The sequence below is a fragment of the Telluria sp. GW821-FHT07G12 genome (assembly GCF_059418525.1).
The window spans coordinates 178,426-232,588 of the sequence record NZ_JBWKQA010000001.1 but is presented as its reverse complement, the minus strand read 5'-3'; the positions used below and the strand labels follow the sequence as shown (position 1 = coordinate 232,588).

60 protein-coding genes and 1 tRNA gene (2 of these 61 running past the window's edge) are annotated in these 54,163 nt (G+C 65.0%); 46 read left to right on the top strand and 15 right to left on the bottom strand.

Annotated elements, in window-relative coordinates:
* From iscA to AC07PE_RS01115, 8 genes are all read left to right on the top strand, one after another.
* Positions 1–136, top strand: partial view of an iron-sulfur cluster assembly protein IscA gene (iscA, locus tag AC07PE_RS01150; RefSeq protein ID WP_498760816.1) — the end only. 188 nt of this gene lie to the left of the window's left edge; the window shows 136 of its 324 coding nt (coding positions 189–324); its start codon lies off the left edge, out of view; the stop codon is at positions 134–136.
* Positions 137–144: 8 nt separating this feature from the next.
* Complete coding sequence (gene hscB / locus AC07PE_RS01145; RefSeq protein WP_498760815.1) at positions 145–660, top strand: Fe-S protein assembly co-chaperone HscB; 516 nt, start codon at positions 145–147, stop codon at positions 658–660.
* Between the two features lie 111 nt (positions 661–771).
* Positions 772–2,661: a Fe-S protein assembly chaperone HscA gene (hscA, locus tag AC07PE_RS01140; RefSeq protein WP_498760814.1), complete on the top strand. Its 1,890-nt coding sequence runs from the start codon at positions 772–774 to the stop codon at positions 2,659–2,661.
* 22 nt (positions 2,662–2,683) lie between these two features.
* Entirely contained in the window at positions 2,684–3,022 is a 339-nt protein-coding gene (fdx, locus tag AC07PE_RS01135) for an ISC system 2Fe-2S type ferredoxin (RefSeq protein WP_230029368.1), read from the top strand.
* A 21-nt stretch (positions 3,023–3,043) separates the two neighbouring features.
* Complete coding sequence (gene iscX / locus AC07PE_RS01130; protein WP_498760813.1) at positions 3,044–3,238, top strand: Fe-S cluster assembly protein IscX; 195 nt, start codon at positions 3,044–3,046, stop codon at positions 3,236–3,238.
* Positions 3,225–4,130 (top strand): class I SAM-dependent methyltransferase, encoded by a 906-nt coding sequence (locus AC07PE_RS01125; RefSeq protein WP_498760812.1) that lies wholly within the window; start codon positions 3,225–3,227, stop codon positions 4,128–4,130. Before iscX ends, AC07PE_RS01125 begins: the two co-directional genes overlap by 14 nt.
* A 13-nt stretch (positions 4,131–4,143) precedes the next feature.
* The gene (ltaE, locus tag AC07PE_RS01120; protein WP_498760811.1) at positions 4,144–5,160 is read left to right on the top strand and encodes a low-specificity L-threonine aldolase; all 1,017 of its coding nucleotides are present in this window, start codon (positions 4,144–4,146) and stop codon (positions 5,158–5,160) included.
* Positions 5,157–5,858, top strand: a complete 702-nt coding sequence (locus AC07PE_RS01115; RefSeq protein ID WP_498760810.1) for an RNA pseudouridine synthase — start codon at positions 5,157–5,159, stop codon at positions 5,856–5,858. The genes ltaE and AC07PE_RS01115 overlap by 4 nt, the downstream gene beginning before the upstream one ends.
* A gap of 14 nt (positions 5,859–5,872) precedes the next feature.
* Here AC07PE_RS01115 and AC07PE_RS01110 read toward each other — a convergent pair whose 3' ends face one another.
* The gene (locus AC07PE_RS01110; protein ID WP_498760809.1) at positions 5,873–6,622 is read right to left on the bottom strand and encodes a 3-oxoacyl-ACP reductase family protein; all 750 of its coding nucleotides are present in this window, start codon (positions 6,620–6,622) and stop codon (positions 5,873–5,875) included.
* 150 nt (positions 6,623–6,772) lie between these two features.
* Between AC07PE_RS01110 and AC07PE_RS01105 the strand changes: the two genes are divergently transcribed.
* Together AC07PE_RS01105 and maiA are read left to right on the top strand one after the other, a co-directional pair.
* On the top strand, positions 6,773–7,357 hold the full coding sequence (locus tag AC07PE_RS01105; protein WP_498760808.1) for a TetR/AcrR family transcriptional regulator: 585 nt from the start codon (positions 6,773–6,775) through the stop codon (positions 7,355–7,357).
* A 171-nt stretch (positions 7,358–7,528) separates the two neighbouring features.
* Complete coding sequence (maiA, locus tag AC07PE_RS01100) at positions 7,529–8,221, top strand: maleylacetoacetate isomerase (RefSeq protein WP_498760807.1); 693 nt, start codon at positions 7,529–7,531, stop codon at positions 8,219–8,221.
* 14 nt (positions 8,222–8,235) lie between these two features.
* On the opposite strand, the gene AC07PE_RS01095 is transcribed toward maiA, so the two are convergent.
* The 4 genes from AC07PE_RS01095 to AC07PE_RS01080 are packed head-to-tail and all read right to left on the bottom strand — an operon-like array spanning position 8,236 to position 10,515.
* On the bottom strand, positions 8,236–8,748 hold the full coding sequence (locus AC07PE_RS01095; RefSeq protein WP_498760806.1) for an RDD family protein: 513 nt from the start codon (positions 8,746–8,748) through the stop codon (positions 8,236–8,238).
* A 16-nt stretch (positions 8,749–8,764) separates the two neighbouring features.
* A complete protein-coding gene (locus tag AC07PE_RS01090) occupies positions 8,765–9,535 on the bottom strand; it encodes a DUF3106 domain-containing protein (protein ID WP_498760805.1) in 771 nt (256 codons plus the stop codon).
* Between the two features lie 12 nt (positions 9,536–9,547).
* The gene (locus tag AC07PE_RS01085) at positions 9,548–9,949 is read right to left on the bottom strand and encodes a DUF3619 family protein (protein WP_498760804.1); all 402 of its coding nucleotides are present in this window, start codon (positions 9,947–9,949) and stop codon (positions 9,548–9,550) included.
* Entirely contained in the window at positions 9,946–10,515 is a 570-nt protein-coding gene (locus AC07PE_RS01080; protein ID WP_498760803.1) for an RNA polymerase sigma factor, read from the bottom strand. Before AC07PE_RS01080 ends, AC07PE_RS01085 begins: the two co-directional genes overlap by 4 nt.
* Positions 10,516–10,636: 121 nt before the next feature.
* Here AC07PE_RS01080 and AC07PE_RS01075 point away from each other — a divergent pair, with 121 nt between their 5' ends.
* From AC07PE_RS01075 to pssA, 6 genes are all read left to right on the top strand, one after another.
* Entirely contained in the window at positions 10,637–11,263 is a 627-nt protein-coding gene (locus AC07PE_RS01075; RefSeq protein ID WP_498760802.1) for a glutathione S-transferase family protein, read from the top strand.
* A gap of 383 nt (positions 11,264–11,646) precedes the next feature.
* Positions 11,647–13,389: an acetolactate synthase 3 catalytic subunit gene (locus AC07PE_RS01070; RefSeq protein ID WP_498760801.1), complete on the top strand. Its 1,743-nt coding sequence runs from the start codon at positions 11,647–11,649 to the stop codon at positions 13,387–13,389.
* A complete protein-coding gene (gene ilvN / locus AC07PE_RS01065) occupies positions 13,389–13,880 on the top strand; it encodes an acetolactate synthase small subunit (RefSeq protein WP_230029864.1) in 492 nt (163 codons plus the stop codon). Before AC07PE_RS01070 ends, ilvN begins: the two co-directional genes overlap by 1 nt.
* 96 nt (positions 13,881–13,976) lie before the next feature.
* On the top strand, positions 13,977–14,993 hold the full coding sequence (gene ilvC, locus AC07PE_RS01060; RefSeq protein ID WP_498760800.1) for a ketol-acid reductoisomerase: 1,017 nt from the start codon (positions 13,977–13,979) through the stop codon (positions 14,991–14,993).
* Positions 14,994–15,111: 118 nt separating this feature from the next.
* Positions 15,112–15,897, top strand: coding sequence for an SIMPL domain-containing protein (locus AC07PE_RS01055; protein ID WP_498760799.1), 786 nt, complete (start codon positions 15,112–15,114; stop codon positions 15,895–15,897).
* Between the two features lie 84 nt (positions 15,898–15,981).
* Positions 15,982–16,851: a CDP-diacylglycerol--serine O-phosphatidyltransferase gene (gene pssA, locus AC07PE_RS01050; protein WP_498760798.1), complete on the top strand. Its 870-nt coding sequence runs from the start codon at positions 15,982–15,984 to the stop codon at positions 16,849–16,851.
* Positions 16,852–16,869: 18 nt separating this feature from the next.
* Here pssA and AC07PE_RS01045 read toward each other — a convergent pair whose 3' ends face one another.
* The 3 genes from AC07PE_RS01045 to AC07PE_RS01035 are packed head-to-tail and all read right to left on the bottom strand — an operon-like array spanning position 16,870 to position 19,179.
* A complete protein-coding gene (locus AC07PE_RS01045) occupies positions 16,870–17,724 on the bottom strand; it encodes an N-acyl homoserine lactonase family protein (RefSeq protein ID WP_498760797.1) in 855 nt (284 codons plus the stop codon).
* A 19-nt stretch (positions 17,725–17,743) separates the two neighbouring features.
* Positions 17,744–18,160, bottom strand: coding sequence for a hypothetical protein (locus AC07PE_RS01040; RefSeq protein ID WP_498760796.1), 417 nt, complete (start codon positions 18,158–18,160; stop codon positions 17,744–17,746).
* Positions 18,157–19,179: an NADP-dependent oxidoreductase gene (locus AC07PE_RS01035; protein WP_498760795.1), complete on the bottom strand. Its 1,023-nt coding sequence runs from the start codon at positions 19,177–19,179 to the stop codon at positions 18,157–18,159. Before AC07PE_RS01035 ends, AC07PE_RS01040 begins: the two co-directional genes overlap by 4 nt.
* Positions 19,180–19,304: 125 nt before the next feature.
* Between AC07PE_RS01035 and AC07PE_RS01030 the strand changes: the two genes are divergently transcribed.
* Positions 19,305–19,859, top strand: a complete 555-nt coding sequence (locus tag AC07PE_RS01030; protein WP_498760794.1) for a TetR/AcrR family transcriptional regulator — start codon at positions 19,305–19,307, stop codon at positions 19,857–19,859.
* Positions 19,860–19,889: 30 nt separating this feature from the next.
* Here AC07PE_RS01030 and AC07PE_RS01025 read toward each other — a convergent pair whose 3' ends face one another.
* Complete coding sequence (locus AC07PE_RS01025; RefSeq protein WP_498760793.1) at positions 19,890–20,651, bottom strand: hypothetical protein; 762 nt, start codon at positions 20,649–20,651, stop codon at positions 19,890–19,892.
* A 134-nt stretch (positions 20,652–20,785) separates the two neighbouring features.
* On the opposite strand from AC07PE_RS01025, the gene AC07PE_RS01020 reads away from it, so the two are divergent.
* Entirely contained in the window at positions 20,786–21,706 is a 921-nt protein-coding gene (locus AC07PE_RS01020) for an alpha/beta hydrolase (RefSeq protein ID WP_498760792.1), read from the top strand.
* Here AC07PE_RS01020 and AC07PE_RS01015 read toward each other — a convergent pair.
* Positions 21,660–22,163, bottom strand: a complete 504-nt coding sequence (locus AC07PE_RS01015) for a hypothetical protein (protein ID WP_498760791.1) — start codon at positions 22,161–22,163, stop codon at positions 21,660–21,662. The two genes, AC07PE_RS01020 and AC07PE_RS01015, sit on opposite strands and share 47 nt — an antisense overlap.
* Before the next feature lie 7 nt (positions 22,164–22,170).
* Positions 22,171–22,671, bottom strand: a complete 501-nt coding sequence (locus AC07PE_RS01010) for a hypothetical protein (RefSeq protein ID WP_498760790.1) — start codon at positions 22,669–22,671, stop codon at positions 22,171–22,173.
* Positions 22,672–22,843: 172 nt separating this feature from the next.
* Between AC07PE_RS01010 and rpsO the strand changes: the two genes are divergently transcribed.
* On the top strand, positions 22,844–23,113 hold the full coding sequence (gene rpsO / locus AC07PE_RS01005) for a 30S ribosomal protein S15 (protein ID WP_047826294.1): 270 nt from the start codon (positions 22,844–22,846) through the stop codon (positions 23,111–23,113).
* A 199-nt stretch (positions 23,114–23,312) separates the two neighbouring features.
* Positions 23,313–25,424, top strand: a complete 2,112-nt coding sequence (gene pnp, locus AC07PE_RS01000; RefSeq protein ID WP_498760789.1) for a polyribonucleotide nucleotidyltransferase — start codon at positions 23,313–23,315, stop codon at positions 25,422–25,424.
* 72 nt (positions 25,425–25,496) lie between these two features.
* Here the strand turns inward: pnp and AC07PE_RS00995 are convergent, their stop codons facing one another.
* On the bottom strand, positions 25,497–27,470 hold the full coding sequence (locus AC07PE_RS00995; RefSeq protein ID WP_498760788.1) for a sensor histidine kinase: 1,974 nt from the start codon (positions 27,468–27,470) through the stop codon (positions 25,497–25,499).
* 185 nt (positions 27,471–27,655) lie between these two features.
* Between AC07PE_RS00995 and AC07PE_RS00990 the strand changes: the two genes are divergently transcribed.
* The 7 genes from AC07PE_RS00990 to AC07PE_RS00960 all read left to right on the top strand — a co-directional run bounded on the left by AC07PE_RS00990 (position 27,656) and on the right by AC07PE_RS00960 (position 33,922).
* Positions 27,656–28,516 carry an STAS domain-containing protein gene (locus AC07PE_RS00990; RefSeq protein ID WP_498760787.1) on the top strand — a complete coding sequence of 287 codons (861 nt, stop codon included), beginning with the start codon at positions 27,656–27,658 and terminating at the stop codon, positions 28,514–28,516.
* Positions 28,517–28,523: 7 nt separating this feature from the next.
* Positions 28,524–28,880 (top strand): STAS domain-containing protein, encoded by a 357-nt coding sequence (locus AC07PE_RS00985; protein WP_498760786.1) that lies wholly within the window; start codon positions 28,524–28,526, stop codon positions 28,878–28,880.
* A gap of 77 nt (positions 28,881–28,957) precedes the next feature.
* Positions 28,958–29,347 (top strand): anti-sigma regulatory factor, encoded by a 390-nt coding sequence (locus AC07PE_RS00980; protein ID WP_498760785.1) that lies wholly within the window; start codon positions 28,958–28,960, stop codon positions 29,345–29,347.
* Positions 29,335–30,369, top strand: coding sequence for a SpoIIE family protein phosphatase (locus AC07PE_RS00975; protein WP_498760784.1), 1,035 nt, complete (start codon positions 29,335–29,337; stop codon positions 30,367–30,369). Before AC07PE_RS00980 ends, AC07PE_RS00975 begins: the two co-directional genes overlap by 13 nt.
* The gene (locus tag AC07PE_RS00970; protein ID WP_498760783.1) at positions 30,366–31,688 is read left to right on the top strand and encodes an ATP-binding protein; all 1,323 of its coding nucleotides are present in this window, start codon (positions 30,366–30,368) and stop codon (positions 31,686–31,688) included. Before AC07PE_RS00975 ends, AC07PE_RS00970 begins: the two co-directional genes overlap by 4 nt.
* A 3-nt stretch (positions 31,689–31,691) precedes the next feature.
* Positions 31,692–33,581, top strand: a complete 1,890-nt coding sequence (locus AC07PE_RS00965; RefSeq protein WP_498760782.1) for an ATP-binding response regulator — start codon at positions 31,692–31,694, stop codon at positions 33,579–33,581.
* Between the two features lie 152 nt (positions 33,582–33,733).
* Complete coding sequence (locus tag AC07PE_RS00960; RefSeq protein ID WP_498760781.1) at positions 33,734–33,922, top strand: hypothetical protein; 189 nt, start codon at positions 33,734–33,736, stop codon at positions 33,920–33,922.
* A 71-nt stretch (positions 33,923–33,993) separates the two neighbouring features.
* On the opposite strand, the gene AC07PE_RS00955 is transcribed toward AC07PE_RS00960, so the two are convergent.
* Together AC07PE_RS00955 and AC07PE_RS00950 are read right to left on the bottom strand one after the other, a co-directional pair.
* Complete coding sequence (locus tag AC07PE_RS00955; RefSeq protein WP_498760780.1) at positions 33,994–35,412, bottom strand: M16 family metallopeptidase; 1,419 nt, start codon at positions 35,410–35,412, stop codon at positions 33,994–33,996.
* 11 nt (positions 35,413–35,423) lie between these two features.
* The gene (locus tag AC07PE_RS00950) at positions 35,424–36,836 is read right to left on the bottom strand and encodes a M16 family metallopeptidase (protein WP_498760779.1); all 1,413 of its coding nucleotides are present in this window, start codon (positions 36,834–36,836) and stop codon (positions 35,424–35,426) included.
* 323 nt (positions 36,837–37,159) lie between these two features.
* Here AC07PE_RS00950 and AC07PE_RS00945 point away from each other — a divergent pair, with 323 nt between their 5' ends.
* The 3 genes from AC07PE_RS00945 to AC07PE_RS00935 all read left to right on the top strand — a co-directional run bounded on the left by AC07PE_RS00945 (position 37,160) and on the right by AC07PE_RS00935 (position 39,068).
* On the top strand, positions 37,160–37,921 hold the full coding sequence (locus AC07PE_RS00945; RefSeq protein ID WP_498760778.1) for a GIN domain-containing protein: 762 nt from the start codon (positions 37,160–37,162) through the stop codon (positions 37,919–37,921).
* A gap of 27 nt (positions 37,922–37,948) precedes the next feature.
* Positions 37,949–38,563 carry a tetratricopeptide repeat protein gene (locus tag AC07PE_RS00940; RefSeq protein WP_498760777.1) on the top strand — a complete coding sequence of 205 codons (615 nt, stop codon included), beginning with the start codon at positions 37,949–37,951 and terminating at the stop codon, positions 38,561–38,563.
* A gap of 166 nt (positions 38,564–38,729) precedes the next feature.
* Positions 38,730–39,068 carry a KGG domain-containing protein gene (locus tag AC07PE_RS00935; protein ID WP_498760776.1) on the top strand — a complete coding sequence of 113 codons (339 nt, stop codon included), beginning with the start codon at positions 38,730–38,732 and terminating at the stop codon, positions 39,066–39,068.
* A gap of 99 nt (positions 39,069–39,167) precedes the next feature.
* Here the strand turns inward: AC07PE_RS00935 and AC07PE_RS00930 are convergent, their stop codons facing one another.
* The gene (locus tag AC07PE_RS00930) at positions 39,168–40,493 is read right to left on the bottom strand and encodes an SGNH/GDSL hydrolase family protein (RefSeq protein ID WP_498760775.1); all 1,326 of its coding nucleotides are present in this window, start codon (positions 40,491–40,493) and stop codon (positions 39,168–39,170) included.
* A gap of 261 nt (positions 40,494–40,754) precedes the next feature.
* Between AC07PE_RS00930 and AC07PE_RS00925 the strand changes: the two genes are divergently transcribed.
* The 16 genes from AC07PE_RS00925 to nuoL form a co-directional block, all read left to right on the top strand.
* Positions 40,755–41,741, top strand: a complete 987-nt coding sequence (locus AC07PE_RS00925; protein WP_498760774.1) for an NAD(P)H-quinone oxidoreductase — start codon at positions 40,755–40,757, stop codon at positions 41,739–41,741.
* A 116-nt stretch (positions 41,742–41,857) separates the two neighbouring features.
* Positions 41,858–42,604, top strand: coding sequence for a triose-phosphate isomerase (gene tpiA / locus AC07PE_RS00920; RefSeq protein WP_498760773.1), 747 nt, complete (start codon positions 41,858–41,860; stop codon positions 42,602–42,604).
* Positions 42,605–42,656: 52 nt separating this feature from the next.
* Positions 42,657–43,103 carry a preprotein translocase subunit SecG gene (gene secG / locus AC07PE_RS00915; RefSeq protein WP_498760772.1) on the top strand — a complete coding sequence of 149 codons (447 nt, stop codon included), beginning with the start codon at positions 42,657–42,659 and terminating at the stop codon, positions 43,101–43,103.
* Between the two features lie 237 nt (positions 43,104–43,340).
* Positions 43,341–43,425, top strand: a tRNA-Leu gene (locus tag AC07PE_RS00910).
* 202 nt (positions 43,426–43,627) lie between these two features.
* Positions 43,628–43,987 (top strand): NADH-quinone oxidoreductase subunit A, encoded by a 360-nt coding sequence (locus AC07PE_RS00905; protein ID WP_230029838.1) that lies wholly within the window; start codon positions 43,628–43,630, stop codon positions 43,985–43,987.
* A gap of 3 nt (positions 43,988–43,990) precedes the next feature.
* The gene (locus AC07PE_RS00900) at positions 43,991–44,467 is read left to right on the top strand and encodes a NuoB/complex I 20 kDa subunit family protein (protein WP_135190173.1); all 477 of its coding nucleotides are present in this window, start codon (positions 43,991–43,993) and stop codon (positions 44,465–44,467) included.
* Positions 44,468–44,485: 18 nt separating this feature from the next.
* Positions 44,486–45,079, top strand: coding sequence for an NADH-quinone oxidoreductase subunit C (locus AC07PE_RS00895; protein ID WP_230029837.1), 594 nt, complete (start codon positions 44,486–44,488; stop codon positions 45,077–45,079).
* Positions 45,079–46,332, top strand: coding sequence for an NADH-quinone oxidoreductase subunit D (locus tag AC07PE_RS00890; protein WP_498760771.1), 1,254 nt, complete (start codon positions 45,079–45,081; stop codon positions 46,330–46,332). Before AC07PE_RS00895 ends, AC07PE_RS00890 begins: the two co-directional genes overlap by 1 nt.
* A gap of 21 nt (positions 46,333–46,353) precedes the next feature.
* Entirely contained in the window at positions 46,354–46,830 is a 477-nt protein-coding gene (nuoE, locus tag AC07PE_RS00885) for an NADH-quinone oxidoreductase subunit NuoE (RefSeq protein WP_498760770.1), read from the top strand.
* A complete protein-coding gene (nuoF, locus tag AC07PE_RS00880; protein ID WP_498760769.1) occupies positions 46,827–48,122 on the top strand; it encodes an NADH-quinone oxidoreductase subunit NuoF in 1,296 nt (431 codons plus the stop codon). Before nuoE ends, nuoF begins: the two co-directional genes overlap by 4 nt.
* A 21-nt stretch (positions 48,123–48,143) precedes the next feature.
* Complete coding sequence (gene nuoG, locus AC07PE_RS00875; protein ID WP_498760768.1) at positions 48,144–50,480, top strand: NADH-quinone oxidoreductase subunit NuoG; 2,337 nt, start codon at positions 48,144–48,146, stop codon at positions 50,478–50,480.
* A 5-nt stretch (positions 50,481–50,485) separates the two neighbouring features.
* On the top strand, positions 50,486–51,568 hold the full coding sequence (gene nuoH / locus AC07PE_RS00870) for an NADH-quinone oxidoreductase subunit NuoH (protein WP_498760767.1): 1,083 nt from the start codon (positions 50,486–50,488) through the stop codon (positions 51,566–51,568).
* A gap of 13 nt (positions 51,569–51,581) precedes the next feature.
* On the top strand, positions 51,582–52,070 hold the full coding sequence (gene nuoI / locus AC07PE_RS00865) for an NADH-quinone oxidoreductase subunit NuoI (RefSeq protein WP_230029831.1): 489 nt from the start codon (positions 51,582–51,584) through the stop codon (positions 52,068–52,070).
* Between the two features lie 25 nt (positions 52,071–52,095).
* Positions 52,096–52,785, top strand: a complete 690-nt coding sequence (locus tag AC07PE_RS00860) for an NADH-quinone oxidoreductase subunit J (protein ID WP_498760766.1) — start codon at positions 52,096–52,098, stop codon at positions 52,783–52,785.
* The gene (gene nuoK, locus AC07PE_RS00855; protein ID WP_036168632.1) at positions 52,782–53,090 is read left to right on the top strand and encodes an NADH-quinone oxidoreductase subunit NuoK; all 309 of its coding nucleotides are present in this window, start codon (positions 52,782–52,784) and stop codon (positions 53,088–53,090) included. The genes AC07PE_RS00860 and nuoK overlap by 4 nt, the downstream gene beginning before the upstream one ends.
* Positions 53,091–53,140: 50 nt before the next feature.
* A protein-coding gene (gene nuoL / locus AC07PE_RS00850) for an NADH-quinone oxidoreductase subunit L (RefSeq protein WP_498760765.1) crosses the window boundary here: on the top strand, positions 53,141–54,163 show its start. It continues 1,104 nt past the right edge of the window; the window shows 1,023 of its 2,127 coding nt (coding positions 1–1,023); it begins with the start codon at positions 53,141–53,143; its stop codon lies beyond the right edge, outside the window.

Genomic DNA, 54,163 nt, shown 5'->3' with positions numbered 1-54,163 from the left:
CGTCGATCCGAAGAGCCTGGCCTACATCGACGGCACCGAACTGGACTTCGCACGCGAAGGCCTGAACGAAGGCTTCCGCTTCAACAATCCGAACGTCAAGGACAACTGCGGCTGCGGCGAATCCTTCCGCATTTAAGACGCACGATGCAGAACCACTTCGAGCTGTTCCAACTCCCGGCCAGGTTCGACGTCGACCAGGACGCGCTGGATTCGGCCTACCGCGAAGTCCAGGGCCGCGTGCATCCGGACCGCTTCGTCAACGCCAGCGACGCCGAGAAGCGCGTCGCGATGCAGTGGGCGACCCGTGCCAACGAGGCTTACAAGACCCTGCGCAACCCGATGCTGCGCGCGCGCTACCTGTGCGAGCTGAACGGCGTCGACCTGCAGACCGAGTCCAACACGGCCATGCCGATGGACTTCCTGATGCAGCAGATGGAAATGCGCGAGGCGCTCGGCGATGCTCGCGCCTCCAAGGACGCCGAGGCGCTTGACGGGCTGGACGCCCAGATCCGCAGCGAGAAAAAAAGCCGGCTGGCGCAGGTCGGCAAGCTGCTCGACGCCGGCGATTACACCCAGGCGGCGCAGGGCGTGCGGGCGCTGATGTTCCTCGATAAATTCGCGGACGAGCTGCACTACGCGTTCGAAGCGCTCGAATCATGACGTGGGCACGGTGTGCCCACCCTACGACCCGCGACGTTTGCGGTAGGGTGGGCACCCCGTGCCCACGCCGGCGCAATTCCAAGAAAAACAAAACGATCAGGTAACACGACCATGGCACTACTGCAGATTTCCGAACCCGGCATGTCGACCGCGCCGCACCAGCACCGGCTGGCGGTGGGTATCGACCTGGGCACCACCAATTCCCTCGTCGCGACCGTCCGCTCCAGCATTCCCGAAGTGCTGAGCGACGAAGACGGCCGCGCGCTGCTGCCATCGATCGTGCGCTACCTGCCGAATGGCCACGCCAACATCGGCTACAAGGCGCAAGCCCACCGCACCACCGATCCGAAGAACACCATCGTCTCCGTCAAGCGCTTCATGGGCCGTGGCCTGAAGGACATCGCGCACGCCGAGAACATGCCGTATGACTTCGTCGATGCCCCGGGCATGGTTCAGGTCAAGACCGTCGCCGGCGTGAAAAGCCCGGTCGAAGTCTCGGCCCAGATCCTGGCCACGCTGCGCCAGACCGCCGAAGACGCCCTCGGCGACGAACTGGTCGGCGCCGTGATCACCGTGCCCGCCTACTTCGACGACGCCCAGCGCCAGGCGACCAAGGACGCGGCCCAGCTGGCCGGCCTGAACGTGCTGCGCCTGCTGTCCGAGCCGACCGCGGCCGCCATCGCCTATGGCCTCGACCATGGCAAGGAAGGCGTCTACGCCGTGTATGACCTCGGCGGCGGTACCTTCGATATCTCGATCCTCAAGCTGTCCAAAGGCGTGTTCGAAGTGCTGTCGACCGGCGGCGATTCGGCCCTGGGCGGTGACGACTTCGACCAGCGCCTGTTCTGCCACATCACCCAGCAGGCCGGCCTCGCGCCGCTGTCGGACGAAGACACGGCCACGCTGATGGTCAAGGCGCGCCAGGCCAAGGAACTGCTGTCGACCAACGAAGAAACGACCGTCGATGCGCTCCTGAAGTCGGGCGAGATCGTGCAGGTGACCGTCAGTGCGAAGACCTTCGCCGAGATCACCCAGCCGCTGGTCGCGAAAACCATGAACGCCGTCCGCAAGGCCATGCGCGATGCGAACGTGAGCGTGGAAGACGTCGACGGCGTGGTGCTGGTCGGCGGCGCGACGCGCATGCCGAACATCCGCCGCGCGGTGGGCGACTACTTCAAGACCATCCCGCACGCGAACATCGACCCGGACAAGGTGGTGGCGCTGGGCGCCGCGATCCAGGCGAACCTGCTGGCCGGTAACCGCGCGGCCGGCGACGACTGGCTGCTGCTGGACGTGACCCCGCTGTCGCTGGGCATCGAGACCATGGGCGGCCTGGTCGAGAAGATCATCCCGCGCAACTCGACCATTCCGTGCGCGCGTGCGCAGGAGTTCACGACCTTCAAGGACGGCCAGACCGCGCTGGCGGTGCACGTGGTGCAGGGTGAGCGCGAGCTGGTCTCCGACTGCCGTTCGCTGGCGCGCTTCGAATTGCGCGGCATCCCGCCGATGGCGGCCGGCGCGGCGCGCATCCGCGTGACCTACCAGGTCGATGCGGACGGCCTGCTGGCGGTGTCGGCGCGCGAGACGCGTTCGGGCGTGGAAGCCTCGATCACCGTCAAGCCGTCCTACGGCCTGGGAGACGACGAAGTCGCGCGCATGCTGCAGGACTCCTACAACTCGGCCCAGGTCGACATGGTCGCCCGCGCGCTGCGCGAAGAACAGGTCGAGGCCGAGCGCATCCTGCTGGCCACGCAGTCGGCACTCGACACCGACGCCGAGCTGCTGAGCGATGAAGAACGCGCGGCGGTCGCCACGCTGGAGCAGGGCGTGCGCGACGCGCTGGCCCGCTCGAACGACGACGCCGTCAACATCGACGAGCGCCAGAACAAGCTGCACGATGCGGTGCAGGCGCTGGCCCACGGCACCGAGGAATTCGCGGCGCGGCGCATGGACAAGAGCGTGCGCAAGGTATTGGCCGGCAAATCGCTGGATCAGGTCTAAATAATATAAACGAGGTAAAGAAGTGCCACAAATCGTCATCCTCCCCCATCCCGTCTTCTGCCCCGAAGGCGCCGTGCTCGATGGTCAGACCGGCAAGTCGATCTGCGACACCCTGCTGGAAAACGACATCGAGATCGAGCACGCCTGCGACCGCGTATGTGCCTGCACGACCTGCCACGTGATCGTGCGCGAAGGCTTCGACTCGCTGAACGAGCAGGAAGAGAAGGAAGAGGACATGCTGGACAAGGCCTGGGGCCTGGAGCCGAACTCGCGCCTGTCCTGCCAGGCCATCATCGCGGATGAAGACCTGGTGGTCGAGATCCCGAAATACACGATCAACCACGCCGCAGAGAACCACTGATCTACGATCGAGGAGCGCGCCATGAAGTGGACCGACGTCACCGCCATCGCCGAAGCGTTGGTCGAGAAGTATCCGGATGTCGACCCCACAAGGGTGCGCTTCGTGGACCTGCATAACTGGGTCGTCGAGCTCGACGGCTTCGACGACGACCGCGCCCGCGGCGGCGAGCGCGTGCTGGAAGCCATACAAACGGCCTGGATAGATGAAGCTAGTTAAAAAAGATAACGCCGCGAAGAAGCCGGCGCCGACCGTCTACGAACTGCTCCCCGAGGTGAAGCCCGGGCAGTCGATCGAGCTGCTCAAGGAGCTGCACATCCTCACCCGCGACGGCAAACTGAACCAGGACAGCCGCCGCAAGCTCAAGCAGGTCTACCACCTGGTCCAGTTCATCGAGCCGCTGGTCGCCGACGTGCTGGCGCAGCAGGGAGAGCAGAAGCAGGGCGTGACCCTGGTCGACCATGGCGCCGGCAAGTCCTACCTCGGCTTCATCCTCTACGACCTGCTGTTCAAGGGTAAGGCGGCGGGCGAGGGCGGTCATATCTACGGCATCGAGACCCGCGAAGAACTGGTGCAGAAATCGACGGAGCTGGCGGCGCGCCTGGGCTTCGAGGGCATGTCCTTCCTGAACCTGTCGGTGGCGGAATCCACCGAATCGGGCAAGCTGCCGCCGGCCATCGACGTCGTCACCGCGCTGCACGCCTGTAACACCGCCACCGACGACGCGATCGACTTCGCGCTGAAGAAGAAGGCGAAGCACATCGTGCTGGTGCCCTGCTGCCAGGCCGAGGTGGCCTCGGTGCTGCGCAAGAACAAGGGCAAGGACCTGGGCCGCAGCGCGCTGACCGAGATCTGGCGCCACCCCATCCACACCCGCGAATTCGGCAGCCAGATCACCAACGTGCTGCGCTGCCTGCAGCTGGAGGCGCACGGCTACCAGGTGACGGTGACGGAACTGGTGGGCTGGGAGCACTCGATGAAGAACGAGCTGATCGTCGCCACCTATAAGAATCTGCCGCGCAAGCGGCCCGCCGAGCGCCTGCAGCAGGTGCTGGCCGAAGTGGGCCTGGAAGAGATGGCCCAGCGCTTCTACACGACCACGACCGACTGACCGATAGAGAACCATGAGCGAACAACACTGGATCGACCTGCGCAGCGACACCGTCACCCAACCCTCTAGCGAGATGCGCGCCGCCATGGCCGCAGCCCCGGTCGGCGACGACGTGTATGGCGACGACCCGACCGTCAACCGCCTGCAGGACTTCGCGGCCGAGCTGTTCGGCTTCGAGGCCGGCATGTTCGCACCATCGGGCACCCAGACCAACCTGATCGCGCTGATGGGCCATTGCGGCCGCGGCGACGAATACCTGGTCGGCCAGGAAGCGCACACCTACAAATACGAAGGCGGCGGCGCCGCGGTGCTGGGCAGCATCCAGCCGCAACCGATCGCCAACCAGGCGGACGGCAGCATCGCCTTGAGCGATATCGCGGCCTACATCAAGCCGGACGACATGCACTTCGCGCGCACGCGCCTGCTGGCGCTCGAGAACACCATCGGCGGCCGCGTGCTGCCGCAGGAGTACGTGCTGGCTGCGACCAGGCTGGCGCACGACAAGGGCCTGGCGACCCACCTCGACGGCGCGCGCGTCTGCAACGCCGCCGTCAAGAATGGCATCAGTCTGCGCGCGGCGGTACAAGGCTTCGACACCGTCTCGGTCTGCCTGTCGAAAGGCCTGGGCGCGCCGGTCGGTTCCGTGCTGCTGGGCCCCAAGGCCTTCATCGAGCAGGGCAAGCGCTGGCGCAAGATGCTGGGTGGCGGCATGCGCCAGGCCGGCGTGATCGCCGCGGCGGCCCAGTACGCGCTGGAGAACAACGTCGAGCGCCTGGCCGAGGACCACCAGAACGCCGCCGATCTCTCGAGCGGCCTGGCGCAGATCGAGCAGCTCAAGGTCACCACGCCGCAGACTAACATCTTCTACGTCGAGATCCCCGAAGCGGCCGTCCCGGCGCTACGCGAGCATCTGGCGAATAAAGGCATCCGCGCTTCGATCGGCACGCACACGCGCCTGGTGACCCACCTGGACGTCAGCAAGCAGGACGTGCAGACCACCATTGCCGCATTCAAGGACTTCTTCAAGTGAGCGACGACGGTATCCGCCTGGCCAAACGCGTGGCCGAAACCGTGGCGTGTTCGCGCGCCGACGCCGAGCGCTACATTGTCGGCGGCTGGGTCAGCGTCGACGGTGAAGTGGTCGACGAACCGGCCACCCGCGTGACGCCGGCGCAGCGCGTCGAGCTGCTGCCGGGTGCAACGGCGGAAGAGCCGGCGCCGGTCACCATCCTGCTGCACAAGCCGGCCGGCCTGCACGGCAAGGCGGCGCTCGACTCGCTGCAGCTGGACGGCCTGTTCCCGGCATACGAGGGCGAGCGCGCGCTGAAGCGTCACCTGACCAGGCTGACGCCGGCGATGCCGCTGGAAGCCCTGGCCAGCGGCCTGGTGGTGTTCAGCCAGGACTGGCGCATCGTCCGCAAACTGGGGCAGGACAGCGACCGCATCGAGCAGGAATACGTGGCCGAGGTCACCGGCGCCATCGCCGAGGATGGTCTCAAGCGCCTGAACGCCGGCGGCAAGCCGAATGCGCCGATCAAGGCCAGCTGGCAGAGCGAGGCGCGCCTGCGCTTCGCCGGCAAGGGCATCGTGCCGGGCCAGATCGAAGCGCTGTGCGTCAGTGTCGGCCTGAAGGTTACGGGCCTGCGCCGGCTGCGCATCGGCCGCGTGGCCCTGAGCAGCCTGCCGCTGGGGCAGTGGCGCTTCCTGCGCGACGTCGAAAAGTTCTGAGCGCGCCCTTCTAGTCAGGCCACGAAGCCGCCGTCGATGGTGAGCGAAGCACCGTTGACGTAGGCCGATTCCGGTCCCGCCAGCCAGGCGACCAGGCCGGCGATCTCGCTGTCGCGGCCCATGCGCCCGATCGGGATCATGGTGCGCAGCGCGGCGCGCACTGCTTCGTCGCTGACGATTTCCGTTTCGGTCGGTCCCGGCTGCACGTTGTTCACCGTGATGCCGCGCGGGCCGAGGTCGCGCGCCAGGCCGCGCGTCAGGGCCGCCACCGCCCCCTTGCTCATCGCATACAAGGTCAGGTCGGGCCCGCCGGCACGGTCGGCCACCATGCTGCCGATGTTGACGATGCGGCCGCCTTCTCCCATCTGCCTTTGCACCGCCTGGATCGCGACGAACTGGGCGCGCACGTTCACCGCCATGATGCGTTCGAAGTCGTCGAGCACGGTGTCGGCCAGCGGCTTGTGCACCAGGATGCCGGCGTTATTGACGAGGATGTCGATACGGCCGAAGGCCTGCACAGTCTCGGACACGCTGCGCTCGACGGCGGCAGGGTCGGCGCTGTCGGCCTGGATCGCCAGGGCGCGGCCGCCGGCCGCCTCGACTTCCGCTTCCAGCGCACGCGCTCGCTCCGGCGAGCTGGCATAGGTGAAAGCGACGGTAGCGCCGTCGGCGGCCAGGCGGCGCACGATGGCGGCGCCGATACCACGCGAACCGCCGGTGACGAGGGCGGTCTTTCCGCTGAGGGAACCGGTGAGGGTGTTCATGGGGAGCCTTTCTGGACTAATCAGTCAAATATTGGATCAAAAAAACGACCGGCGAGCCGATCGGCGCAAAGCTTCCGCAGGAAGTGCGAATCGATTATACTTTCAATCTGGACTGACTAGTCAAGAATAATTTCGGCAAGGAGAAGCGGCATGGCGCGCACCAAGGTATTCGATCCGGCCCAGGCGCTGGAAGCGGCAATGGAGGTCTTCTGGAACCAGGGCTATGAAGCGACGTCGCTGGACGATCTGCTGTCGGCGATGAAGATCGGGCGCCAGAGCATGTACGACACCTTCGGCGACAAGAAGCAGCTCTACCTGGCTGCGTTGGCCCACTACACCGATACCGGGCGTGACGCTTTACGCCGGCGCCTTTCCGCCGGACCGTCGGCGCTGGGGGCGCTCGGCGATTTCCTGCAGGGGGTGGCGCGCAGCGACGCCTGCCAGCGCGAGCGGGGCTGCCTGTCGGTGAATGCGGTCGCGGAGTTCGGCAAGGGCGATCCCGAGGTGTACGCAAGCATCGAGCGCAGCCAGCAGATGACGGAAGAAATCTTTGCCGAAGTCCTGGCGCGCGCGAGAGAGCAGGGTGAACTGGCCGAGGACGTCGACCCGGACGCTGCCGCCCACTTCATTCACACGGCAATCCGCGGCATGCGCATCAGCGCCAAGGCCGGCGCCAGCGCCGCACAGTTGGGCGCCACGGCCAGCTTTACCATCGCGGCCTTGCAGGCACGTTGATCGCCCGACCCGGCAGCCTTGTACAGCCTGTCGCACTGGTCTGCCGCCACCCTGTAAAATAATTATCGAAATAATCGTTATCGCACTTGATAGTGCCGGAAACCAGTGCTAGACTTCGATTTAATTACTTATCGCAATAACGATTTCTGTAATAAATAACGGAGGGGAAGCATGAAGTTCTACGACAACGAGGTCTCATCGGCGGCATCCCGGGTCCGAATTGCACTGGCCCTGAAGAACGTGGCGGTGGAACGCGTGCCGGTTGCCATCCTCGGCGCACATGCCGAGAACCGCAGCGCCGGCTACCTGTCCGTCAACCCGCAAGGCCTGGTGCCGGCCCTGTTGCTCGATACGGGCGAGCTGCTGACCCAGTCGCTGGCCATCGTCGAGTACCTCGACGAACGCTTCCCTGAACCACCGCTGCTGCCGCGCGAAGCCGCGGCGCGGGCCCGGGCGAGGGCGATCGCGCTGGCTATCGCCGCCGAGATCCATCCGCTGGTGACGCCGCGCGTTGCAGGTCTGCTACGCAGCGTGCACGGCCTCGATACGGATGTGATCGATGCCTGGAAGCGGCACTGGATCGCGGAGGGGATGGATGCGCTCGAAACATTGCTGGCGCGGCGAGGCAGGGGCCTGCTGAGCTGCGGCGATGCGCCCAGCCTGGGCGATGTCTTCCTGTTCCCCCAGGCCGTCAACGCCGAGCGGGCAGGGCTGGCGCTGGCGCGCTGGCCGGCCATCGCCGATATCGTCGGCCGTCTGCGCGCCATCCCGGCCTTTGCCGACAATGGTCCCGCCGCAGCCCGCAAGCCGCCGCAGGAAGCGCCGCGCGCCTTTGCCGACGCGGTCATCGGCGCCGGCCGCTAGCGAAGGAGGTCAGATCAGGAAGCTGCTGGCGCAGTAGCGGCGGCGGCCTTGGGCAGCTGCACCAGGCGGGTGCCCGCCAGGCGGTCGTGCAGGAACTGGCGGTCCTTGTCGAGGAAGGCGGTGAGGGCCCAGGCGGCCACGCCGACGGCGATCGCGATCGACACCGCGGCCTTGCCCGTCAGTCCGAGCAGGCCGCAGGCGATCAGCGCCGGCAGGAACCAGCCCCAGGCCAGCAGGTAGCGCAGGGCCGCGGTTTTGACGGAGATGCGGCCCCGATGGCCGTCCGTGAGGCACAGGCGCCAGGTCTTCATCGCCAGCGTGTGGCCGCTGTTGGTCCAGCTCCAGACGAAGTAGGCGCCGGTAACGAGGAACAGGAAGACCTTGAGGCCGTAGCCGGCCAGCGGCGCGTGGCTGTTGCGCGTGACCAGCAGGTAGAGCGCTACCGCCAGCATCTCGACGGCCAGAAGGAGAAAGGTCTCGTAGACCATGACGATCAGGCGGCGTTTGATGCTGGGTGTATCGCTCATGTAAGAACTCGAAAACTCAGGCGTTGTTCGGACTGATGCCCCAGTTGGCCGGCACCGGTTTTTCCTGTTCGGACGGTTTCGGCTGGGCGGGCTGGGCGGGCTGCGGCGCCGGTACGGCGGGCGCCGGCTGCTGCGGGGTGCTCGGGATGGCCACGCAGGGCGGGGTGGCGGAGACGCTGTTCTTCACGGTGCCGGCCGGGCAGGAGGTCGCGCCCTGGCCGAGCGGCGCCACGACCTTGCCGCTGGCCTGGCTCGGCACCACGGAGGTCTTCTTGCGGCCGGCCACGGAAGCAGCCAGCTGCTTCTTCTCCTCTTCCGGCAGTTGCTGGTAGCTTTCCCAGCTCGCGCTCTTCTGCTCGGGAGCGATCTTGCGCGTCCGCGCATAGGTTTCGCGCGCCAGCTCGCGCTGCGCCGGGCTCAGCTTTGCCCATTCGCGCATGCGCTCCTGCACGCGTTGCTGTTCTTCCGGTTTCAGCGCGGCGAAGCGGTTCGCCAGTTGCAGCCATTTCTGCTTGCGCACGCCGTCCAGCTGGTCCCACTCCGCCTGCAGGGGCTGCAGGGCCAGCTGCTGGCCCGGGGTCAGGGAACGCCACAGCGGTTTGTCGCCGCCCTTGTGCGCGGGCGCCGTACCGTGGGCGCCGGCATGCGGCGCGGTATCGGCGGCGGGAGTGGTGCTGTTCGCATCCGGCATGGCGATGCGGTCGTGCTGCTGGCTGAACAGCAGTACGATGCCGGCCAATGCGGCTGCGGCGCCGGCGGCAGCGACTTTACCCTTGTTTGCCGTCATCAAAGCTGGGCCTTACTGAGCGCGTTGCGGGGCTTGCTGCTGTTGCTGGGCCAGGTAGGCATTGAAGCCGTGGTCGGTGTAGGCGGTGAGCGGGAGGTCGTCCGACAGCACGGCGGCGTCCAGGTCGGCCAGCTCGGCCGAGCGCTGCTCGCGTTCGGTCTGGTAGACGCCGGCCAGGCCGATGACCATCGCCAGCAGCGGCGCGGCCACGGCAAGGCCGCGCATCCACTGCATCTCGAACAGCGAACGGACATCGAAGCCCGCATGCTTTCGGGGCACGTCGGCCTTCTTGCGCGACAGCGCGAGGGCGCGCGCGGCGGCCAGCCGGTCGGTGGTCGAGGCCGGCAGGGCATCGAGGTTCTCGTTCAGGGCGTGGCGGACCTTGTACGCCAGGTTGATGTCGTCGGTATTCATAATTTAATTCCCTTGGCCTCCAGGGCTTTTTGCAGGGAATGCGTAGCGCGAGAACAATGCGTTTTTACACTGCCCTCGGAGCATCCCATCGCTTGGGCCGTTTCGGCCACGTCCATGTCCTGCCAGTAACGCATGAGGAAGGCTTCCCGTTGACGCGCCGGTAGCTTTTGTATCTCTTCATCGATCAGGCGCAAGGTTTCGGCGCGTTCGACCTGGTCTGCGCTCGACTCGGCGGCGGCCGTTCCTTCCTCGGCCTCATAGGAGCCGAGTATATCAAAGTCCTCGTCGTCTTCATCGCGCCTTCCCAGGCTGCCGAAGAGGCTGACCCAGGTATTGCGGACCTTCTCGCGCCGGAAATAATCGAGGATGGTGTTCTGCAGGATGCGCTGGAACAGCATCGGCAGTTCGGCCATGGGCTTGTCGCCGTATTTCTCGGCCAGCTTGATCATGGCGTCCTGAACGATGTCCAGCGCTGCCTCGTCCTTGCGGACCGCGTACGCGGCCTGCTTGAAGGCGCGCCGCTCCACACTCTCGAGGAAGTCGTTTAGTTCTTTGTCAGTGGCCATGCGATGAAGGGTAGCAAAACCCCCGAATCCTAGCAAAAATAACGGCTGAGCGCACTGAAAACAGGCACGCCGTGTCCGGCTCGACTATGATTATTCGAATAACCATAGCGAAAGGGCGTCCATGCTGCGTATCCTGGGGAAGGCAAGTTCCATTAATGTCCGCAAGGTCTTGTGGACCTGCGCCGAGCTGGACCTGCCTTTTGTCCGCGAAGACTGGGGTTCGGGTTTCCAGTCGACGCAGCAGCCGGCCTTCCTGGCGATGAACCCGAACGCCATGGTGCCGGTGCTCGTCGATGGCGATGTGGTGCTGTGGGAGTCGAACACGATCTGCCGCTACCTGGCGGCACGCTACGGTGCGGACGCCGCCTTGCTGCCGGCCGGCCCGGCCGCCCGCGCCCGCGTCGAGCAGTGGATGGACTGGCAGGCGACCGATCTCAACAACGCCTGGCGCTATGCCTTCATGGCCCTGGTGCGCAACAGCCCGGCGCACACCGACCCGGCCCAGGTCGAGGCCAGCATCGCACAGTGGAACCGGCACATGGGCATCCTCGAAGGCCAGCTGGCGAAGACCGGCGCGTATGCGGCCGGCGCGGCGTTCTCGCTGGCCGACATCATGCTGGGCCTGTCGCTCAACCGCTGGCTGATGACGCCGATGGCGCGGCCCGATTACCCGGCCTTGAAGGCGTATGCCGACTTGCTGCGGCAGCGTCCGGGCTGCCGCGAGTTCGCCATGAACGGCAGCGCATGAGTAGGGTTCTCGCACCATTTTGGTCATTTCCATATTTGTACTTGACCTAAATGGTGCAACGCAGTAAGGTATAGAACGCTTTGCAACCCCGAAGCCCAAGGTCGTCCGGAGCGGCATACCCCGCCGGTCCAGGAATGACGCGCTTTCACATGTAGGCAGTTTGCTCCAACCCGCGCCAAAAGCGCGAGAGACACGCATTCCGCACACAGAAACTCACGCCAAACGAGTTTGCGCCCAGCGCCGGTTCGTACGCTGCCTGCCGGCAGCCGAAAGATCGACGTGACCGCAGGAAGAAGGGAAGCCTGAGCACTGTTGCGTGACACGTATCTCGTCAGGAACGAGCATCCGATCAATCTCCCTATGGGTCTTGAAAGGAAAACGTAATGAGTCACGACACGACAGTTCCCATCACGGGCGCTGAGATACTGGTCCGTTGCCTGGCCGAGGAGGGCGTGAAACACGTCTTCGGCTATCCAGGCGGTGCGGTCCTCTATATCTACGACGCCATCTTCAAGCAGGACAAATTCCAGCACATCCTGGTACGCCACGAGCAGGCGGCCATCCATGCGGCCGACGCCTATTCGCGCAGCTCGAACCAGGTCGGCGTGGCCCTCGTCACGTCCGGTCCGGGCGTCACCAATGCCGTCACCGGCCTCTCCACCGCCTACATGGATTCGATTCCGATGGTGGTGATTTCGGGCCAGGTGCCGACCCACGCGATCGGCCAGGACGCGTTCCAGGAATGCGATACCGTCGGCATCACGCGGCCGGTGGTGAAGCACAACTTCCTCGTCAAGGACGTGCGCGACGTCGCCGCGACGATCAAGAAAGCCTTCTATATCGCACGTACCGGCCGTCCGGGCCCGGTGCTGGTCGATATCCCGAAGGACGTCAGCATGCAGAAGGCCCTGTACGACTACCCGCGCGAAATCGAGATGCGCTCGTACAAGCCGGTCGACAAGGGCCATGCGGGCCAGATCCGCAAGGCCGTGCAATTGCTGCTGGCGGCCGAGCGCCCGATGATCTACACGGGCGGCGGCGTGATCCTGGCGAATGCCTCGAACGAACTGAACCGACTGGTCGACAAGCTCGGCTACCCGGTCACCAACACGCTGATGGGCCTGGGCGCCTACCGCGCCTCCAGCGGCCACTTCGTCGGCATGCCTGGCATGCACGGCACCTACGAAGCGAACATGGCGATGCAGCATTGCGACGTCCTGGTCGCGATCGGCGCCCGCTTCGACGACCGCGTGATCGGCAACCCGAAGCACTTCGCCAGCCACCCGCGCAAGATCATCCACATCGACATCGACCCGTCGTCGATCTCGAAGCGGGTGAAGGTCGACATCCCCATCGTCGGCAACGTCAAGGACGTGCTGGTCGAGCTGCTGTCCCAGCTGGACGCGGCCGAGCAGACCCCGGGCGCGGGCCGGCCGAACGAGCCGGCGCTGCAGAAGTGGTGGCAGCAGATCGGCGAATGGCGTTCGCGCGAATGCCTGAAGTACGCGCCCTCCGATGAAGTCATCAAGCCGCAATCGGTGGTCGAAGCCCTGTGGCAGGTCACCGGCGGCGACGCCTTCGTCACCTCCGACGTCGGCCAGCACCAGATGTGGGCCGCGCAGTACTACCCGTTCAACCAGCCGCGCCGCTGGATCAATTCGGGCGGCCTGGGCACGATGGGCGTGGGCCTGCCGTACGCCATGGGCGTGCAGATGGCGAACCCCGGCGCTACCGTGGCCTGCGTCACGGGCGAGGGCTCGATCCAGATGAACATCCAGGAGCTGGCGACCTGCAAGCAGTACCACCTGACGCCGAAGATCATCCTCCTGAACAACCGCTTCCTGGGCATGGTGCGCCAGTGGCAGGAGCTCGACTACAACTCGCGCTATGCCGAGTCGTACATGGATGCGCTGCCCGATTTCGAGAAGCTGGCCGAGGCCTATGGCCACGTCGGCATGCGCATCGAAAAGCCGGGCGACGTCGAGGGCGCGCTGCGCGATGCCTTCGCCATGAAGGACCGCCTGGTGTTCATGAACTTCATCACCGACCGCAGCGAGAACGTCTGGCCGATGGTCAAGACGGGCAAGGGCTTGTCGGAGATGCTGCTGAGCTCGGAGGACCTGTAATGCGCCACATTATTTCCGTCCTGCTCGAGAACGAAGCGGGCGCCCTGTCGCGCGTGGTCGGCCTGTTCTCCGCGCGCGGCTACAACATCGAGACGCTCACCGTGGCGCCGACCGAGGATCCGACGCTGTCGCGCATGACCATCGTCACCACCGGCTCCGACGACATCATCGAGCAGATCACCAAGCACCTGAACCGGCTGATCGAAGTCGTGAAGGTGGTCGACCTGACCGAAGGCCAGCACATCGAGCGCGAGCTCATGCTGATCAAGGTGAGGGCGGTCGGCAAGGAGCGCGAAGAGATGAAGCGCACCGCCGACATCTTCCGCGGCCGCGTCATCGACGTGACCGAGAAGACCTACACGATCGAGCTGACCGGCGCGAAATCCAAATTGGACGCCTTCATCGATGCGATCGATCGGGCTTCGATTCTCGAGACGGTGCGTACCGGCGGTTCCGGCATCGGCCGCGGCGAGCGCATATTGAAAGTTTGAACGTAGAGGCGCGGGCACGGGGTGCCCGCCCTACGGTAGGGTGGGCTCCCCGAGCCCACGTACCACACACCAATACACCAAAACACAGGATATAAAATGAAAGTTTTCTACGACAAAGACTGCGACCTCTCCCTCATCAAAGGCAAGAACGTCGCCATCATCGGCTACGGCTCGCAAGGCCATGCGCACGCGCAGAACCTGACCGAATCGGGCGTCAACGTCACCGTCGGCCTGCGCCGCGGCGGCGCCTCCTGGGGCAAGGTCGAGCAGGCCGGCATCAAGGTCGCTGAAGTCAACGAGGCAGTCAAGTCGGCCGACGTCGTCATGATCCTGCTGCCGGACGAGAACATCGCCGAGGTCTACAAGAACAACGTCGAACCGAACATCAAGCAGGGCGCGGTGCTGGCCTTCGCCCACGGCTTCAACGTCCACTACGGCCAGGTCGTGCCGCGCGCCGACCTCGACGTCATCATGGTCGCACCGAAGGCCCCGGGCCACACCGTGCGCAACACCTACAAGCAGGGCGGTGGCGTGCCGCACCTGGTCGCCGTCTACCAGGACAAGACCGGCGCGGCGCGCGACATCGCGCTGTCGTATGCGATGGCCAACGGCGGCGGCAAGGCCGGCATCATCGAGACCAACTTCCGCGAAGAGACCGAGACCGACCTGTTCGGCGAGCAGGCCGTGCTGTGCGGCGGCGCCGTCGAGCTGATCAAGGCCGGTTTCGAGACCCTGACCGAAGCCGGCTACGCGCCGGAGATGGCCTACTTCGAGTGCCTGCACGAGCTGAAGCTGATCGTCGACCTGATCTACGAAGGCGGCATCGCCAACATGAACTACTCGATCTCGAACAACGCGGAATACGGCGAGTACGTGACCGGCCCGCGCATCGTGACCGAAGACACCAAGAACGCGATGCGCCAGTGCTTGAAGGACATCCAGACCGGTGAATACGCCAAGTCGTTCATCTTGGAGAATAAAGCCGGCGCCCCGACCCTGATCTCGCGCCGCCGCCTGAACGCCGAGCACCAGATCGAGCAGGTCGGCGAGAAGCTGCGCGCGATGATGCCTTGGATTGCGAAGAACAAGCTGGTGGATCAGTCGAAGAACTAATCCGCTTGCCAGGGAAAGTTGCATTCGATTGCAACCGATTGCAACTTTCCATTACATCCCCCCTCCGTCTTCCTGAAAAGCGCTATCGTTCTGCCTGCAACCCAACAGGAGAACAACAATGCGCCCATCCCGCCTGATCCTCGCCGCCAGCCTCGCACTGGCACTGAACGCTCAAGCGCAGACCGCTCCGGCGACTGCAGCAGCAGCTACAACCAGCGGCACCCTGATCATCGTCCCGGCCTACGGCGAAGTGAAGCACGCCAATGACGAAGCCACGGTCACCTTCTCGGTCGAAGAGCAGGACAAGGACCGCGCCGCCGCGCAGGCGCGCGTGAACCAGAAGATGAAGCAGGGCACCGACATCGTCCGCCGCGAAGACCCGCGGGCGGAACTGAAGACCGTCAACTACTACAGCTACCCGGTGTACCCGGAAGTGCCGGACAATCCGCAGCGCCCGCTGGCCACCCAGGCCGCGCGCCGCATCCCGATCGGCTGGCGTGTCGGCCAGTACCTGGAAGTCAAGACGCGCAATCTCGACAAGCTGCCTGCGACCGCCGCCGCGGCCCAGAAGGTCCTGGGCATTACCGGCATCGATTACCACCTCAGCCCGGAGCTGACGAAGAAGCTGGACGACGAGCGCATTGCCGCCACCTACCGCAACCTGAACGAGCGCATCGCTTCGATCGCGCGCGCGATGGGACGCAATGTGAACGATGCCGTGATCGATACCGTCGACTTCGAAGGCAGCGGCCATTACGCGGGCGGGCAGGGCGAAGTCGCTGCCGCGCCGATGGCGATGATGCGCGGCAAGCGCGCGGACATGGCCGAGACGCCGGAACCGAGCTTCGAACCCGGCGAAACCCGGCTGGAGATGCGCCTGGTTGGGAAAGTGAAATTCCGCTAACAGTATCGGTTCGCTAACTGCAGGGCGCGGCCATATAATGGCGTCATCCGCGCCCGCGTGCGCAGTTTCCGAATAACAATACTTATGCCAACATTCCCACGCCGCAGAAAAAACGGCGCGCCCAAGACGGGCCGCTTCGGCCGCTTCAGCCGCTTCAGCCGTGCCCCTCGAAAAGCCGACGTTGCCGGCCGTCCGCGCCGCGGCATCTACCTGCTGCCGAACGCCTTCACCACCGCCGCCCTGTTCGGCGGCTTCTACGCCATCGTGATGGCGATGAACCAGCGCTTCGACCACGCCTGCTGGGCCGTGTTCATCGCCATGGTCCTCGACGGCCTGGACGGCCGCGTGGCGCGCCTGACCAACACCCAGTCCGAGTTCGGCGCCCAGTACGACTCGCTGTCCGACATGGTGTCCTTCGGCGCCGCGCCGGCGCTGGTGATCTACGAATGGTCGCTGCGCGGCCTGGGCAAGCTGGGCTGGATTGCCGCCTTCGTCTACTGCGCCGGCGCCGCACTGCGCCTTGCGCGCTTCAACACCAACATCGAAGTCGTCGACAAGCGCTTCTTCCAGGGCCTGCCCAGCCCGGCCGCGGCGGCGCTGGTGGTCGGCTTCGTGATGATGATGACCGACCCGGACATCAACGTCAGCGCGCGCAGCGTCGACTGGATCTCGTGGGGCCTGGCCCTGTTCGCCGGCATCACGATGGTCACCAACGTGCCCTTCTACAGCTTCAAGGACGTCAACTTCCGCAAGTCGGTGCCCTTCATCGTGGTGTTCCTGATCGCGCTGTTCTTCGCCCTGCTGGCGATCGATCCGCCGAAGGTGCTGTGGCCGCTGTTCGTGCTGTACGGCCTGTCGGGCTATGCGGTGTATGTGTACCGCTTCGCCAAGGGCAAGCCGGTCAGCATCGTGCAGACCGCGGAAGAACCGCTCGATCCGAGCGAGCGGCGCTGATCCGCGGCGCGGCCGGCCTCATTCCAGGTAGTTGGGAAAGGCCGGCATGGCGGCAAAGTCTTCCGGCGCGTGCTGGATGATCACGCGCGCATTCGTCGCCGCCCTGATCTTCGCGAACCTGCCCATGGACGCCAGCGTGTCGGCGCGCTGGTTGATGCGCGGGACCAGGCCCTTCTCGTAGTTCTGGCGCGTGTGGTACAGGTCCCCCGTGATCAGCAGGACGCCGGACTTCGGCAGCTTCACGATCAGCGAGCGGTGGCCGGCGGTGTGGCCGGGCGTCTTGAGCATCCTGACCGTGCCGTCGCCGAACACGTCGTGGTCCAGTTCGAAGGTCTGGATTTTGGCTTTCTCCAGCGGTGCGATCGAGGCGGCGTCGACGCCGAAAGGCGGCTTTTTCGCGCGCGCCGCAGCCAGCTCCTCGGCCGCAATCAGGAAGGTCGATTTCGGAAACAGGCCGAGGTTGCCGGTATGATCGAAGTGAAGATGCGAGATGCCGACATAGCGCACGTCATCCGGCTTCAATCCCAATGCCGCAAGCTGGGCTGCGAGGGTGCGCTTGACCGAAAATCGTCCGCCGAATATTTCCTTGCCGTGCGGTTCGGCGGCGAGCTTGTCGCTCAGGCCGGTATCCCACAGCAGCCAGTCCTTGCCGTGCTGGATCAGATAGCAGGGCGTGGGCAGCGCCAGGTACTTTCCCTCGTATTCGCCGGTATCGGAAAACACGTCTGCATCCTTGAACTCGGTCAGTCCGCAATCGAGCGTGTACAGGCGGATCTGGGGTGGGGGCGCCGCCGTCGCGCCGGTCGTGAGCAGGGCGGCGAATACCGATGCCAGGACTAGCCGCGCCGGCAAGCTTTTCTTGAATCGCTTCATGCTGTTCTCCTATATGAAGTCAAGCCGTGCGGTCCACGATCAGGTCGTGTACCGCGTCGAACCAGGCGCCCAGGCGCGCCATGTCGCCATCCACCCGTAAAGCGCCGCTGCCCAGCAGCCTGGCCGATGCGGCCCGGTAGCGCGGGTCGGTGCTGTACAGGGAATTCAGTTCGCGCGAGGCCGCCGCCGTGACCTCGACCGTGATGTCGGCCCGCTCGCCGCGCCGCGCGCCGACCCGGAACGAAAGCTTGCCGTCCTCGATGTCGAAGCGCAGGCCCTGCACCAGTCCATCGGCGAATTCCGCGCCGTCGATGTAGCGTTCGATCAGGCTGACCCGTGCGCCAGGCGGCAGCCCGGCCGCGGCGGCGGCTTCGCACATCAGGGCGCCGGCCATCTGGAACCAGGCTGCGCTGCCATGCGCCAGCCGGGCGTTCATGCTTCCTCCCGCACCGTCAGCACGATCTTGCCGCGCAGATGGCCGCCGGCGGCGCGCTCGTGGGCGCGGCTGGCCCCGGCCAGCGGGAAGCGGCTGTCGATCGCGACCCGCACGGTTCCATCCTCGAGCAGGCGTGCGGCTTGCGCCAACTGGGCGCCGTTCGAGCGTACCTGCGTGCTTGATACCGTATAGCCTGCCTTCGCCGCTTCATCGCTGCCGGTAAAGCCCAGCGGATACACCGGATACAGGGCGCCGCCGGGCTTGAGCGTTGCCAGGAAGCGGCCGGTGGCGGGGCCGCCGACGGTATCCAGCACCACGTCGACGTCGTGGGCGGCCGCTTCCGGCTTCGTCGTCGTGTAGTCGATGAATTCGTCGGCGCCGATGCCGCGCAAGAAGTCCTCGTGCCCGCCCGATGCGACCGCGATCACGTGCGCGCCTTTCCACTTGGCGAGCTGCACCGCCAGGTGACCGACGCCGCCGGCCGCGCCGTTCACCAGTACTTTGCGGCCCGCGAGCGGCGCAGGCCGGTGCGGCACGGCCTGAAATGGATTCGCTTCCTCATGCCCGAGTTCGACCAGGAACTGCCAGGCCGTCAGCAGGGCCATCGGCGCCGCGGCGGCGCTCGCGTGATCGATGCCGTCCGGCTTGCGCGCCAGGTCGGTGGCCGGCGCGGCGACATATTCGGCGTAGGCGGCGCTTTCGCCGAAGCTGGGGAAGCGGACCATGCCGAAGACCGCATCGCCGACGGCAAAGCCGCTGACGTCCGGGGCCACGGCTTCGATCACGCCGGAGATGTCGGAACCCGGAATCGCGGGCAGGGGGACCGGCGGCCGCCAGTCATCGGGCAGCGCGCTGTAGCCGTCGCGCAGATACCAGTCGGGCGGGTTGATGCCTGCCGCATGCACGCGGACCAGTACCTCACCCGGCTTCAGCACGGGCTTCGGGGCATCTTCATAACGCAGCACTTCGGGGCCGCCGAATGCGTGCAGGCGGATCGCTTTCATCGTCGTGGTTGACATCGTTTGCTCCTTCATCAAGAATCATCCTTCACCGCAAGCGGAACAGTGCTCCTAATATGTGGAGCAGTGCTCCGCTTGATATGTGGCGAATATATGGAGCACCGCTCCGATTGTCAAGTGGATGTATGCGATCTGACGCGAAAAAGAATTACGAGCATTTGCTGGAAGTTGCACGAAAAGTCATTGCGGAACAGGGCGTCAACGCCTCATTACGCGACGTGGCCCGCCAGGCCGGCGTCGGCATCGGCACCCTGTACCGGCATTTCCCTACCCGTGAGGCCTTGCTGGAAACCCTGTTGGGAGAAAGTTTCGACCAGCTGACCCGGCAGGCTGCCGCCTATGAGGCGTCCGAGACGAGCGACAAGGCGCTGGTGTCCTGGCTGCGCGCCATGGTGGCGCTGACCTACGACCACCGCGGCGTGATTGCCGCGATGACGGCCGCCATCGAGGATGAACATTCTGCCCTGCACGGCTCCTGCGTGCAGCTGAAAGCATCGGGCGCGCGGCTGCTGGCCCGGGCCCAGGCCGAGGGCAGGGCGCGCAAGGATATCGACGGCACCGACCTGCTGGCGCTGGTGTCGGCCCTGGCGTGGCTGAACGACCAGCCGCCGTTCGCCGCGCGCGTCGACCGGCTGTTTGGCCTGATCGCGGGGGCGGTCATGGCGGACCCGGCGTCCTGATCAGAAGCAGGCTCAGGCTGGCAGGCGTATTCAGTCGCGCAGGGTGCGCCACACCTGCGGCTTCGCGATGTCTTCGTGCTTCGGGCAGTTGGTGATGCGCTGCTTGCCGTGGTGTTCGATCATCTCGACGTCGGTATTGGTGGCGCGGTCCGTGACGCAATAGGTACCGTTGCCGGTGATGACGCGCGTGCGGCGCGCGCCGTCGCCGGTGTTGTTCACCAGTTCTTCAATCTTCGGCGCTTCGAACAGCCTGGGTGCAGCCATCGCGTGGGCGCGCTCCATGCCGTATTGCATGCGTATCACGGGGCTGTCCAGCGGCGCGGCGATATACGGGTTGTTCTCCTTGCGCAGGGCCTTGGCGATGCTGCCGATGTCGCGCTTGGCCTGCTGCAGGATCTGCGCGGCGCTCGGTTTCTGCGGCGCGGCGGCGGATGGCGTCTCGGCGCTTGCTGCGGGCGTGGCAGGCGTGGCCGCGGTGCCGTCGGCGGGCGCAGGCGAGGGCGTCAGGACCGGCAGCGGCGGCAGAGAAAGAGCGGGGCCCGAATGCGGATGCGGCGCTGCGGCTTCCACCGATGGCGCCGGCTGCCGCTGCGGCTCCGGCTCGCGCAGCTTCAGCTTGGGCAGCTGCAGTGGAACCCAGAAAATGCGGGTGCGCGCGCCGTCCGGCTGGTTTGCGGGCGCCGGCAGGGTGCGCACCGCCTGCCAGCCGATCACCAGCGCCACGTGCACGACGACGGTCAGCAGCAGGCCCAGGTGACGGTCGGATGTGGGTGCACTGTAAGCAAGGTTCATGCGGACGAGTATAGCCGTCCATTCGCCGAGTTTTCTCACACATCCTCACCGGCTCCTTAGCAGTGACTTAAATCGCGCGCGCCGATCCGCCTCTCGTCCCTATACTGGGTTTTCGATCTCAGCCGTGGAAACCGATGACCAGGACCGTTTCATGTATCGCCGCAAGTCTGCTGCTCGCGCTGACGCTGGCGGCCTGTTCGCCGCTCTCGGCGGTGAACGCCGTGTCGCCGAACGGCCCCACGCAGCTGGCGCAAGGCATCCCTTACGGCGTTGGCGAGCGCCACCTGCTCGACATCTATCGCCCGCAAGGGGAGACGGGCCAGGCGCCGGTCATCGTATTCTTCTATGGCGGCAATTGGGTGAGCGGCACCCGTAAAGACTATGCTTTCGTCGGCCGCGCCCTCGCGGCCCGTGGGTTCGTGGTGGTCGTGCCGGACTATCGCTTGTATCCGAAAGTGAGCTATCCGGACTTTCTCGACGATGCAGCGCAGGCTGTTGCCTGGACTGAACGCAGCATCGGCCAATATGGCGGCAACCCGCGCCAGGTCTTCCTGATGGGGCATAGCGCCGGCGCCTACAATGCCGCCATGGTGGCGCTGGATAGACGCTGGCTGGGCCGACAGGGGCTGCAACCGGCGTCGCTGCGCGGCTGGATAGGCCTGGCCGGCCCCTACGACTTCCTGCCGGTGCAGAACCCGACGACGCGTCCCGTATTCCATGCGCCGGACACGCCAGCCGATTCGCAGCCAGTGGCGCACGTCAGTGCATCGGCGCCGCCAGCCCTGCTGATCGCCGCCAACAAGGACGATCTTGTCAACCCGGTCCGCAATACCGGCGGCCTTGCGGCCAGGCTGCGTAATGCCGGGGTGCCCGTGCGGGAAATCTATTACGACGGCGTCGGCCATGCGACCCTGGTCGCTTCGCTGTCGAGCACCTTGCAGCGCCTGGCGCCGACCCTCGATGCGGTCGAGGCCTTCGTGCGCAGCGACGGCGGCCGCAATGGCGGCGTCAGCGATGCCGAAAACGGTCGTCGTACATCGGGTCCGGGCCGTTGAGCATCTGCTGCACGACGCCGTTCTGGTCAAAGTGCACGCTCATCATCGAATTCCACACGCCCGCTTCCTTGTAGCGGTAGGACCAGACTTCGTAATTGTGGAAGGCCACGCGCGAGACCTCGGCCGGGCGGCCGTAGTTGCGCAGGATGTCGTCCTTGGTCCACTGGCCGATCTTCACCTTGGCGAAATTCTCGCTGGTCAGCACCTGCTCGAAGGAGACCAGCCGGCCGTCGGGGCCGATGCGTGCCATGTGCTGGAACTGGCCCATGGGCTGGCCGCGGTATTCGAGTATCTGGCCGCCGCCGGGGGCCGGGTAGCTGGCTGCCGGCTGGCCCAGTGCGGCCGTGACCTCGCCCAGCGACGCGCCCGGGGGCGGCGGCTGGCGGAACAGCGGGGCGCAGGCCGACAGCGACAAGGCCAGCACCGCCAGCGCGCAGGTTCTGTTCAAGCTGGGCATCGCGTCCTCACATTGCCTTGAAGCGGCTGTCGAGCACCGGGTCGGGGCTGTTGTAGACCCGCAGCACCGTGCCGCGCGCGTTGAAGTCGACGTTCATCAGCGAATCCCACACGCCTTTTTCCTTGTAGCGGTAAGACCAGATTTCGCCTTCCTCGAGCCGCGAGCGCACGACCTCGGCCGGGCGGCCGAAGTTGCGCAGGACGTCGTCCCGGTTCCAGTGGTTGACCTCGATCCGCGCGAAATTCTCGGTGGTCAGCACCTGTTCGTAGGATATCAGCGTGCCGTCCGGCTTGAAGCGCGCCATGTGCTGGAACTGGCCCATCGGCTGGCCACGGTATTCGAGTACCTGGCCGCCGTCCGGTTCCGGGTACACGGCGCTCGGCTTGCCGAGTTTGGCCGTGACCTCGGCCAGCGGCGTGCCGGGGGCAGGGCCCTTGGGCACCAGATGGGAGCAGGCGGAGAGGGCCATGCCGAGGGCCAGGATGAGGGCGGTTTTTGTTGTTTGCATGAGTATCAAAAAAACAATGTCAATGAAATGCATTGTAGCGAAGTCCACGAAACACTGGCTTCACCCGAGGTTTTCCCCTATACTTCCCGGTCTTGGCTTTCGAGGCCAGGTTTATTAACAATTCACGGTGCGCTGGGTTCCGACTCTTGCACCGCATGTGAAAGGTAACATCATGTCCGTAGAACACATCAACAAAGCCGCCATCATCGCGGATAACGCACGTGGCGACAAAGACACCGGCTCCCCGGAAGTCCAGGTTGCACTGCTGACCGCACGCATCAACGAACTGAACGGTCACTTCAAGGAACACAAGAAGGACCACCACTCGCGCCGCGGCCTGATCATGATGGTCAACCGTCGTAAGAGCCTGCTGGCTTACCTGAAGAACAAAGACCTGAACCGTTACCGCGATCTGATCGCCAAGCTGGGTCTGCGTAAGTAATCTACGCATTGAGCCAACTGGCTTGATTATGAAATGCCTGCGTCAGCCCGACTGCCGCAGGCATTTTTCATTTTAGTCACTCGGGGTCAGAGCCCGAATTTCACGGGTGGGCTCTGACCCCGACTGATTATTGGTTGGAATTGTGGTGAGGTGAACGACAGCGCCTGAAAATCTGTCGGCAAATAGAAAGGGATTACCCATGTTTAACAAAGTTACGAAAACCTTCCAGTACGGCGATCACACCGTGACCCTGGAGACCGGCGAAATCGCTCGCCAGGCCAGCGGCGCCGTCGTCGTGTCGGTCGAGGACACCGTCGTCCTGGCAACCGTGGTGGCGAAGAAAGACGCCAAGCCGGGCCAGGACTTCTTTCCGCTGACCGTCGACTACATCGAGAAGAGCTACGCCGCCGGCAAGATCCCGGGCGGCTTCTTCAAGCGCGAAGGCCGTCCGTCGGAGAAGGAGACCCTGACGTCGCGCCTGATCGACCGTCCGATCCGCCCGCTGTTCCCGGAAGGTTACCTGAACGAAGTCCAGGTCATCATCCACGTGCTGTCCGTGAACCCTGAAATCGATCCGGACATCCCTGCGATGATCGGCGCCTCGGCCGCCCTGTGCGTGGCCGGCATCCCGTTCAGCGGCCCGATCGGCGCCGCCCGCGTCGGCTACGCCAACGGCCAGTACATCCTGAACCCGACCACCACCCAGCTCAAGACCTCGCAGATGGACCTGGTCGTCGCCGGTACCGAGCACGCCGTGCTGATGGTCGAATCGGAAGCGCAGCAGCTGTCCGAAGAAGTCATGCTGGGCGCGGTCGTCTACGGCCACGAGCAGATGAAGGCGGTCATCGACGCCATCCACGCTCTGGTCGAAGAAGGCGGCAAGCCGGAAATCGAATGGAGCCCGGCGCCGAAGAACGAAACCCTGATCGCACAAGTCGCCCAGCTGGCCGAAGCCAAGGTGCGCGACGCCTACCAGACCCGCGAAAAATCGGCGCGCCAGCAGAAGCTGAAGTCGCTGTCGGGCGAAGTCATGGCCGGCCTGCAGGAGCAGGGCATCGAAGCCGATGCGGCCGAGGTCGGCAACATCCTGTTCGACATGGAAGCCAAGGTCGTGCGTTCGCAGATCCTGGAAGGCGAGCCGCGTATCGACGGCCGCGACACCCGCACCGTGCGTCCGATCTCGATCCGCACCAGCGTCCTGCCGCGTACCCACGGCTCGGCCCTGTTCACCCGCGGTGAAACCCAGGCGCTGGTCATCGCCACTCTCGGCACCGGCCGCGACAGCCAGAAGATCGACGCGCTGATGGGCGAGTACACCGACGACTTCATGATGCACTACAACATGCCTCCGTTCGCCACCGGCGAAACCGGCCGTGTGGGCACCCCGAAGCGCCGCGAAATCGGCCACGGCCGCTTGGCCAAGCGCGCGCTGGTCGCTGCGCTGCCGTCGCCGGAAGAGTTCAGCTACTCGGTGCGCCTGGTTTCGGAAATCACCGAGTCGAACGGCTCCTCGTCGATGGCTTCGGTCTGCGGCGGCTGCCTGGCACTGATGGACGCCGGCGTGCCGATGAAGGCACACGTGGCCGGCATTGCCATGGGCCTGATCAAGGAAGGCGGCAAGTTCGCAGTCCTGACCGACATCCTGGGCGATGAAGACCACCTGGGCGACATGGACTTCAAGGTGGCCGGTACCACCGCGGGCATCACCGCGCTGCAGATGGACATCAAGATCCAGGGCATCACCAAGGAAATCATGCAGGTGGCGCTGGCGCAAGCCAAGGAAGCCCGCCAGCACATCCTGGTCGAGATGCAGAAGGCCGTGCCGAGCGTGAAGACCGAGCTGTCGGACTTCGCACCGCGCCTGATCACCATCCGCATCAACCCGGAAAAGATCCGTGACGTGATCGGCAAGGGCGGCGCAGTCATCCGCGCGCTGACCGAAGAAACCGGCACCCAGATCGACATCACCGACGAAGGCATCGTGACCATCGCGTCGGTCGACGCCGCCGCCGGCCAGGAAGCCAAGCGCCGCATCGAAGAGCTGACCGCATCGGTCGAAGTGGGCAAGACCTACGACGGTACCGTGCTGAAGCTGCTGGACTTCGGCGCCATCGTGCAAGTCATGCCGGGCAAGGACGGCCTGCTGCACATCTCGCAGATCGCCAACGAGCGCGTCAACGCCGTGGCCGACTACCTGAAGGAAGGCCAGCAAGTGCGCGTGAAGGTCCTCGAGACCGACGAGCGCGGCCGCCTGAAGCTGTCGATGAAGGCTGCTGCTGCGGATGACGCGGCGGCGGGTGCTGCGCAGTAATCCTGCCTGCGCCTTTGGCCGCTTCGGCGGCCAGCCAAAAAAAACCGCCAGTGCGTGAGCCTGGCGGTTTTTTTACGCCAAATACGGCCGCGAATCCCAGGGCAGCTCGATCGTAAACGTCGTCCCGGCCCCCGGCTCGCTTTCGACCGCCACCGTGCCGCCATGGCTCTCCACGATCCCCTTCACCACCGCCAGGCCGATCCCCCAGCCCTGCTGGCCGCTCACCCGTGCCGTCTCGGTACGCTGGAACAGCTGGAACAGCTTCTGCTTTTCGACTTCGCTGAGCGCGCGGCCGTAGTTGTGGACGCTCAGCCGCGGCCCGTCGACGGCGTGCTCCAGGACCACGGTGATCGGCGTGTCCGGCGCGCCGTACTTGAAGGCATTGGTCACCAGGTTTTCCAGCACCCGGCGCAGGCCGTCGCCGCTCCAGCAGCCGAGGGTTTCGCCGGCGCCGCGGACGATGATGCGCTGGCCATGCACCAGCGCGAGGTCGGCGACGGTGCGCTCGACGATGGCGCGCAGGTCGCAGCTGGAGGCCGCCAGCGGCAGCGATTGCCCGGCTTCGAGCAGGCTGGCGTCGAGCAGGTTCTCGACCATCTCGTCGACCCGCCTGAGGGCGCCGACGATGGTCTGCAGCAGGTGATCGCGCTGGGCGTCCTCGGGCTTGAAACGGTGCACGAACTGCGCCGCCATCAGCGCGGTGGAGAGCGGGCTGCGCAGGTCGTGCGCCAGGGCGTTCGTGAAGCGCTCGCGCAGGCGCTGGGATTCGCCGAGGCGCCACTCGACCTGCTTCTGCTCCTCGATGTCGGTATCGCTGCCGATCCACTTCACGATGTGGCCGTGTTCGTCGCGGATCGGGTGGGCGCGCGCCAGGTGCCAGCGGTACTGGCCGTCGGCCTTCCTGAGCAGCCGGTGCTCGACCTCATAGGGCTCGCCGGTCTCGCGCGCATGCTTCCAGCGCCTGATGGTTTCCTGGATGTCGTCGGGATGCAGGGGCGCGCCGGTGTCCTGCCAGCGCGCACCGCGCGCCAGGCCGCTGTAGCGGTACCACCAGTCGTTGTACCAGTCGGTGTGGCCGTCGGGCCGTGCGGTCCAGACGATCTGGGGCAGGGCATTCGCAATCAGGTGCAGCCGCGCCTCGCTCTCTTCGATGGCGCGGCGCGCCTTGGTCTGTTCGGTGACGTCGACGCCGGTCGCCAATACGCCGTCGACCCGGCCGCCGGCGCCGAACAGCGGGTGCCAGGCGAAATCGTAGCAGAGCTCGCGCGGCACGCCGGCCGGACCCGCCGGCACGGTGATGTGCTGGCCCGGCAGGCGGTAGGGCAGGCCGGTGCGGTAGACCTGGTTGAGAATGCCGAGGACAGGGCCGCCGCGCTTGTCCGGCTCCGTCTCCTCGAAGGTCTTGCCGATCGCATGGTCGCGCGGGAACAGGGCGGCGTGCGCATCGTTGCGCAGGAAGTAGCGGTGCTCTGGGCCGAGCAGCACCGAGACCGCGACCGGCACCGCCATCAGCAGCGAGTGCAGGTATTCGCGCTCGTTGCTCAGCGTCCTGGTGCGCTCCTGGCCGGTCTGGATTTCGACGGCCTGGGCCGAGATCTCCGACGCCATCTGCTGCATCCGCGCCTGGCTCCGCATCAGGCTCGTCACGTCCTCGACGCGGTGTATGATGCAGGCGACTTCGCCGTCGCCGTCCAGGACCGGGGTGTTGACCGGGCTCCAGTAGCGTTCCTCGAACTGGCCCGGGCTGTCGCGCAGCTCGATGTCGTATTTCTGGACCTCCATCGTGTCCGCCTTCCTGCGCGCCAGGACCCGTTCCAGCGAGGCGCGCAGGCGGGCGACGCCGGTTGCGTGCGGATCGTTCGGATTGTCGGGGAAGGCCTCGAACAGATGCTGTCCGAGCAGCAGGGCGCGGGTGGTTCCGGTGGCCGACAGGTAGGCGTCGTTCACCGCGATGATTGTGAAATCGGTCGCCAGCACCAGGAAGGGGCTCGGCGTCGCTTCGAAGATGGCGCGGAAATCCGCCGGCAGGTCGGAAAGTGGTGTCATGGCTGTAGTATAGGGACGCTACTTTATACACCCGACGCACCCTGCGCACCACACCCTGCAATTCAACGCGCGCGCAAACGTGTCGTAGCATTGAGGAAATGAATGGTATAGTTGGTCATTTAACAGAATGGCCCTAGTTGCAAAATGAAAAGGGCCTTAAACCTTCCAGGACAAAGGAACGAAAGATGACCACTCAGGACTACGCGAACCGCATCAGCCAGATCATCCAGGAACACGAGGCCGACATCGGCGCCGAATGGATGGCGCAGCTGGATGCGCTGACGGTCCGCTCGAACGTGGTCTCGAAAGAGCAGCTGCGCAGGCACTGCCAGCAATTCCTGACCGCCTTCGCCAAGGGCACGCGCGGCGGTGAACTGCAGAATATCGAACACCGCTCGTGGGACGAAGTGCGCGACCTGCTGGCCGAGATCTCCTCCTCGCGCGCCAAGGGCGGCTCGACCCCGAGCGAGACCGCGACCTTCGTCTTCTCGCTCAAGCAGCCGCTGTTCACCCGCCTGAACGCGGGCTTCGCCGACGACCCGGTTGGCCTCGCCAACGCGTCCTGGACCATCAGCTCGCTGCTTGACAAGATGGGCCTGTACACCATCGAAGTGTTCCAGCGCGCCCGCGACCAGATCATCGTGCGCCAGCAGCAGGAACTGCTGGAACTCTCGACCCCGGTGGTCAAGCTGTGGAACGGCATCCTGGCGCTGCCGCTGATCGGCACCCTGGATTCGGCGCGTACCCAAGTGGTGATGGAAAACATCCTGCAGAAGATCGTCGACACCGGCGCGGCCATCGCGATCATCGACATCACCGGCGTGCCGACCGTCGACACCCTGGTGGCCCAGCACCTGATGAAGACCATCGCCGCCGCCCGCCTGATGGGCGCGGACTGCATCATCAGCGGCATCCGCCCGCAGATCGCCCAGACCATCGTCCACCTCGGCGTCAACCTGGAAGACGTGACAACCAAGGCCAGCCTGGCCGACGCCTTCGTGGTGGCGCTCGAGCGCACCGGCACCTCGATCGTGAAGAAGGGCTGAGACCCGCATGGAACGCATTCCGATTCTTCGCATGGGCGACCTGCTGCTGGTGACGATCCAGGTCGATATGCATGACCGCCTGGCCATGACGCTGCAGGACGACCTGACCGAGCGCATCGTGCGCGACAATGCCAAGGGCGTGCTGATCGACATTTCCGCGCTGGACCTGGTCGACTCATTCATCGGGCGTATGATCAGCAACACCGCCGCCATGGCGCGGGTGCTGGACGCCCAGACGGTGGTGGTCGGCATGCAGCCGGCAGTTGCGATCACGCTGGTCGAGCTGGGCCTGACCCTGCACGGCGTGAAGACGGCGCTGAACGTTGAAAAGGGCATGGCCCTGTTAGGAAAGAACCATTTTTGATGAGCGCAGCTCTGAATAACGCAGTGGCTTTCGACACCGCTTTGCTCGAGCTTCATGCCCGGCTACGTACGGCGCGCATGACGCTGCCCCTCCGCTCCGACGAGGACGTGGTCGGGCTGCGCAAGCACGTGCGCGAGCGTGCGGTGGCGATCGCCCTGTCGCTGGTCGACCAGACCAAGCTGGTGACCGCCGCCAGCGAACTGGCGCGCAACACGATTAAATACGGCGGCGGCGGCGAAGTGCATCTCGACGGGCTGGAAGATGGATTCAAACGCGGGATCGGCCTGATCTTCGTGGATAATGGGCCGGGCATCCCCGACCTCGACCTGGCCCTGCGCGACGGTTACACGACCGGCGGCGGCCTGGGCCTCGGACTGAGCGGTTCCAAGCGCCTGGCCGACGAGTTCGAGATCGATTCCCGGCCGGGAGAGGGCACGGCAGTGTCAATCGTCAAATGGAAACGCTGATCAGTTCTCTGCAACCCCAACTCGTCTTCCCGATCAATCACGCAAGTGACATCGCCGCCGCCCGGCGCGCAGGCCAGAAACTGGCCGACGAACTGGGCTTCGACGACGTCCAGACGGGCCGCCTGGCGATCGTGATCACCGAAGCCGGCACCAACATCCTCAAGCACGCGGGCGAGGGCACCCTGTACGTCATGCGCGCGCAGTCGGGCGCTTCGATGGCGGGCATCGACGTGCTGGCGATCGACAAGGGTCCCGGCATCGCCGACCTCGCATTCAGCATCCAGGACGGTGTGTCGACCGCGGGCACCGCCGGCAACGGCCTCGGCGCGCTGCGCCGCCAGTCCGACGAATTCGACGTCTGGTCGACGCCCGGCAAGGGCGCTGCCTTCTTCATGCGCCTGTGGCGCGGCAGCCCGCCGCCCGCCGCCCGCGGGATCGAAGTCGGTGCCCTGTACGTGCCGATGGGCGGCGAAGAGGCCTGCGGCGACGGCTGGGCCGCCAGCTGCGACCTCGACGGCGCCACGCTGCTCGGCGTCGACGGCCTCGGCCACGGCCCGGAAGCGGCCAAGGCTGCGCGCGCGGCGGTCCATGCCCTCGAGCGCCGGCCTGCTTCAAGCCCGTCCGAGGTGCTGCACACCGCGCACGAGGCGCTGCGCATCACGCGCGGCGCGGCGCTGTCGGTGGCGCGCATCGATTACAAGGTCAACCAGGTGCGCTTCGCCGGCATCGGCAACGTCAGCTGCGTGGTCCACGACGGCGAAGCGCGGCGCGCGCTGGTCTCGCATAACGGCATCGTCGGCGCCAACATGCGCAAGGTGCAGGAATTCACGGCCGACTGCCCGCCGGGCGCGCTCGTGATCCTGCACTCGGACGGCGTGCAGACCCAGTGGGACCTGAACGATTATCCCGGCCTGCACGGGCGCGCGCCCGCGCTGGTGGCCGGCATCCTGATGCGCGACTTCATCCGCGGCCGCGACGACGCGCTGGTGCTGGTCGGACGGCGCCGGGGAGGACACGCATGAGTGCCCAACGCATCCTGAATGTGGGCCTGTCGAGCGAGCAGGACGTGGTGCTGGTGCGCCAGCGCGCGCGCCAGGTATCGAAGCTGCTCGGTTTTTCGCAGCAGGACCAGGTGCGCATCGCCACCGCCGTGTCGGAAGTGGCGCGCGGCGCCTGCCAGCTGGGCTTCGGCGGCCGCGCCGCCTTCCTGGTGAGCCTGTGCAAGGCGCGCCAGTGCCTGGAGATGACGATCACCGCCGGCAACGGGGCGGCGGGCCGCCCTCTGCCGGACGACGCCGTGGTAACCGCGCACCGCCTGATGGACGACTGCAGGATCGAAACCGATGCTGCGGGCGCGCCGATGGTCACGATGTGCAAGGTCCTGCCGCCGCAGGCTTACGTGGACGGCGCCCGCCTGGCCGAGCTGGGCGCCCAGCTGGCCAAGGACAGCCCGGTCGCCAACAGCTACCTCGAAGTGCACCAGCAGAACCAGGAACTGGTGGCCACCCTGGCCGAGCTGCGCGAACGCCAGGAAGACCTGCTGGAGCTGACGCGCGAACTGGAAGACACCAACCGCGGCATCGTCGCGCTGTACGCCGAGATCGAGGACAAGGCCGAGCGCCTGCGCAAGGCGGACGAAATGAAGTCGCGCTTCTTGTCGAACACCAGCCATGAGCTGCGCACGCCGCTGTCCTCGATCCGCGCACTGGCCCGTCTGCTGCTGGACCGCCTGGACGGCGACCTGACCGGGGAGCAGGAACGCCAGGTGAAGTTCATCGAGAAGGCCGCCAACGACCTGTCGGAACTGGTCAACGACCTGCTCGACCTGGCCAAGATCGAGGCCGGCAAGGTCGAGCTGCAGCTGGCGCCGGTGGTGCCCGAGAATCTGTTCCGCGCGCTCAAGGGCATGCTGCGCCCGCTGGTCGACGAGTCCCGGGTCGAGCTGGTGTTCGAGACCCCGGATTTCGAGGAGGCCTTCGAATCGGACGAGGGCAAGATCTCCCAGGTGCTGCGCAACTTTATCTCGAACGCGCTGAAGTTCACCGAGCAGGGCTCGGTTCGCGTCAGCGCCAGCTGGGATCGCGAGCAGGACGCCATCACCTTTGCGGTGACCGACACCGGAATCGGCATCAGCCCGGACAACCTGCAATTGATTTTCGAGGAATTCAGCCAGATCGAGCACCCGCTGCAGCGCCGTAGCAAGGGCACGGGACTCGGACTGCCGCTGTGCCGCAAGCTGGCCGAACTGCTCGGCGGGCGGGTCGAGGTGGAAAGCCAGGTCGGCGCCGGCTCCACCTTCAGCCTGATCCTGCCGCGCAGCTTCACGCATATTGATGGATAGACGATGACTACCCCAACCCTGATCCTCAACGTCGACGACAACGATGGCGCCCGCTACGCCAAGACCCGGATCCTGCAGAGCGCGGGGTTCGAGGTCATGGAAGCCACCAACGGCACCGATGCACTGGTGGCCGTCAAGCGCCATGCCATCTCGCTGGTCCTGCTGGACGTGAAGCTCCCGGACATCAACGGCATCGAAGTCTGCCGCCGCATCAAGGCCGACCCCGACAGCGCCCTGGTGCTGGTGCTGCAGACCTCCGCCGCGCTGACCGGGCGCGCCGACAAGATCCGCGGCCTGGAAGGCGGCGCCGACAACTACCTGGCGGCGCCGATCGAAGCCGACGAGCTGATCGCCAATGTCAATGCGCTGCTGCGCATGCGCCAGACCCAGAACGCGCTGCGCGACAGCGAGGAGCGATTTCGCCAGCTGACCGACAATATCGAGGACGTGTTCTGGATGTTCTCGGTGCCGGCGCGCTCTCTGGAATACGTCAGCCCGGCCTATGCACGGAACTGGGGCCGCAGCGCCGAGTCGCTGGAGCGCGAGCCGGGCAGCTGGCTGGAGGCCGTGCACCCGGAAGACCGCGCCTACGTCGAGGGCATGTGGAGCGGCCTGCAGGAACACCCGCATTACGAGGCCGAGTTCCGCATCGTCCTCAAGGATGGCGGGACGCGCTGGGTGCGCGACCGCCTGTTCCCGGTGCGCGATGCGCGCCACGAGGTCTACCGGGTGGCGCGCGTGACCAGCGACATCACGCGGCGCAAGGAGATGGAAAGCCTGCTGCGCGCGGCCGACAGCAACAAGAACGAGTTCCTGGCGACGCTGGCGCACGAGCTGCGCAATCCGCTGTCGCCGATCCGCAATGCGGCCGCGCTGCTGGGCGCGACCGGGGCCGGCGCGGCCGACCGCCAGGCACGCGCACGCGAAGTCATCACGCGCCAGGTCGACCACCTGGCACACCTGGTCGATGATTTATTGGACGTGGCGCGCATCTCGGAAGGCAAGATCGCGCTGCGCAAGGAAGAAGTCGACATGAACGGCGTGATCGCGCAGGCGATCGAGACCGCCGGCCCGCTGATCGCCGCACGCGAGCACCGCCTCGAGGTGATCCAGCCGGAGCGCCAGATCTGGGTCTCGGGCGACCCGGTGCGGCTGGCCCAGTCGATGGGCAACCTGCTGCACAACGCCGCCAAGTTCACGCCGAGGGGCGGGCACATCCGGGTCGAAGTCCGGCTCGACGGCAATATCGTGCGCATTTCGGTGCAGGACAACGGCATCGGCATCGCCGAGGACAACCTGCCGCGCATCTTCGGCATGTTCGCGCAGGCCGCGGTGCCGCCGGACCGCGCGCCGGAAGGCCTGGGCATCGGCCTGTCGCTGGTCTCGCGCCTGCTCGAGATGCATGGCGGCCACCTGTCGGCGACCAGCCCCGGCATCGGCATGGGCAGCACCTTCACGGTCGAGCTGCCGGTGCTGCGCACCTCGATGCCGCAGCAGCCCGCGGCGCCCGCTGCCGACGCCGGCCAGCCGGAGAACAAAGGCCGCCGCGTGCTGCTGGTCGACGACAATGTCGACGCCATGGAGATGATGGCCTTCCTGCTGGCGGAGATGGGCTATGACGCCCACACCACCGCCGACGCCGCCGACATCGTCGAGCTGGCGCTGGCGCAGCGTCCGGACGTGATCGTGCTCGACATCGGCCTGCCGAACGTCGACGGCTACGAGGTGGCGCGCATGCTGAAGCGCCACCCGGAACTGAGGTCGACCCGCCTGGTGGCGCACACCGGCTACGGTTCGCCGGAAGACCGCAAGAAGGCGCTGGAGGCGGGCTTCGATGCGCACCTGGTCAAGCCGGCGGAGCTGGACGACCTGGAAAAGGCGCTGCAGGGCTGAGGTAGGGTGGGCACCCTGTGCCCACGCGGACGCCGGCATGATGCAACCGTAACGCGTGGGCACGGGGTGCCCACCCTACGTGTGGCACCGCACCGAATCGGGCTCGCAACCGGTCTAATCTGGCACCGTCAACCCATCACACGGAGGCCATCATGCCCAAGGGAGCCAGCCCGAAACGCGAGCGCGAGTTCAAGAAGCTCGAGACCGAGTTCAAGAAGGAACACCGCTACCCCGGCCGCGAGGAAGAAGTCGCGGCGCGCGTCGTCAACAAGCAGCGTGCCGAGCATGGCGAGACCAAGCAGTCCTCGCATGCCGGCAACAAGCAGTCGGCCAAAAAATAATCTTTTGCCAGACGTAAAAAAATCCTCCCGGGCTCGCACCCGGGAGGATTTTGCACGCCTGTGCAGCGCGATTACTTGTCGGTGACCGTAAAGTCGCCGAAGGCCTTCAGCTGCTCGCCGACCGCCTTGCTATCGCCGACCACCACGATCGACTGGTTCTCGGGGTTGAAGTATTTCTTCGAGACATCCCGCACCTGTTCCGGCGTGACCTTCTGGATCATCGGCACGTACTGGACCAGGTACTCGGCCGGCAGGCCGACCAGCCAGTTGGCGGCGAGGGTGCCCGCGACCGCGCGCTGCATCTGGTTGCTCAGCACGTAGCTGCCGGCCACGTAGCGCTTGTGCATCTCCATCTCCTGCGGGGAGATCAGTTCGCTGCCGATGCGCTTGTACTCCTTGAAGTACTCGCCGATGGCTGCGCCGGTCACCTCGTTGCGCACGTCGGCGCCGCCGACGATGCTGCCGCTTTCGCGCATCATGCGCGCGCCGGCGGAGGCGCCGTAGGTATAGCCCTTTTCTTCACGCAGATTGATGTTGACGCGGCTCGAGAAGCCGCCGCCCAGCACCGTGCTGGCAAGGCGCAGCGGCACCTGGTCGGCGTCGGTGGCGGCGATGCCCGAAGCACCCAGGCGGACGGTCGACTGCACGCTACCCGGACGTTCCAGCAGCACGTGGACCGGCTTGGCGGCGCCAGGCGCCTTGGCGCTTGCCACCGGGGCGGCGCCTTCCGCTTTCCAGTCACCGAAAGCCTGCTGCGCCAGCTTCATGGCGTCCGCTTCCTTGATGCGGCCGGTGATCACCAGCAGCGCCTGGTCCGGACGGAAGCGCTTCGCGTGTTCGGACTTGAGCAGGGCCTCGTCGACCGAATTGATGGCGTCGACGGTCGGCGTGGTATGGCCGTAGGGGTGATCGCCGAATACGGCGCGGTTGAGGGCGCGCTCGGCGCGGAAGCGCGGCTGGGTTTCCTGGACGCGCAGGGCCTGCAGGGCGTTGGCCTTGGCAAGCGCCACTTCCTTGGCCGGGAACACTGGTGTGCGCGCCACTTCGGCCAGCAGCTGCATCATCGGACCGGCTTGCGAGGCGAGGGCGTTGGCGCTGACGGTGACGCCGTCGGCGCTGGCGCTGGCGCCTACCGAACCGCCCAGGCCCTGGGCCAGTTCGGCGATGGCGCGCGAGTCGTGCTTGGCGGTGCCTTCGTTCAGCAGTCCGGCCATCATGTTGGCGAAGCCGCCATGGGCGGCGTCATCGGCGATGTAGCCGGCGCCGCGCACGGCCAGCACGGCGTCGACGCGCGGCACGCCATTGCGTGGCACCACCCAGACCTGCAGGCCGTTGGCCAGGGTCTTCTTGGCGATGTGCGGGGTTGGCAGCGGCTTGTCCTTGCCGTAGGCGGGCATGCCGGCCGGTTTCACGGGGGCGGCGGCTTCGGCGGCGAAGGCCTGCGAGGCGAACGCCATCGAGATGGCGGCGATGAGCATCAGTTTCTTCATGATGCGGCTCCTTATTTCTTGTCGGCCGGGGCCGGGGTGGTGTCGGCCTTGTTCGCCGGCTGCGGGGCGGCCGCCGGGGCGGGTTTCGCCACCGGCTTACGGTCGATCACGGTGCGGTTGCTCTTCACCAGATAGGTGGCGGCGACGCGCTGGATGTCCTTCGAGCTCACGCCTTCGATCCAGCCCGGCACCTTGTTGACGACGTTGGCGTCGCCCCACAGGGTCTGCAGCTTGGCCAGGGTGTCGGCGCGGCGCAGGATGTTTTCCAGGCCGTTGTTCCAGTCGGCCACCATGCTGGTCTTGACGCGTTTCAGGGTTGCTTCGTCGACGCCTTCTTTGGCGACCTTGGCGATCTCTTCGTCCATCGCGGCGAGCATGGCGTCGGCGCTGCCGTTCGGCTTGTACAGGCCGGTGACCGTGAACAGGGTCGGGCCGTCGTATTCGAACGGGCCGGTCAGGCCGAAGCCGCCGGACATGTTCAGTGCGATCTGGCGGCCCTTGACCATGCCCTGGTAGAACAGCGAAGCATCGCTGCCGGCCAGCAGTTCGGCCAGCACGGCCATCGGCGCCTGGTCTTTGGTTCCGCGGGCCGGTACTTTCCAGGCGGCGGCCACGGCCGGCACCTGGGCCAGGGCGTCGCTCTGTTCGATGCGTTTTTCTTCGGTGTTCAGGCCTTCGGTGAAATCGGTGCCTTTCGGCGTGGCGCGTTTCGGAATGCTGCCGAAGTATTTTTGCGCCAGCGCGAAGCCCTGGGCCGGGGTGAGGTCGCCGGCAATCGCCAGCACCGCGTTGTTCGGGCCGTAGTAGTCGCGGTGGAAGCCGCGCACATCGTCCAGGCTGGCGCCTTCGAGGTCTTCGAAGCTGCCGTAGCCGTCGTGGTTGTTCTCCCACTTGTTGAAGGCCAGCTTGCTGATGTCGATCCAGTTGAAGCCGCCGTAAGGCTGGTTCTTCACGTTCACGCGGATCTCTTCCTTCACCACGTCCTGCTGGTTCTTCAGCGTGGCCGGGTTGAAGTCGAGGGTCTTCATGCGGTCCGCTTCCAGCCACAGGATCGGCTCGATCGAGGACACCGGCGCGGTCTCGATGTAGTTGGTGAAGTCCGGACGGGTCGAGCCGTTGTTCTGGCCGCCGCCGCCGGTGATGGTGCGGTCGAAGGTGCCCTTCGGCGCATTCGGGGTGCCCTGGAACATCAGGTGTTCGAACAGGTGGGCGAAACCGGTGCGGTTGCGCGGCTCGAGGCGCATGCCGACGTGGTAGACGACCGAGACGCCGACGGTGGGCGAGCTGTGGTCTTCGGAAACGACGACCGTCAGGCCGTTGTCGAGCTTCTTGACGTGGACCGGCAGGGTCCACTGGTCGCTGTTCGCGGCGTACGCGGACATCGACAGCGATACTCCGGCCAGCAGGGCGGGTAATAGGCGCATGCGCATTGATAACCTCTGGTTTTTAGGCTTGTTCGAAACTGCGTTCATCTGTCCGGATCGTAACCGGGCAGCAGTTTTATATTAGCGCAATGTCATGCAATTAAGTAACTTTTACGACAAATAAGTACAGTTTCCCTTGTAACTTATATGCATAATTATCGGTTCCGCTTTTTACTCATCTGCATGCCAGCCCTGCCATTGCGTCGCTCGGTCCGCGATTTCTGCAGTTCATCGCAATCCGATGGGCATGGACGGGCCGGTCCCTTAGGCTGATCATGTGGGATGCTAAACTTGCATCAGAAGAACATGAATCGGAGATTTGGATGAACAAGGTTTTCTCTCTCGGCACGGCGGCCGCCATCATCTGGGCCGGCGTCGGACTGGCGCAGGCAGCGCCCGAGGTCGCCACCGAGACGCGCCCCATCGATGCGCGCGTGGTGCGCGTCAAGCTCGACGGCGCGGTCGACCTGCGGATCCGGCAGGGCAGCGCCGCCACGCTGACCTTGAGCGGCGATCCGCGCTGGCTGGCCAAGACCGTCACCGTGCAGAGCGGGGACACGCTGAACATCGATACCGATATCCACGGCCGCGTGCGCCTGGGTTCCCTGCATGCCGAGCTGACCCTGCCGGCGCTGCGCGAGGTGAGTTCGGAAAGCGTGGGCTCGACCGACGTCTCCGGCTTCTCGGGGGACGAGCTGGAACTGAGCCTGGATGGCGCCGGATCGATGCGGATATCATGTAATTACCGCCTCGTGTCGGCCAGCCTGGGCGGCATCGGCAGCATGCACCTGCAGAGCCTGAGCGGTGAGGGCGTGGACCTGAACCTGCGCGGCGCCGGCTTCGTGAACCTGAGCGGGCGCGCCAAATGGCTGAAGGCCGACCTCGGCGGGCTGGGCAGCCTGGATGCCAAGGAATTCGTCACCGACAGCGTCAACGTCGACCTGTCGGGCCTGGGCAACGCCAGCGTCACGGCGCACCAGAACGCCAGCCTGAGCCTGTCCGGCATGGGCTCGGTGACGGTGTACGGCAAGCCCCTGAACCGCAAGGTGGCGGTCGACGGGCTGGGCAAGGTCAGCTGGAAATAAGAAAAGAATCCCGTTCCGAACGAGACAATGAGAAAACACATCGTTGCCATCCTGCTGGCCCTGGGGCTGCACAGCAGTGCGATGGCCGGCTTCACGGAAGGCGCCAACGCCTACAACGCCCGCAATTACGCGCTGGCGCTGAAGGAGATCACCCCGCTTGCCAAGGCCGGCAACGCGGATGCGCAGCATTTGCTGGGCCTGATGTACTACATGGGCCGCGGCGTGCAGCGCGACTACAAGCAGGCCTTCGCCTGGCACTACAAGGCGGCGGTGCAGGGCAAGGCCGACGCCCAGTACGTGATCGGGGCCATGTACTACACCGGCAACGCGGTCCCGCTGGACCAGAAGCTGGCCGTGACCTGGTTCCGCAAGGCGGCCGAGCAGGGCCACCCGGACGCCCAGCATGCGCTCGGCCTGATGTACCGCTACCACGTCGCCGGCATGCCGCAGGACATGGTGATCGCCTACATGCTGTGGAACCTGGCGGCCGCCAACGGCCACCATAACGCCACCGAGCAGCGCGCCAACATCGCGCGCCAGATGACCCAGGAACAGATCGAGGAGGCGCAGTCGCTGTCGCGCAACTGGAAGCCCGGCACGGCGCTGCCGACCCAGTCGAAGACGGGCGGCGCCAGCTCCTGAGTGGCTTTTCGATGCAAAGACCAGGACCACGTCCCACTAAGGCTTAGTCCTACAAAGTGATGGCGGTTTGTTGGTGGGCGGACGCAGCCATGGCGTCTACCATGATGATGTCTCAGCTAGTTTTTAGACGAGCTGGAGCATAAACCGACTATCACTGGAGGTAATCATGGCATCGAATAACCAAGGCGGCGGCAACAAGGGCAACAACCAGAGCGATACCAGCAACCGCGGTTTCGCCTCGATGGACCCGCAGAAGCAGCGCGAAATCGCATCCGAAGGCGGCAAGGCCGCCCACGCATCCGGCAATGCCCACGAGTTCAATTCGGAAGAGGCGCGCCGTGCCGGCTCGATGAGCCACAAGAACGACGGCAACAGCCAGAGCCAGAACCGGGGCGCCAGCCAGCAGAGCGGCGGCGGCCAGGGCAGTGGCGGCGGCACCCGCGGCGGCTCGCCCGAGCAGCATGCGAAGGCCGGGCAGCAGAGCCACAAGAACGACAAGAAGTAAAAGTTAGCGGCAACCGACGTCATTCCCGCGGACGCGGGAATCCATGCTGAGTTGGCTAAAGACGCTCAGCATGGATTCCCGCCTTCGCGGGAATGACGTTTACTCTTTCGTCGCTTGAGACGCCTTCAGATACGCCGCCCCCAGCGAAAGGAACAACTCCAGCGGCACCGCATTCCCCATCGCCTGGTATCCCAAATCGTTCGGATGCAGGTGATCGCCGCTGTCATACGCCGGCAGGAAGCGCGTCGGATGGGCAGGGTCGCGCGTCACGCGGTCGAAGTCGATCACGGCGTCGAACTCGTCGCTCGAACGGATCCAGTTGTTGACGGCCTGGCGCACCACGTCCTTCTCCGGCGAGTAATAACCGGCGCCCTCGAACGGGGTCAGGGTCGTGCCATACACGGCGATGCCCTTGGCGTGCGCACGCGCGATCACCTGGCGGTAGCCGGCAATCAAGTCGTCGGCCGAGACGGGATTCGTGGCCGAGCTGTTGCCGATGTCGTTAATGCCGATCATCAGGGTCATGTAGCGCACCCCGGCCGTGGCCAGCACGTCGCGGTCGAAGCGTTCCTGGATGTTGCGGCCGGCCAGCGAGCCTTCCGGCGGATTCGACAGCAGGCGGTTGCCGCTGATGCCGCGGTTGACCACGCCCAGGCGGGTGTTGATGCCCTGGATCGGGTCGCGCACGGTCTGCAGGCGCCGCGCCAGCCAGTCGGGCCAGCGGTTGTTGGTATCGGGCGTGCTGCGGGTGCCGTCGGTGATCGAGTCGCCCAGGGTGACGATGGCGGCGCCGCCCGCGGCCTGGCCGCCGTCGACGTCGACCTCGGCTAGGTACGGCCAGGACAGGATCGTGCGCTGGGTCGGCAGCGAGGCCGCGCCCGTGAAGTCGCCTGGCAGCGAGACATAGTTGGTCTGGCTGGCGGTGCCGTGGATGGTGTTTGCGCCGACCGTACCCGGCAGATACAGGCTGATCGCCAGGTCGGACAGTGCCGGCACGTTCAGGTCGACCGGATCGGAGAGCACCGGCGCGCCCGGCGGGATCGTGATCGAGGCGTTGCCGCTGAAGGTCAGCGGACGGTCGGTGCCGGCCTGGATGTCGGCCCCACTCGCCCTCAGCGCGATGTGTGCGGCGGCTATGCGCAGCGGCGTGCCGCCCATCTCGTTCGACAGGCGGATCCGGACCCGGGTCCCGCCGATACTGGTGTGCACGATCAGGCGCACGGTCTGGTCGGTGAACATCTGCGTGTTGGCCGGCAGCGGCGGGCCGCCCGGGCCCGCGCCCCAGGTGCCGACCCAGCGCTCGGTGGGCCAGTTCTGGGCTTGCGCGCCGGGCGGCGCGACGGCGAGGGTGGTCGCCAGCGCCAGGCCGGCGATGAGAAAGGTGCGTCGCCCGGCGTCCAGCAGGGCAGGAAAGCTCAGCTTCATGATGCGCTCCTTGGCTATGGTCATGCGGTATGCATGAGCCTGCTGAGCCAATCTAGCAGCCTCGACTGTGACAACAAGGCGGGCCGGCCCTTTTGTTGAGCTGGCGCTAACCCGCGTCGCATTTTGGATGCAACTCAGCATTAAGTTGCGTGGTGATAGCGTTATCAGCAATCTTTGCGCGACCGTTCGCTTGGTGACGGGTTGCCGGTGGCGTACAATTGACACTTATTTAACAGGCGTTTCCGCGCCCGAGAGCCAGCCATGCGCGCCATCGAAATCACCCAGCCCGGCAGTCCTGAAGTGCTGCAGCCCTGCGAGCGTCCGCTGCCCGTCCTGAAGGCCGGCGAAGTATTGATCCGCGCGCTGGCCGCCGGCGTCAACCGTCCGGACGTGTTCCAGCGCCTCGGCCAGTATCCGGTGCCGCCGGGCGCCTCCGACCTGCCGGGCCTGGAAGTGGCCGGCGAAATCGTCGACGGCGATCTGAAAGACAGCGGCTTTAAAAAGGGCGACCTGGTGTGCGCGCTGGTTCAGGGCGGCGGCTATGCCGAATACTGCGCGGCGCCACTGGAACAATGCCTGCCGGCGCCGAAGGGCCTGAGCCCGCTCGAAGCCGCCTCGCTGCCCGAGACCTTCTTTACCGTGTGGAGCAACGTGTTCCAGCGCTCGGCACTGCAGCCGGGCGAGACCCTGCTGGTGCAGGGCGGCAGCTCGGGCATCGGCGTGACCGCGATCCAGCTCGCCGCGGCCATGGGCCACCGCGTGTTCGCCACCGCCGGCAGCGAGGACAAATGCCGCGCCTGCGAACAGCTGGGCGCCGAGCGCGCCATCAATTACAGGACCGAAGATTTTTCGGCCATCGTCAAGGAACTGACGGGCGGGAAGGGCGTCGACGTCATCCTCGACATGGTCGGCGGTGACTACATCAAGCGCGAAATCGCCTGCCTGGCCGACGACGGCCGCATCAACCTGATCGCACTGCTGGGCGGCGCCCGCACCGAGGTCGACCTGGGCCAGGTGCTGCGCCGCCGCCTGACGATCACCGGCTCGACCCTGCGCCCGCGCCCGGTCGCCTTCAAGGCACAGATCGCACGCGAATTGCGCGAACGCGTCTGGCCGCTCATCGAGGCCGGCAAAATCAGGCCGGTGATCCATCGCGTGTTCCCGCTGGCCCAGGCGGCCGAAGCCCACGCGCTGATGGAGAGCAGCGCCCACGTCGGCAAGATCATGCTCGATGTCGCCGCTGCCTGACAAAGAATACCCACTACTCTGGAAGCAACCATGAATAACATGCACTTGGTCAAGCTTAGTTTGACCGTCCTTTCAACGACCGCTAAAATAGCGGGTTATTTGACCGTGAGGTTCTGATGCGGCCCAAGCTCATCGTAGGCAACTGGAAGATGAACGGCAGCCGCGCAGTCAATGCAGCGCTGCTCGAGGGCATCGCGGCGGGACTGGACGGCGCCAGGGCATCGTGCGCCGTGTGTGTGCCGGCGCCTTATCTGCACCAGGTCGAAGAAGTTTTGCGCGGCAGCCCGATCGCCTGGGGCGCGCAGGATGTCTCTGCGTATGAAGGCGGCGCCTACACGGGCGAAGTGTGCGCGAAGATGCTGTCCGACTTCGCCTGCCGCTACGTGATCGTCGGCCACTCGGAACGCCGCGCCTACCATGGCGAGAGCAGCGAGCTGGTGGCGAAGAAGGCGATGGCGGTAATGAAAGAAGGCATGACCCCGATCGTCTGCGTCGGCGAAACGCTGGAACAGCGCGAAGCAGGGCAGACCTTCGACGTGGTCGGCGCCCAGCTCGATGCGGTGCTGGAGCTGCTGCCGGTCGACGCCGTCGGCAAGATCGTGGTGGCCTATGAGCCTGTATGGGCAATCGGCACCGGCAGGACGGCGACGCCGGAGATGGCGCAGGAAGTGCATGCCCGCCTGCGCGCGCAACTGAAGGCGCGCAATGCGGAGGCGGCGGACAGCGTGGCCATCCTGTATGGCGGCAGCATGAAGCCGGACAATGCGCGCGAACTGCTGGCGCAGCCCGATATCGATGGCGGCTTGATCGGCGGGGCGGCGTTGAAGGCGCAGGATTTTCTCGCTATTATTCACGCCACCTGAATGCGCCATGAATAAGTATTTGCAACGTAGTTAACCTTGGAATGGAATAATAATGAACGTGTTGTTCAATCTGGTCGTTGTCCTGCAGGTCCTGTCCGCTCTGGCCATCATTGGCCTGGTGCTCGTCCAGCACGGTAAGGGCGCCGACATGGGCGCCGCTTTCGGTTCCGGCGCTTCCGGCAGCCTGTTCGGCGCCAGCGGTTCTTCGAACTTCCTGTCGAAGTCCACCGCCGTCGCCGCAGCGATCTTCTTCGCCTCGACCCTGGCGCTGGCCTACTTCGGCACCAACCGTCCGGCGGCCAGCGTGGGCGGCGGCGTGATGGAGCGCGCTCCGGCGCCTGCCACCGCGCCGGCGAACAACGCGGGCAATGCCGTTCCGAACACCGCCCCGGCACCGGCCGCTGCGCCGGCAGCGCCGGCTGCAACCCAGGACGTCCCGAGCGCCCCGGCTGCTGCAGTTCCGGCTGCTCCGGCGCCGGCACCTGCACCGGCCAAGTAATCGGCCAGGTATCGGCAAATCCGGTCCGCACGGCAATAGCGGGCCCCTCCGTGCAGGCTTGTGCGGGGTGGTGTAGTATCGGCGGGTTCTCTCCGCCAGCAAGCCCTGGCGGCTTCTCGACCCCGCCAGGCTGTGAATACAGCGAAAACAAAGTAGAGAAAAACAGTATTTTCCTTGTGCTAGCGCAATTTGAGCATTGAAAAATAGTGCTAAGGCAGGGTAGAATACTGGTCTCCAGCCGACGTGGTGAAATTGGTAGACACGCTATCTTGAGGGGGTAGTGGCGCAAGCTGTGCGAGTTCGAGTCTCGCCGTCGGCACCAAGATACAGAAGCCAGCTAGGGCGCAGAGCTCCGCTCCTTGCCTTAGCTGGCTTTTTTACGAGGATCTTCAGGGCTCCTGGTGTGGTTTCCAGGAGTCTTGATCGTACGATCCTGGTGGTAGGCATAAAGCCAGGGTTGTTCGATGCGGTGCTGCAGCCATGCAGTGTTTTATCAACCGATCGTTCAATAAGGCTTCTCTGCTGTGAACCTCGAGAATTACTTCCCCGTCCTTTTGTTCCTTCTTGTCGGCATCGGCGTTGGCGTCGCTCCGCAAGTCCTTGGCCGCATCATTGCGCCGCACCGTCCCGACGCTGCCAAGCTGTCGCCGTACGAATGCGGTTTCGAAGCATTCGAAGATGCGCGCATGAAATTCGACGTCCGGTACTACCTGGTCGCGATCCTGTTTATTTTGTTTGATCTGGAAACGGCATTCTTCTTCCCTTGGGGCGTCTCGATGCGCGACCTGGGCTGGCCGGCGTTCGTCACGATGATGGTCTTCATCGCCGAATTCGTCGTCGGTTTCTGGTACATCTGGAAGAAAGGTGCCCTTGATTGGGAATAAGCCATGGCTATTGAAGGCGTTTTAAACGAAGGTTTTGTTACCACCACAGCCGATAAGCTGATCAACTGGGCCCGCACCGGTTCGATGTGGCCGATGACGTTCGGCCTGGCTTGCTGCGCGGTCGAAATGATGCACGCGGGCGCCGCCCGTTACGACCTGGACCGCTTCGGCGTCGTGTTCCGCCCGTCGCCGCGCCAGTCCGACGTGATGATCGTTGCCGGCACCCTGTGCAACAAGATGGCGCCGGCGCTGCGCAAGGTCTACGACCAGATGGCCGAGCCGCGCTGGGTGATCTCGATGGGTTCCTGTGCCAACGGCGGCGGCTACTACCACTACTCGTACTCCGTCGTGCGCGGCTGCGACCGCATCGTGCCGGTCGATGTCTATGTCCCGGGCTGCCCGCCGACCGCTGAAGCTCTGCTGTACGGCATCATCCAGCTCCAGAACAAGATCAAGCGCACCAACACCATCGCGCGATAAAACCAAGCAGCTAACACCATGACGACAAAACTCGAAGTCCTTGAGCTCGCCCTGAAGAATGCGCTCGGCGAGCGCGCCGCCATTTCGTCGGCGCTCGGCGAAGTAACCGTGGTAGTCAAGGCCGCCGACTATCTTGCAGCGATGCAGACCCTGCGCGACGACAAGTCGCTCGCTTTCGAAGAAATGATCGACCTGTGCGGCGTCGACTACCTGAACTACGGCGAAGGTACCTGGGACGGCCTGCGCTTCGCGGTGGTGACCCACCTGCTGTCGATCGAGCACAACTGGCGCGTGCGCGTCCGCGTGTTCTGCCCGGACGACGAGATGCCCCTGGTCCAGTCGATCACCGGCATCTGGCGCAACGCCAACTGGTTCGAGCGCGAAGCGTTCGACCTGTTCGGCATCCTGTTCGAAGGCCACGGCGACCTGCGCCGCATCCTGACCGACTATGGCTTCATCGGCCACCCGTTCCGCAAGGACTTCCCGATTTCGGGCTATGTCGAGATGCGCTACGACCCCGAGCAGAAGCGCGTGATCTACCAACCGGTCACGATCGAACCGCGTGAAAACATTCCGCGCGTGATCCGCGAAGAAACCTACGGGATGAAATAATGGCTGAGCTTAAGAATTACACCCTGAACTTTGGTCCGCAGCACCCGGCAGCGCACGGCGTGCTGCGCCTCGTGCTGGAGCTGGACGGCGAGGTCATCCAGCGCGCCGACCCGCACATCGGCCTGCTGCACCGCGGCACCGAGAAGCTGGCGGAAACCCGCACCTACCTGCAGTCGGTGCCGTACATGGACCGCCTCGACTACGTGTCGATGATGTGCAACGAGCACGGCTACGTGCTGGCGATCGAGAAGCTGCTGGGCATCGAAGCCCCGGTCCGCGCACAGTACATCCGCGTGATGTTCGACGAGATCACCCGCATCCTGAACCACCTGATGTGGCTGGGCGCGCACGCGCTGGACATCGGCGCCATGGGTCCCTTCCTGTACGCCTTCCGCGACCGCGAAGACCTGTTCGACGTCTATGAAGCGGTGTCGGGCGCGCGCATGCACGCGGCCTACTACCGCCCGGGCGGCGTGTACCGCGACCTGCCGGACGTCATGCCGAAGCACAAGCCTTCGCTGGTGCGCAGCCAGCGCGCGGTGGACGAGCTGAACGAGATCCGCCAGGGTTCGGTGCTGGACTTCATCGACGGCTTCACCAAGCGCTTCGACGGCTACGTGGACGAGTACGAGACCCTGCTGACCGACAACCGTATCTGGAAACAGCGTACCGTCGGCATCGGCGTGGTGACCCCGGAAGACGCGAAGGGCATGGGCTTCAGTGGCCCGATGCTGCGCGGCTCGGGCATCGCCTGGGACCTGCGCAAGACCCAGCCGTACGCCGTGTACGACAAGATGGATTTCGACATCCCGGTGGGCACCAACGGCGACTCCTACGACCGCTACCTGGTCCGTATCGAAGAGCTGCGCCAGTCGAACCGCATCATCAAGCAGTGCATCGCCTGGCTGCGTGCGAATCCGGGCCCGGTCATGATCGACAACCACAAGATCGCGCCGCCGTCGCGCGTCGACATGAAGTCGAACATGGAATCGCTGATCCACCACTTCAAGCTGTTCACCGAAGGCTTCCACGTGCCGCCGGGCGAGGCGTATGCCGCCGTCGAGCACCCGAAGGGCGAGTTCGGCATCTACATCGTGTCGGACGGCGCCAACAAGCCCTACCGCCTGAAGATCCGTACCCCGGACTACGTGCACCTGCAGAGCCTGGATGAAATGGCGCGCGGCCACATGATCGCCGACGCCGTGACCATCATCGGTACGCAAGACATCGTGTTCGGTTCGATCGACCGCTAAGTCGAGCAAGGAAGAGAAAAAATGTTATCTGAGCAGTGCTTACAAAAAATCGACCGCGAGCTGGCCAAGTATCCGGCTGACCAGCGCCAGTCGGCCGTGATGGCCTCGCTGGCCCACGCCCAGGTCGAAAAGGGATGGCTGTCGCCGGAAACGATGCAGGAAATCGCCGACTACATCGGCATGCCTGCGATCGCCGTGCAGGAAGTGGCCACCTTCTACAACATGTACAACCTGAAGCCGGTCGGCAAGCACAAGATCACCGTCTGCACCAACCTGCCGTGCGCACTGTCGGGCGGCGAACGCGCCGGCCAGCGCATCAAGGACGCGCTCGGCATCGACTACCGCGGCACCACCGAAGACGGGCAGTTCACCCTGCTCGAAGGCGAGTGCATGGGCGCCTGCGGCGACGCACCCGTCATGCTGGTGAACAACCACCGCATGTGCTCGTTCATGAGCGACGAAAAAATCGACGCCCTGCTGGAGGAACTGAACAAATGACCAGCCTGCACGACCGTCACATCAATCCGCTGATCCTGAAGGATCTAAACGGCGACAACTGGCACCTGGCCGACTACGTCAAGCGTGGCGGCTACTCGGCCCTGCGTAAGATCCTGGAAGAGGGCATCACGCCCGAGCAGATCATTGCCGACCTGAAGACCTCCGGCCTGCGCGGCCGCGGCGGTGCGGGTTTCCCGACCGGCCTGAAGTGGAGCTTCATGCCGCGCCAGTTCCCGGGCCAGAAATACCTCGTCTGCAATACCGACGAAGGCGAGCCGGGTACGTTCAAGGACCGCGACATCATCCGCTACAACCCGCACGCGCTGATCGAAGGCATGGCCATCGGCGCCTACGCGATGGGCATCACCGTGGGCTACAACTACATCCACGGCGAGATCTTCCAGGAATACCTGCGCTTCGAAGAGGCGCTGGAAGAGGCGCGCGCCGCCGGCTTCCTGGGCGATAACATCATGGGTTCGCAGTTCTCGTTCCAGCTGCACGCGCACCACGGTTACGGCGCCTACATCTGCGGCGAAGAAACCGCGCTGCTGGAATCGCTGGAAGGCAAGAAGGGCCAGCCGCGCTTCAAACCGCCGTTCCCGGCCTCGTTCGGCCTGTACGGCAAGCCGACCACCATCAACAACACCGAGACCTTCGCAGCCGTCCCGTTCATCCTGAACATGGGCGCGTCCGACTACATGGCGCTCGGCAAGCCGAACAACGGCGGCACCAAGATCTTCTCGATCTCGGGCGACGTCGAGCGTCCGGGCAACTACGAAGTCCCGCTGGGCACACCGTTCGCCAAGCTGATGGAGCTGGCCGGCGGTATGCGCGGCGGCAAGAAGATCAAGGCGGTCATCCCGGGCGGTTCGTCGGCGCCGGTGATCCGCGGCGAAGTCATGATGGACACCGACCTGGACTACGACTCGATCGCCAAGGCCGGTTCGATGCTCGGTTCGGGCGCCGTGATCGTCATGGACGAGACCCGCTGCATGGTCAAGTCGCTGCTGCGCCTGTCCTACTTCTACTACGAAGAATCGTGCGGCCAGTGCACCCCGTGCCGTGAAGGCACCGGCTGGATGTACCGCATGGTCCACCGTATCGAGCATGGCCAGGGCCGTCCGGAAGACATGGATCTGCTGAACAACATCGCCTTCAACATCAAGGGCCGCACCATCTGCGCCCTGGGCGACGCTGCGGCGATGCCGGTCGAAGCGATGATCAAGAACTTCCGCGAGGAATTCGAATATCACATCGAGCACAAGCACTGCCTCGTGCCCGCATACCTTTAAACCAGGTCAGGTAACGATCAAATGGTTGAAATTGAATTAGACGGCAAGAAAGTAGAAGTCCCGCCAGGTTCCATGGTGATGGACGCCGCGAATAAACTGGGTACCTACATCCCGCACTTCTGCTATCACAAGAAACTGTCGATCGCAGCGAACTGCCGCATGTGCCTGGTCGAAGTGGAAAAAGCACCGAAGGCCATGCCCGCCTGCGCGACTCCGGTCTCGCCGGGCATGATCGTGCGCACCCACAGCGACAAGGCCGTGGCCGCACAGAAGTCGGTCATGGAATTCCTGCTGATTAACCACCCGCTGGATTGCCCGATCTGCGACCAGGGCGGCGAATGCCAGCTGCAGGATCTGGCCGTCGGCTACGGCAAGAGCGGCTCGCGCTACGAAGAAGAAAAGCGCGTGGTGGCGCCGAAGGAAGCCGGCCCGCTGATCTCGATGGAAGAGATGTCGCGCTGCATCCAGTGCACCCGTTGCGTGCGCTTCGGCCAGGAAGTGGCCGGCGTGATGGAATTCGGCATGGTCGGCCGCGGCGAGCACTCGGAGATCACCACCTTCGTCGGCAAGACCGTCGACTCCGAAGTGTCGGGCAACATGATCGACCTGTGCCCGGTCGGCGCGCTGACCTCCAAGCCGTTCCGCTACTCGGCACGTCCGTGGGAACTGCAGCGCCGCCGTTCGGTCTCGCCGCACGACTCGCTGGGCACCAACCTGATCGTCCAGGTCAAGGGCGGCAAGGTCATGCGCGTGCTGCCGCTGGAAAACGAACACATCAACGAGTGCTGGCTGTCCGACAAGGACCGCTTCGCCTATGAAGCGCTGGACAACGCCGACCGCCTGGTCAACCCGATGGTGAAGCAGGACGGCAAGTGGATCGAGACCGACTGGCAGACCGCCCTCGAGTACGTCGCCCACGGCCTGCGCAACATCCGTCACGAGCACGGCGCCGACAACATCGCCGCCATCGCGACCCCGCACTCGACCGTCGAAGAACTGTTCCTGCTGCAGAAGGCCATGCGCGGCTTCGGCATCGAGAACATCGACTTCCGCCTGCGCCAGAGCGACTTCGCGCTGGACGGCACCGTGGTCCCGCACCTGGGCATGCCGATCGCCGAACTGTCGACACTCAAGCGCGTGCTGGTCGTCGGTTCCTTCCTGCGCAAGGACCACCCGCTGGCCGCGACCCGCTTGCGCGCCGCCGTCAAGTCGGGCGCCAAGCTGTCGATCGTCCACGGTTCGGACGACGACAACCTGATCCCGACCACCGGCCGCATGATCGTGTCGCCGTCGGAATGGCTGGCTGCACTGTCCGGCATCGTGGTTGCCGTGGCTGCCGCCAAGGGCATTGCCGCGCCGGCCGGTTTCGAAGGCATCGAGGCAAGCGACGCCGCCAAGGCCATCGCCGCCACCCTGGTCGTGGAACACGCTGCCGACCTGCCGGGCGCCGTCCTGCTGGGTAACGCCGCCGCACAGCATCCGCAAGCGTCGGCACTGCACGCCGCCGCGCAATGGATCGCCGAGCAGACCGGCGCCAAGTTCGGCTACTTCGTCGAAGCGGCGAACACCGTCGGCGGTTACCTGGTCAACGCGACCTCGAAGAATGCAGCGAACCTGTTCGCGCAGCCGAAGAAGGCCTACGTGCTGCTGAACGCCGAGCCGGAACTGGACGCCGCCAACCCGCAGCAAGCCATCAAGGCGCTGCAGGGCGCCGAGATGGTCGTCGCGATGTCGGCCTTCAAGCACGGCATGGACTACGCCGACGTGCTGCTGCCGATCTCGCCGTTCAGCGAGACCGCCGGCACCTTCGTCAACTGCGAAGGCCGCGCACAGAGCTTCAACGGCACCGTCAAGCCGCTGGGCGAGACCCGTCCGGCCTGGAAAGTGCTGCGCGTGCTGGGCAACCTGCTGGGCCTGTCGGGCTTCGACTACGAGAACTCGGAATCGATCCGCGACGAAGCGCTGGGCAAGGGCAACACCGACCTGTCGGCAAAGCTGAACAACGTCGCCAAGCTGGCCCCGACCTCGGCCAAGTTCGGCAACGAAGCGGACCTGAAGCTGGAACGCCTGGCCGACGTGCCGATCTATTTCGCCGACGCCATCGCCCGCCGTTCGGAACCGCTGCTGCGCACCGCCGACGCACAAGCCCCGCTGGCCACCATCTCGCACAAGCTGGCCGAGGTGCTGGGCGTGCAGGCCGGCGACATGGTCACCGTGCAGCAAGGGGAGGGCAGTGCGACCCTGGTGGCCGCCATCGACAAGCGCCTGCCGGCGAATGTCGTGCGCGTGGCCGCTGCTCACCAGCTGACGTCGTCGCTGGGCGCAATGTTCGGTCCGATTTCGATTGAAAAGGCTTAATCAACATGTCGATGCCTGACGTACTCAATAGTTTTTATGCCGGCGGTGAAACCCTGGTAGGTCCGACCGTCTGGACCTTCGCCTGGACGCTGCTGAAAATCGTCTGCGTGCTGCTGCCGCTGATGGGCCTGGTGGCCTATCTCGTGCTGTGGGAGCGCAAGCTGATCGGCTGGATCCACATCCGCGTGGGTCCGAACCGCGTGGGCCCGCTGGGCCTGCTGCAGCCGATCGCCGACGCGCTCAAGCTGCTGCTCAAGGAAATCGTGGTGCCGGCGAAAGCCACCCCGAGCCTGTTCATCATCGGTCCGATCATGACCATCATGCCGGCCCTGGCCGCATGGGCAGTCATTCCCTTCGGCCCGGAATCGGCGCTGGCCAACGTCAACGCCGGCCTGCTGCTGCTGCTGGCGATCACCTCGATGGAAGTCTACGGCATCATCATCGCCGGCTGGGCTTCGAACTCGAAGTACTCGTTCATGGGCGCCATGCGCGCCTCGGCCCAGATGATTTCGTATGAAATCCCGATGGGCTTCGTGATGGTCGTGATCCTGATGGTGTCCGGTTCGCTGAACTTCTCGGACATCGTCGGCGCGCAGACCCGCGGCCATTTCGCCTCGATGGGACTGAGCTTCCTGTCGTGGAACTGGCTGCCGCTGCTGCCGCTGTTCGTCGTCTACATCACCTCCGGCCTGGCCGAGTGCAACCGCCACCCGTTCGACGTGGTGGAAGGCGAATCGGAAATCGTGGCCGGCCACATGGTCGAGTACTCGGGCATGTCCTACGCGATGTTCATGCTGGCCGAATACGCCAACATGATCCTGGTGGCCACCCTGGCATCGATCATGTTCCTGGGCGGCTGGGCTGCACCGTTCTCCTTCCTGGAATTCGGCGCGCTGGGCGGCTTCTTCTGGCTGTTCGCGAAGGCCTTCCTGGTCGTGTCGCTGTTCGTGTGGGTGCGCGGTACCTTCCCGCGTTACCGCTATGACCAGATCATGCGCCTGGGCTGGAAAGTGTTCATCCCGCTGACCCTGGTGTGGCTGGTCCTGGTCGCCGGCGTCATGCAGACGTCGTGGAACCCCTGGAAGTAAAGAGGCGCAAGAAATGACTCGAGTAAAAGACTTTTTCGGCAGCCTGATGCTGTCCGAACTGATCAAGGGCCTGGCGCTGACCGGAAAATACGCGTTCTCGCGCAAGATCACGGTGCAGTACCCGGAAGAAAAGACCCCGATCTCGCCGCGTTTCCGCGGCCTGCACGCGCTGCGCCGCTACCCCAACGGGGAAGAGCGCTGCATCGCCTGCAAGCTGTGCGAAGCGGTGTGCCCGGCAATGGCGATCACGATCGAATCGGCGCAGCGCGAAGACGGCACCCGCCGTACCACGCGCTACGACATCGACCTGACCAAGTGCATCTTCTGCGGCTTCTGCGAAGAATCCTGCCCGGTCGATTCGATCGTCGAGACCCAGGTGCTGGAATACCACGGCGAAAAGCGTGGCGACCTGTACTACACCAAGGAGATGCTCCTGGCCGTGGGCGATCGCTACGAAGACGAGATCGCCGCGGCGCGTAACGCCGACGCGAAGTACCGTTAATAACAAGAGGGCTCCTGCGTAAGTCATGGAATTCACAACTGTTCTGTTCTACGTGTTCTCGGCGATCATGATCGTCGCCGGGTTGCGCGTCATTACCGCCAAGAACCCGGTCCACGCCGCGCTGTTCCTGGTGCTCGCGTTCTTCAACGCCGCCGGTATCTGGATGCTGCTGAAGGCCGAGTTCCTCGCCATCGTGCTGGTGCTGGTCTATGTCGGCGCCGTGATGGTGCTGTTCCTGTTCGTCGTGATGATGCTGGATATCAACGTCGACCGCATGCGCGAAGGCTTCTGGGGCTATCTCCCGATCGCTTCGGGCATCGGCGCGCTGGTCGTGCTGGAGATGGCCGCCGTCCTGTGGCGCGGTTTCCTCGGCACCGCCGAGGCGCCGGCCGAAGCGGCCGTCGGCCACATCGGCGGCACCCGCGAACTGGGCCGCCTGATCTATACCCAGTACATCTACGGCTTCGAGATCGCCGGCCTGATCCTGCTGGTTGCGATCATCGCCGCCGTCGCGCTGACCCTGCGCAAGCGCAAGGACACCAAGGCCATCGACCCGGCCCTGGCCGTCGCCGTCAAGCGTAACGACCGCCTGCGCATCGTGAAGATGCAGGCCATCGACCAGAAGGCGATCGACCAAGCAGCAGTGGCTGCGGCAGCAGCGGCTGCTGCGCAGGCCGCATCGTCGTCCGAGGCAGCCAACAAGGAGAATCCATGACTCTGTCGCTCGCTCACTACCTGATCCTGGGCGCGATCCTGTTCGCGATCTCGGTGGTCGGTATTTTCCTGAACCGGAAGAACATCATCATCCTGCTGATGGCCATCGAACTGATGCTGCTGGCAGTGAACCTGAACTTCGTCGCCTTCTCGCACTATCTGGGAGACGCGGCAGGGCAGATCTTCGTGTTCTTCATCCTGACTGTCGCGGCCGCCGAATCGGCGATCGGCCTGGCGATCCTGGTGGTCCTGTTCCGTAACCTGGACACGATCAACGTGGAAGACCTCGACAGCCTGAAGGGCTAATCGGTTTGTTCTGTGAACTCCTCGATAAACAAGACATAAGGCTATAGAAAATGACGGGGCCAATTAACCCTAACCTCTTGCTGGCGGTGCCACTCGCACCGCTCGCGGGCTCGGCGATCGCCGGCCTGCTCGGCACCAAGTTCTTCGGGAACGTGGTCGGCCGCAAGGTGTCGCATACCGCGACCATCGCCGGCGTGTTCATCGCCATGGTCCTCTCGATCATGACCCTGATGAACGTGCTGGACGGCCAGACTTTCAACGGCGACGTCTACACCTGGATGACCATCGGCAGCATGAAGATGTCGGTCGGTTTCCAGATCGACGCGCTGTCCGCGATGATGATGTGCGTGGTGACCTCGGTGTCGCTGATGGTCCACATCTACACGATCGGCTACATGGCCGAGGATGACGGCTACAACCGCTTCTTCTCGTACATCTCGCTGTTCACCTTCTCGATGCTGATGCTGGTCATGTCCAACAACTTCCTGCAGCTGTTCTTCGGCTGGGAAGCGGTGGGCCTGGTCTCGTACCTGCTGATCGGCTTCTGGTACACCCGTCCGACGGCCATTTTCGCGAACATGAAGGCTTTCCTGGTGAACCGCGTCGGTGACTTCGGCTTCATCCTCGGCATCGGCCTGCTGCTGGCCGCCACCGGTACCATGAACTACGGCGAGACCTTCGCCAAGGCCGGCGCGCTGTCCGCCATGGTCGTGCCGGGCACCACCTGGCCGCTGCTGACCGCCGCCTGCATCTGCCTGTTCATCGGCGCGATGGGCAAGTCGGCGCAGTTCCCGCTGCACGTCTGGCTGCCGGACTCGATGGAAGGCCCGACCCCGATCTCGGCGCTGATCCACGCTGCAACCATGGTTACCGCCGGTATCTTCATGGTGACCCGCATGTCGCCGCTGTTCGAGCTGTCGGACACCGCGCTGTCCTTCATCATCGTGATCGGTTCGATCACCGCGCTGTTCATGGGCTTCCTGGGCATCATCCAGAACGACATCAAGCGCGTGGTCGCTTACTCGACCCTGTCGCAGCTGGGCTACATGACGGTCGCACTGGGCGTGTCGGCG

Excerpts from the sequence above, each read along its gene's own strand:
- hscB (WP_498760815.1), top strand. The coding sequence starts at position 145 with ATGCAGAACCACTTCGAGCTGTTCCAACTCCCGGCCAGGTTCGACGTC.
- hscA (WP_498760814.1), top strand. The coding sequence starts at position 772 with ATGGCACTACTGCAGATTTCCGAACCCGGCATGTCGACCGCGCCGCAC.
- iscX (WP_498760813.1), top strand. The coding sequence starts at position 3,044 with ATGAAGTGGACCGACGTCACCGCCATCGCCGAAGCGTTGGTCGAGAAG.
- AC07PE_RS01125 (WP_498760812.1), top strand. The coding sequence starts at position 3,225 with ATGAAGCTAGTTAAAAAAGATAACGCCGCGAAGAAGCCGGCGCCGACC.
- ltaE (WP_498760811.1), top strand. The coding sequence starts at position 4,144 with ATGAGCGAACAACACTGGATCGACCTGCGCAGCGACACCGTCACCCAA.
- AC07PE_RS01110 (WP_498760809.1), bottom strand. The coding sequence starts at position 6,622 with ATGAACACCCTCACCGGTTCCCTCAGCGGAAAGACCGCCCTCGTCACC.
- AC07PE_RS01105 (WP_498760808.1), top strand. The coding sequence starts at position 6,773 with ATGGCGCGCACCAAGGTATTCGATCCGGCCCAGGCGCTGGAAGCGGCA.
- maiA (WP_498760807.1), top strand. The coding sequence starts at position 7,529 with ATGAAGTTCTACGACAACGAGGTCTCATCGGCGGCATCCCGGGTCCGA.
- AC07PE_RS01095 (WP_498760806.1), bottom strand. The coding sequence starts at position 8,748 with ATGAGCGATACACCCAGCATCAAACGCCGCCTGATCGTCATGGTCTAC.
- AC07PE_RS01090 (WP_498760805.1), bottom strand. The coding sequence starts at position 9,535 with ATGACGGCAAACAAGGGTAAAGTCGCTGCCGCCGGCGCCGCAGCCGCA.
- AC07PE_RS01085 (WP_498760804.1), bottom strand. The coding sequence starts at position 9,949 with ATGAATACCGACGACATCAACCTGGCGTACAAGGTCCGCCACGCCCTG.
- AC07PE_RS01080 (WP_498760803.1), bottom strand. The coding sequence starts at position 10,515 with ATGGCCACTGACAAAGAACTAAACGACTTCCTCGAGAGTGTGGAGCGG.
- AC07PE_RS01075 (WP_498760802.1), top strand. The coding sequence starts at position 10,637 with ATGCTGCGTATCCTGGGGAAGGCAAGTTCCATTAATGTCCGCAAGGTC.
- AC07PE_RS01070 (WP_498760801.1), top strand. The coding sequence starts at position 11,647 with ATGAGTCACGACACGACAGTTCCCATCACGGGCGCTGAGATACTGGTC.
- ilvN (WP_230029864.1), top strand. The coding sequence starts at position 13,389 with ATGCGCCACATTATTTCCGTCCTGCTCGAGAACGAAGCGGGCGCCCTG.
- ilvC (WP_498760800.1), top strand. The coding sequence starts at position 13,977 with ATGAAAGTTTTCTACGACAAAGACTGCGACCTCTCCCTCATCAAAGGC.
- AC07PE_RS01055 (WP_498760799.1), top strand. The coding sequence starts at position 15,112 with ATGCGCCCATCCCGCCTGATCCTCGCCGCCAGCCTCGCACTGGCACTG.
- pssA (WP_498760798.1), top strand. The coding sequence starts at position 15,982 with ATGCCAACATTCCCACGCCGCAGAAAAAACGGCGCGCCCAAGACGGGC.
- AC07PE_RS01045 (WP_498760797.1), bottom strand. The coding sequence starts at position 17,724 with ATGAAGCGATTCAAGAAAAGCTTGCCGGCGCGGCTAGTCCTGGCATCG.
- AC07PE_RS01040 (WP_498760796.1), bottom strand. The coding sequence starts at position 18,160 with ATGAACGCCCGGCTGGCGCATGGCAGCGCAGCCTGGTTCCAGATGGCC.
- AC07PE_RS01035 (WP_498760795.1), bottom strand. The coding sequence starts at position 19,179 with ATGTCAACCACGACGATGAAAGCGATCCGCCTGCACGCATTCGGCGGC.
- AC07PE_RS01030 (WP_498760794.1), top strand. The coding sequence starts at position 19,305 with ATGCGATCTGACGCGAAAAAGAATTACGAGCATTTGCTGGAAGTTGCA.
- AC07PE_RS01025 (WP_498760793.1), bottom strand. The coding sequence starts at position 20,651 with ATGAACCTTGCTTACAGTGCACCCACATCCGACCGTCACCTGGGCCTG.
- AC07PE_RS01020 (WP_498760792.1), top strand. The coding sequence starts at position 20,786 with ATGACCAGGACCGTTTCATGTATCGCCGCAAGTCTGCTGCTCGCGCTG.
- AC07PE_RS01015 (WP_498760791.1), bottom strand. The coding sequence starts at position 22,163 with ATGCCCAGCTTGAACAGAACCTGCGCGCTGGCGGTGCTGGCCTTGTCG.
- AC07PE_RS01010 (WP_498760790.1), bottom strand. The coding sequence starts at position 22,671 with ATGCAAACAACAAAAACCGCCCTCATCCTGGCCCTCGGCATGGCCCTC.
- rpsO (WP_047826294.1), top strand. The coding sequence starts at position 22,844 with ATGTCCGTAGAACACATCAACAAAGCCGCCATCATCGCGGATAACGCA.
- pnp (WP_498760789.1), top strand. The coding sequence starts at position 23,313 with ATGTTTAACAAAGTTACGAAAACCTTCCAGTACGGCGATCACACCGTG.
- AC07PE_RS00995 (WP_498760788.1), bottom strand. The coding sequence starts at position 27,470 with ATGACACCACTTTCCGACCTGCCGGCGGATTTCCGCGCCATCTTCGAA.
- AC07PE_RS00990 (WP_498760787.1), top strand. The coding sequence starts at position 27,656 with ATGACCACTCAGGACTACGCGAACCGCATCAGCCAGATCATCCAGGAA.
- AC07PE_RS00985 (WP_498760786.1), top strand. The coding sequence starts at position 28,524 with ATGGAACGCATTCCGATTCTTCGCATGGGCGACCTGCTGCTGGTGACG.
- AC07PE_RS00980 (WP_498760785.1), top strand. The coding sequence starts at position 28,958 with ATGACGCTGCCCCTCCGCTCCGACGAGGACGTGGTCGGGCTGCGCAAG.
- AC07PE_RS00975 (WP_498760784.1), top strand. The coding sequence starts at position 29,335 with ATGGAAACGCTGATCAGTTCTCTGCAACCCCAACTCGTCTTCCCGATC.
- AC07PE_RS00970 (WP_498760783.1), top strand. The coding sequence starts at position 30,366 with ATGAGTGCCCAACGCATCCTGAATGTGGGCCTGTCGAGCGAGCAGGAC.
- AC07PE_RS00965 (WP_498760782.1), top strand. The coding sequence starts at position 31,692 with ATGACTACCCCAACCCTGATCCTCAACGTCGACGACAACGATGGCGCC.
- AC07PE_RS00960 (WP_498760781.1), top strand. The coding sequence starts at position 33,734 with ATGCCCAAGGGAGCCAGCCCGAAACGCGAGCGCGAGTTCAAGAAGCTC.
- AC07PE_RS00955 (WP_498760780.1), bottom strand. The coding sequence starts at position 35,412 with ATGAAGAAACTGATGCTCATCGCCGCCATCTCGATGGCGTTCGCCTCG.
- AC07PE_RS00950 (WP_498760779.1), bottom strand. The coding sequence starts at position 36,836 with ATGCGCCTATTACCCGCCCTGCTGGCCGGAGTATCGCTGTCGATGTCC.
- AC07PE_RS00945 (WP_498760778.1), top strand. The coding sequence starts at position 37,160 with ATGAACAAGGTTTTCTCTCTCGGCACGGCGGCCGCCATCATCTGGGCC.
- AC07PE_RS00940 (WP_498760777.1), top strand. The coding sequence starts at position 37,949 with ATGAGAAAACACATCGTTGCCATCCTGCTGGCCCTGGGGCTGCACAGC.
- AC07PE_RS00935 (WP_498760776.1), top strand. The coding sequence starts at position 38,730 with ATGGCATCGAATAACCAAGGCGGCGGCAACAAGGGCAACAACCAGAGC.
- AC07PE_RS00930 (WP_498760775.1), bottom strand. The coding sequence starts at position 40,493 with ATGAAGCTGAGCTTTCCTGCCCTGCTGGACGCCGGGCGACGCACCTTT.
- AC07PE_RS00925 (WP_498760774.1), top strand. The coding sequence starts at position 40,755 with ATGCGCGCCATCGAAATCACCCAGCCCGGCAGTCCTGAAGTGCTGCAG.
- tpiA (WP_498760773.1), top strand. The coding sequence starts at position 41,858 with ATGCGGCCCAAGCTCATCGTAGGCAACTGGAAGATGAACGGCAGCCGC.
- secG (WP_498760772.1), top strand. The coding sequence starts at position 42,657 with ATGAACGTGTTGTTCAATCTGGTCGTTGTCCTGCAGGTCCTGTCCGCT.
- AC07PE_RS00900 (WP_135190173.1), top strand. The coding sequence starts at position 43,991 with ATGGCTATTGAAGGCGTTTTAAACGAAGGTTTTGTTACCACCACAGCC.
- AC07PE_RS00895 (WP_230029837.1), top strand. The coding sequence starts at position 44,486 with ATGACGACAAAACTCGAAGTCCTTGAGCTCGCCCTGAAGAATGCGCTC.
- AC07PE_RS00890 (WP_498760771.1), top strand. The coding sequence starts at position 45,079 with ATGGCTGAGCTTAAGAATTACACCCTGAACTTTGGTCCGCAGCACCCG.
- nuoE (WP_498760770.1), top strand. The coding sequence starts at position 46,354 with ATGTTATCTGAGCAGTGCTTACAAAAAATCGACCGCGAGCTGGCCAAG.
- nuoF (WP_498760769.1), top strand. The coding sequence starts at position 46,827 with ATGACCAGCCTGCACGACCGTCACATCAATCCGCTGATCCTGAAGGAT.
- nuoG (WP_498760768.1), top strand. The coding sequence starts at position 48,144 with ATGGTTGAAATTGAATTAGACGGCAAGAAAGTAGAAGTCCCGCCAGGT.
- nuoH (WP_498760767.1), top strand. The coding sequence starts at position 50,486 with ATGTCGATGCCTGACGTACTCAATAGTTTTTATGCCGGCGGTGAAACC.
- nuoI (WP_230029831.1), top strand. The coding sequence starts at position 51,582 with ATGACTCGAGTAAAAGACTTTTTCGGCAGCCTGATGCTGTCCGAACTG.
- AC07PE_RS00860 (WP_498760766.1), top strand. The coding sequence starts at position 52,096 with ATGGAATTCACAACTGTTCTGTTCTACGTGTTCTCGGCGATCATGATC.
- nuoK (WP_036168632.1), top strand. The coding sequence starts at position 52,782 with ATGACTCTGTCGCTCGCTCACTACCTGATCCTGGGCGCGATCCTGTTC.